We start from the raw sequence: 47,966 nt of genomic DNA on the forward strand, positions 1-47,966 counted from the left end.
CGTCCATGACTTCTTTAAATAGCTTGGCAAGCTTCGAAGCGTTGCCCGGCTTGCAAACAAATGTGTCTTGTACGATAATCATAATGTTAATGGGTTGTTTCTGATCACGAACCTACTAACATTATTGCCACCTGGAGTGGGGGGAATACGCCAATGTTCAGGGGGGATTGAGACAACGGCGTTTTGTACTTTTGAGCATAGAAATGTCGGATCACGATAATCCCATGAGAACAACACCCTTCGTTTTTTTACTTGCCATTGTATTGTCCTGTGATTCCTTGTCAAATGACTTTTTCGAAGTTTTATTGAATACGTATCAACCGGAACTGACCCGGGTATGCGCGCACAACCCGTCCATTTTTTCTAATGGAAGATTTATCGAACAATACGAAATGTCAGCAGGAACCGAGGCAAATTTCCTGGCCAGGTTTTCGGTAAGCCATGGCGATTCGCTTGACTTCCCCAGATCAGGAGCCCACTATTTTGAGAGGTATCGAGAAGACCTTACCTGGCGCAAAACCCCAGTAAAGAATGAAGACTCCATTGTCCTTCAAATAGCAAGTGACGTTGGCGACGAAGCGTTAGAATGCTATGATGTTGAAGACGTGATGCGATTGCTTAAAACAAAAGGAAACTATTACACATTCATTTATGAAACGTTCGGAACAGTACTGGGTGGGTATAAATTTTATCTCCTGGAACCGGCGTCTCACCGGCTTTATGTACTGACCTCTTTTCAGTAGGCGCGCGAAACTAGGTGCCAACCTTAACCTCCATTCCCGCTGCCCAAAACTCTATTGTTTGTCCTTCCAGGAAATCGACATAAAAGTATCCACGCCCATCCTCCGATAATTCAATCAACTTTCCATTCACTTCCACACGGCCGCGATAGAGCAGATCGAGTGTCCAGGTGAACTCGTCCATGATATTCATGAATGCAAAACGTGTCGGTGTTACCTGGTGAAAAATAAGAGAGACGATGTTGGTTGCCGAGTTGTCCTGAAACTTTAACGTCAGTGTATTGTTGTCGAGTGAAATACGCTCGAAGTGGAGCATGCCGTGCAGATCATATTGCTGCCCCTGATGTTCGGGGCGTGTCAGGTCGGCTAGTATTTCAATAGAGGGGGCGGGAATCATATAGTGTATTGGTTGTTGTCTGAGTTGTGTGCGTGCAGCGGGTATCACCGGAAGGGAAAGCCTATATTAACATAGCCTGAGATATGGTCAGCCTCCCCACTATACATAAACGTCATGCTGATCGGTCCGATACCGGAGTCGTACCCAAACGACAATCCGATACCCGAAAGACGCCTGGTAAAGTTAAGCTCTTTGTCGCGGTTCAAATAATCGTACACGGCGCCGTTAACGCGTAGCGTGGTGTATAATCTTCGTGTAAACTGGTATTGCAGTCCCAGCATCAATACGCTTACGCTGTTTGTATTGAGGGAGTATTCCTGTAGTCCCGTGAACGGCACCTGGTTTCGGACGAAGTCATTGATGCCGCCGACGTTAAAATAGTTCAAATACGGCGCTACTGTACTAAAGTTGATCGCTGTGTTAAACTGTGTCAGCAAGGTCAGCCGTGAAGAGAGGGGTGTAAAATTTTCAGCCTTTAGCATAAAGCGGTTATAGTGGCCCACTTCCGCGGTATCGCGTCGTACAGCCTGTCCGTTTGCGCGCAGGGTGACGGCCGAGGGGTTTTGAGCGTACACTATTCCCATGCGGGCGTCGATACGCCAGCCGCGGGTGGAGAAGCTGCGTTTGTTGAGGGTATTGTATTTATAGTATAGGTAAGTCTGGATAAAGGAGTTGCCGCCTTTGAACGATGTATCCGCGGCGATCTTGGGGCGCAGGCTAAAGCTTTCGAAGGTCGTGCCCAGGCCGATGGCCGAAGCGAAGCCGAATGTACGCTGGAAGCGAAAGTCCGTCTGGTAGGTCCGTCCCCGGTAGAGGTATACTTGCTCGAAGTTTTCGTAAAAGGGCAGCTGGAAGTTCTCGTAGTAGAAAGACAGGATGAGGTTGTTGTTGTCGGCGTTTGTGCCGAAGGCCTGGTTGTGCTCTGCCAGGAAACGGAAGTTTTCACTGACGTTCAACTTCACCATCGATTTGGACCTGTCGAAGAGCAGGTTGCGGCTCTCGGCGCCTAAGATCAGGGCAATGTTACTGAAGGTATGATAGTGCAGCCCGGCTTTGACATATGTGAGCGGGCTTTCCACTACGTTGAAGCGTAGGTTGGCATGGCCGCGCGCGCGTGCGGGCTGCCAGGTGTAGGCAATGCGGCTGTAGTTACGGGAGCCATACACGCGGCGGATGGCTTCCGCCACGTGTGTGCCGTCGTAGGTCTTGCTCAACGCCAGGTTAAGACGGTTGCGGAACGATGTGCGCGTGGTGTGATGCAGACCCTGGATATAAATGCTGTCGACCGTTACCGAGCGTGTCTGGGGCAGGCGATTCTGTATCGGAGCGTAGTTCGGATAGCGCTGCCGGAGTGAGTCCGCTAATTTTTTGAAGATCGGATAATATTCGTCGCCGGTGCGTTTGCCCACGGCGATGATACTGTCCACGCTGGTGAAGCTGGCGGCGGTGTACTTACGCACCGGTGGCTCGATCAGGACGTTGCAGAGCTTGCGCTCTGTCTCGAAGTCTTCGGCGTCTTTATAAAAGCCGATCTGGTAGAGGATATCGATCGGAGAGGTGAGCTCGCTGGCGGCCAGTAGCCCCTGCGAGAGGTTCACGCCAATGATATAATCGGCGCCCATGGCTTTTACATCGCTCACCGGAAAATTGCGTACGATGCCGCCATCGACCAGCTTAGTGTTTTCGTAGTCGATGGGGGTAAAGACCGAGGGAATGGCCATGCTGGCGCGAATGGCGGTAACGAGCTCGCCCTGGTCCAGCACGACAGCTTTGCCTGTGCTGACATCGGTGGCAATGCACTTGAACGGGATGCTGAACTTCGAGAAGTCTTTGATGTCGTAGATCGGTAAAAACAATTCCTGGAATTTGAGCCACAGCTCCTGGCCTTCGATAATGCCCGCGTTGATACGAAACTTCCCTTTTACAAAGGGTACCTCCAGCGCATAATTGTCAAATTCCGTCTTCTCGTCGATGTTCACGTTGCGCATGGAGGGCTTGCCCGAGAAGAGCACGTTCCAGTCGATGTCGCGCGCAATTTTTTCAATTTCCTTGCCGGAATAGCCTGCGGCATAGAGCGACCCGATGATGCTGCCCATGCTGGTGCCGGTAATGCAATCGACGCGCAGGCCGGCGCTGTCGATCGCCTCGAGAATGCCGATATGGGCCAACCCCTTGGCGCCGCCGCCACTCAGGGTCAGGCCGACCTTGGGCGGCTGGGCGGCCGTCGCAAAGGCCACGAGCAGCAGGGCAAACACATATAACACCTGAGATCTCATTCCGGCCTCAAAATACACAAAAACACTCGCTCGTCTTTGCCCCGTCGGAGCCTTCGCGAAAGGCGGGCGAAGCCCTGGAGCGGGCTGCGCCAAAAGTACAGAGGGCCCCATGTATGATCCCGCTAAAGATGTTGTCGTATTGTTAAGAAAAACGTTGTTAATTTGCGCGCTTGTTTAAGAGCCACACAGAAATAACAACGCTTGTATGATCAACGTCGGGAGCCGCAGATTGACCGTCACAGATTTTGAGAAAGTTCTCTACCACGGCGAGCCGGTAGGGTTGGAGGAGGGTGCGCAGCAGAACGTCAGCGCCAATTACACCTTCCTGCAGGCCTATGCGCAGCACAAGGTGATCTATGGCATCAACACCGGTCTGGGCCCGATGGCGCAGTATAAGATCAGCGAGGACGACCAACGCCAGCTGCAATATAATCTCATTCGCAGCCACAGCGCCGGGGCAGGACAACCGTTTGCCGAAGAGCTGGCGCGGGCCACGATGCTGGCACGCCTCAACAGCCTGATGCAGGCCACGTCGGGCATCCATCCGTCGGTGGTGGAGCTGCTGCGCGACGTGCTCAATTCAGGGGTAAGCCCCTACATTCCGGAGCGTGGGGGCGTGGGCGCCAGCGGCGACCTGGTGCAACTGGCGCACCTGGCGCTGAACCTCATCGGTGAGGGGGAAATGTATGCAGATCAGGCGTGGCGCCCGACCCGGGTGGTATTGGGCTCCCGCGGGATGACGCCGATTTCCGTCCACCTGCGCGAGGGGCTGGCACTCATGAATGGAACTTCGGCCATGACCGGCGTGGGGATGGTCAACCTGGTTCAGGCCCGGCAGGTGCTGAGCTTGTCCATCATTTTATCGGCCATGACCAACGAGCTGATGAAGTCTTTTGACGACCACTTCTCGCTCGAGCTGAACCACGTCAAACATCACCCCGGCCAGGCGCATATTGCCGAACGCATGCGACACGTATTAAGTGACAGCAAGCTGATCCGTAAGCGTCCCGAGCATTTGTATCATCGCAAGATTGAAGAGGCGGTGTTCACCGACAAGGTGCAGGAGTATTACTCGTTGCGCTGCGTGCCGCAGATCCTCGGACCGATATACGATACGTTCCTGGAAGTACAGCGCGTGCTGGAAGACGAAGTCAATTCCGCGAACGACAACCCGGTGGTGGACCATCACCGCGAGATGGTATACCACGGAGGCAATTTCCACGGCGACTATGTGTCGTTGGCGATGGACAAGCTCAAAATTGTTACGACCAAGCTGACGATGCTCGCCGAGCGGCAGCTGAACTATCTGCTGAACGACAAGCTCAACCAGAAGCTGCCGCCGTTTATCAACCTCGGCACGCTGGGCTTGAACTTTGGCTTGCAAGGCATGCAGTTTATGGCTACTTCGAGCACGGCCGAGAATCAGACGCTGTCGTTCCCGATGTATTTGCACAGCATCTCTAACAACAACGACAACCAGGACATTGTCAGCATGGGCTGTAATGCAGCGCTCATGACCCGGCGGGTGCTGGACAACAGCGCCGATGTGCTGGTGGTGCAAGCACTGGCGTTGACACAAGCAGTGGATTACCTGCAGTGCCAGCCGCGCATGTCGTCGTTTACCCTGAAACTATATACCGAGCTCCGGGCGCTGGTACCGGCGATCCTGGAAGATAAACCGCGCTATGAAGATATCCGCACGGTGCGTCGTTACCTGCTGGGACTCGGGGCTTCGTTTAACCTATAACTTCTCACAGTATGTCCACCACCCCCTCTACATCCAAGTATGCCATGGTGACAGGCGGCTCGCGCGGCATTGGCCGGGCGATCTGCGTACGACTCGCCGAGCAAGGGTATAATATCCTGATCAATTATAAAAGCAACGACGCGGAGGCCGAGAATACGCGCGCGCTGGTCGAAGCTAAAAATGTACGCGCCGAGCTCATGAAGTTCGACGTGTCCGATAAAGTTGCCGTCGAGCAGGTGTTTGGCGGCTGGGTGGAGAAGAACCCCGACAAGGCTATCGAGGTGCTGGTCAACAACGCCGGCATTCGTCAGGACGCCATGATGATCTGGATGACGCAGGAGCAGTGGGACGGGGTGCTGGGCTCAAGCCTGGGCGGCTTTTTTCAGGTGACACGCCAGGTGCTCACGAGTATGCTCGCCAAGCGATATGGACGGATTGTAAACGTTGTATCGCTGTCGGGCATCAAGGGTATGCCGGGGCAGACCAATTATTCGGCGGCCAAGGCCGGCGTAATCGGCGCGACCAAGGCGCTGGCGCAGGAAACAGCGCGGCGCAATGTTACCGTGAATGCGGTGGCGCCCGGTTTTATTAAAACTGACATGACGCAAGATTTACCGGAAGCCGAGCTGAAAAAGCTTATTCCCATGCAGCGGTTTGGCGAGCCGGAGGAAGTAGCCCACGCCGTGGCTTTTCTGGCGTCGCCGGGCGCTTCCTACATCACGGGCACGGTGCTGTCCATCAACGGCGGGCTGTATTCCTAACGACTGTATCCCAGCGAAAAAAAACTGTTCGTTTCGAAATCTTACGTGCCTGGGTTACAGGTCCGTGCTATTCAAGATTAAAACCTTACTTTTGCGGTTTGACTGGTACGCGGCGGTGACGAAAGGCGCTAAAACGCACGATTTTTAACATTACATGAGCAGAGTTGTTATAACTGGATTAGGTGTTTATTCCTGTATCGGCAAAAGCCTGGACGAAGTCCGGGATTCGCTGTTCCAGGGCAAATCGGGCATTGTGCTCGACCCCAAGCGCAAGGAGATGGGATACCGTTCGGGATTGACCGGGTTTGTAGAGCGTCCGGTGCTGAAGGGTGTGCTCGACCGACGCGCCCGCATTATGCTGCCCGAGCAGGGCGAATACGCCTACATGGCTACTGTAGAGGCGCTGCGGCACGCGGGCTTGACACAGGACTATATGGATCGGCACGAAGTGGGTGTGATCTATGGCAACGATAGCTCGGCGCAGGCGGTGGTGGAAGCGACCGACATTATCCGCGAGAAGAAAGACACCATGCTGGTAGGCTCGGGGTCGGTGTTCCAGTCGCTGAACTCGACGGTTAACATGAACCTGGCGACCATTTTTCGTCTGAAGGGCATCAACTTTACGGTGAGCGCGGCGTGCGCCAGTGGCTCGCATGCCATCGGGTTGGCGGCCATGTTTATTCGCAATGGTATGCAGGACTGCATTGTCTGCGGCGGTGCACAAGAGATGAATGTTTACTCCATGGGTAATTTTGATGCCCTGGGAGCCTTTTCGATACGCGAAGATAACCCCGCGACAGCATCACGGCCCTTTGATCGCAATCGCGACGGCCTTGTGCCGAGTGGTGGCGCGGCGACGGTGATACTCGAGAGCCTGGAGTCGGCGCAAAAGCGCGGCGCCAAGATCCTCGGCGAAGTTATCGGATATGGGTTCTCGTCCAACGGCGAGCACATTTCCAATCCTACGGTACAGGGTCCGGCGCGTTCGCTCACGATGGCCATGAAGAGCTCGGGGTTACGTGCTGCCGAGATCGACTATATCAATGCTCACGCTACGTCCACACCCGCAGGCGATGCCAGCGAGGCGAAGGCGATCTTCGATGTATTTGGCGCCGAGCACACGCCGGTGAGCTCCACCAAGTCGATGACCGGCCATGAGTGCTGGATGGCGGGCGCCAGCGAGATTGTGTACTGCATGCAGATGATGGAAAACTCCTTTATCGCACCCAATATCAACTTTGAAACGCCAGATGAAGATTCTGCGCGTCTGAATATTATCGCGAAGACCCTGGATAAAAATATTGACGTATTTTTGTCTAATTCTTTCGGCTTTGGAGGAACAAACTCGACTTTGATTGTTAAAAAGTGGAAGTAACCGCAATGAACACGGCAGCTATTATTGAGAAGATTAACGGTTTTCTGGTAGAGGAATTTGAGGTAGACCCTGGAAAGATCTCGCCGGAAGCAAACCTGCGCGAGACCCTGGAGCTGGACAGCCTTGACTACATCGACCTGGTGGTGGTGATAGAAAGTAACTTTGGTTTTAAAGTAAAGCCTGAAGACTTTGTATCGATCGTCACCTTCCAGAACTTTTACGACTACGTGACCAATCGCGTAGCGCAGAAGGTAACATCGTAATCTATGCCGCAATGGCAGGGTAAGTCCCGCGGCACCACGCTGGGGTACAGAATCTTCTTTTTTGTCTGCCGCCACCTGGGCATCTATCCTGCATATTTCATTCTGCGGTTTGTGGCCGGTTATTACTTCTTGTTTTCCTGGACCTCTTCGGGGCATATATACCGCTATTTCCGCCGCCTGGGAATCGGGCGCGTGTCAGCGTTTTTTCGCATTTATCGCAATTACTATGTGTTTGGTCAGACCTTGCTGGATAAGGTGATGGTGATGGCCGGTATAGACCGCGATACCTTTACGTACGATTTCGACGGCGAAGACAATCTACGGGCCATCGTGGCCCAGGGCAAGGGTGGGATCTTGCTGAGCGCCCATGTCGGCAACTGGGAAGCTGCCGGTCATTTGCTGCGGCGCCTGCAAACACGTGTCAACGTGGTGATGTACGACGGCGAGCACCAGCAGATCAAACAATATCTGGAGTCCGTTACGGGCGGGCACAATTTTCGCGTAATCGTTATTGGCGAAGACATGTCGCATGTGTACGCCATCGGTGAGGCCTTGCAAAAGAACGAGCTGGTGTGCCTGCATGCCGACCGTTTTCTGGAAGGGAATAAAACCCTGGGATTGCCTTTCCTGGGCGGCGAAGCTTTGTTTCCACAGGGCCCGTTCCAGCTGGCCGCGGGCTTTCGCGTGCCCGTGTCGCTCGTGTTTGCTTTTAAAGAAAGCGCGCGGCATTATCATTTCTTTGGCAGTCCGCTGTATCAACGCGGTGGGGAGCCGAAGGAAGAATTTACCGAGCGGCTCATGCGTGCTTTTGTCGGCGACGTGGAACAAAAGCTGAGGCAGTACCCCGAACAGTGGTTTAATTATTATAACTTTTGGTATAAATGACATGCTGGCCACCAAAGAAGACATAACCCGGTATATACCGCAGCGCGCGCCGATCGTGATGATCCACGACCTGGTGGAGGCCGATGCCGACCGGGTTGTAACACGCCTTCAGGTCGAGCCCGACAACATCTTTGTGTGGGGGGGACGGCTGGAGGCGCCGGGGCTGGTGGAGAATATTGCCCAAACGGCGGCTGCGCAAATCGGCTATTACTGCGCGCAAAACAACATTCCGGTGCCGGTGGGTTATATTGCAGCGGTCAAAGACCTGCAGATTGCCGCACTGCCGCTGCAAAACTCTCAGATCACTACATCCGTACGAATACTGCATAAAGTAATGGACTTTACCGTGGCCCGCGGCGAGATCACGCAAGGAGACCGGGTGTTATGCTCCTGCGAAATGAAAATACTGGCTAAACTGGAAACACGATCATGAAACAACGCAACCCCTTTTCATTCCTGTTTGTATTTCTGCTGGCAACGGGCACTCTGTGCGCCCAGGACCGCAGCGACGTTTTTCGTCCCGAGGTAAAGATTACCTGGCTGGGCTTTGATTTTTCACAAGCGAAATTTATCGGCGACCGCGAGAAGCTCGGGTCAGAGTCCGATATCCGCCATTTGCTGGAAGCCTGGAACGACCTGGTGCTGACAGAAAAAGATAAATATGATATACCCGGCATGATAGGCCGCGACGCAGTGGAGACGGCAACCGATGTCACAAAAGATCACAACCAGGAGCTGGATGTGCTGGCCTTGTACTCCAACGCCGAAAAAGATTATCTGCACCTCTCGCGTGAGCAGGTGGGCGGTATAGTCTCGAAGTACGACTATAAAAAGAATCCCGGTATCGGCCTGATGTTTAACATCGAAAGTTTCAGCAAGCTGAATGGTGAGGCGTCCATGTGGGTGACCTTTATTGACATGAAAAGCCGTCAGATCTTGTTTACCGAACGCATGACGGCCGCGCCGAAGGGCTTTGGTGTACGCAACTACTGGGCCGGCGCCCTTTACGCTGTGATGGAGAAAATCAAGAAGAAGGAATTCGAGATGTGGCGTAAAAAATATTTCCGCGCCTGATAGAAAATAATGACCCACGAAACCGAAGTCACCGTACGGTTTAACGAGGCCGACCCGCTGGGCATTGTCTGGCACGGCCACTACCTGCGCTATTTTGAAGATGGCCGCGAGGCCTTTGGTAAGAAGTATGGTATATCCTACCTCGACTTCTTCCATCAGGGCCTGGCTGTGCCGGTAGTGTCCGTACAGTGCGACTATAAAAAGCCGTTGCGCTATGGCAACACGGTGATCGTCGAGACTACCTATGAGCCGGTCGCTGCGGCCAAGCTACATTTCTCTTATAAAATGTTTGAGTCGATTAGCCGCGATGTGGTGGCGGTGGGATCGACGGTACAAGTATTTGTCGATGTAAAGACGTTCGGTCTGCAGTACGTCATGCCATCGTTCTTCGAGTCGTGGCGTAACCGCTGGATGAAACCAGAGTGAGTGTGAGTGCGGGAGCGAACGAAAAAATAGCGCTACGCGCAGTGTGGTCGATCGCCGATACCATTGTGTCTCCGCTTGGGTATACTACAGCGGAGAACTATACCCTGCTGCGGCAGGGAGTATCCGGCGTGAGCTTACAGGAGGCGGGTATGTGGTGGGACGAAGCGGTGTATGCCGCGGCTGTCAAATCGCTGCCGGCGGCCAACGGCCAGAGTCGCTTCGAGCGCATGAGCTTGCTGGCCTTGCGCCAGACGCTGGCGGACAAAGCACTGCCGTCCGAAAAAACAATATTTATACTCTCGACCACCAAAGGCAACATCGACCAGCTGGGGCAGGAGCTGCCGCGGCTGCCCTTGCATGAAACGGCCACGTACCTGGCGCACGCCGTTGGCCTGCAACATTCACTGGTTGTATCCAACGCGTGTATCTCGGGTGTACTGGCACTGATCGTCGCGAAGCGGTATTTGGAGACCGGCGCGTACGACCATGCCGTTGTTTTAGGCGCGGATGTACTGAGCCGTTTTGTGGTGTCGGGCTTTCGCAGTTTGCACGCCCTGAGCGCAGGCCCTTGCCGGCCGTTCGATGCGCACCGCACGGGCATCAACCTGGGCGAGGCTGCGGCGGTCATGGTATTGACAACAGACCCCCGCCTGGCGACAGGGGAGCGGGTTCGACTGCGGGGCGCCGGCGTGAGCAACGATGCCAACCACATTTCGGGACCGTCGCGTACAGGGCAGGAGTTGGCGCAGGCCATCGGACAGGCGCTGCAAGCGTCTACCCTGACACCCGGCGATATCGACGCCGTGTATGCGCATGGTACGGCGACCGTCTATAACGACGAAATGGAAGCGAAGGCCTTTGATCTGGCGGGCCTCGCGGCGATGCCGGTCAACAGTCTCAAAGGATATTACGGCCACACGCTCGGGGCGGCGGGCGTACTGGAAACAATCGTGGCGGCGCAAAGCCTGCATCACGGCGAGATGCTGCCAACCTTCGGCTTCGCGACGCTGGGTGTATCGCGACCTCTCCAAGTCAGCGCGACGCTAAAGCCCCTATCAGGCAAACGCATTCTCAAGACAGCTTCCGGCTTCGGCGGCTGCAATGCGGCCCTTGTACTAGAAAAAGAAACCAACCCATCATGAATTTTTTTGAGACCGACAAGCTCACGGCGTTGCAAGCCATCGAGAAGGCCCAGTGGATCGCTTTTGCGCCCGTTGTATTTCAGGCCACGCGCGTGCTGCGCGACAGCGGAATACTACAGGCCATTGAGGACAGTCCCGACGGCATGACCCAGGACGAGGTGGTGGCCCGCGTGCAACTGCCGGTATATGGCGTGCGCGTGCTGCTGGAAGCTGGCCTGGGCATTGGATTGGTAACGTTTCGCGACGACCGCTACCGCACGACCAAAACAACGTCGTTTATCCTGCACGATACGCTGACGCGCGTCAACATGGACTTCACACACGACGTGTGCTATAACGCCATGTTTTTTCTGGAAGAAAGCATCCGCGAGCAAAAGCCTGTCGGACTAAAAGTATTGGGTGAATGGTCAACGATCTACGAGGGCCTGTCCAAGCTGCCGGGGCAGGCGAAGAAAAGCTGGTTTGCCTTCGATCACTTTTACTCGGACTTTGCATTTCCCGAAGTACAGGCTACGGTATTCCAGCATCAGCCCAAAACGCTGCTCGACATCGGCGGTAATACGGGCAAGTGGGCCACGGCGTGTTTTGAATACGATCCCAACGTCACGGTCACGATCATGGACCTGCCCGGGCAGGTAGAGATGGCACGTGCAAACATCGCGGCCAAAGGCTTTGCCGATCGTGTGCGGTTTCAGGAGGCGAATATTCTCGATGAGCAACAGCAGATAGCAGGACAGTTCGATGTGATCTGGATGAGTCAGTTTCTCGACTGTTTTTCGGAAGACCAGATCCGGTCGATCCTGCGCCGCTGCAGACTGGCATTGTCGCCGACGGGCAAGGTATTTATTCTCGAGCCATTCTGGAACAACCAGCGCTTTCAGGCGTCGGCGTTCTCGCTGCAGCAAACGTCGCTTTATTTTACGGCCATTGCCAACGGCAACAGCCAGATGTATCACTCCGGTATATTTACCCGCTGTATAGAAGACGCCGGATTTCGTGTTACGACCCACGAGAACCTGATCGGTGTAAGCCATACGCTGCTTACCTGCGAGGCTGTATAAATAGTTTTTTTTGATCGTCATGAATACAGAGCAAATTGATGTATTAGTCATTGGCGCCGGCCCGGCGGGGAGTATCGCTGCGGCCATGGTGCAGAAGGCGGGCCTTTCGGTGCGCGTAGTGGAACGAGAGAAGTTTCCACGGTTTGTGATCGGCGAAAGCCTGCTGCCGCGCTGCATGGAAGTATTGGAAGATGCCGGACTGCTGGACGCCGTCAAGGCAAAGAACTTTCAACAGAAGTTTGGCGCCAAGTTTATGCGTGGCGAGGACATCTTCGACTTTAACTTTACCGAACAATTTACCCAGGGCTGGACCTGGACCTGGCAGGTACCGCGCGCAGACTTCGATCAGACGCTGATCGCAGAAGTGCAACGCCGCGGTGTCCCCGTATCGTTTGAGACTACCGTTACGGGCATTACCTTCCGCGACGACGAAAGCAGCGTGACGACGGTGACCCATGCCGACGGTTCCACCGAACAACTCTCCGCCCGCTTTGTGATTGACGCCAGCGGCTACGGCCGCGTCATTCCCCGGTTGTTTAACCTCGACAAACCGTCGTCCCTCGATCCACGCAAAGCGGTCTTCGCGCATGTACACGATATACACCGCCACGAGTTCGACGAGCCCAACCGCATCGTCGTGGTGATGTATGCACCGGGCGTATGGGTGTGGATCATACCCGTGTCGCCCACGGTTACGTCGATGGGCTTTGTCGGCAGCTTTGATTTCTTTCATTCCACTCCGGGTGATCTGGCTACCCAATATAAAACGTTGATCCAGGCACATCCCTATTTGCAGAAACGCTTTGGCGATGCTCCCTGGGTGTTTGAGCCGCGTAAGCTCGAGGCCTGGTCAGGCACGACCACGTCGTTCTTCGGCAAGGGGTATGTATTGACCGGCAATGTCACGGAGTTCCTCGACCCCATCTTTTCGTCGGGTGTGATGTTCGCAACGGTGTCCAGTCATCGCGCGGCGACACTCGCCGTTCGCAAGCTGAAAGGCGAAGCGGTAGACTGGGAGAAAGAGTACACGGGCGTGTTGCAGCAAGGCGTCGATACATTCCGTACGTATGTCATGGCGTGGTACGACGGCACGCTGGAGAAGATATTTTTCTCGAAGAATCCCGATCCGCGCATCAAAGCTCAGATCTGCTCCGTGCTGGCCGGATACGTGTGGGATGAGGAGAATCCCTTTGTACGCGATCACCGCGGTTCGCTGGAGCGGCTCGCGAAGCTGATCGATCTGCAACAAAGGCTTATGTCGCTTAACTAACGTATGGCTTTCATCACCGCCACGGCCAGCATACGGGCGCAGACCCTGACACGCAACGGCACTATACAGTACCAGGATGCGTCGCTGGCGTTGCCGGAGTTTTTACTCCAGGCCTATGCGGCCTTAAAAAGCGACTACCCGAAGTTTTACAAAATGGACCCGCTGTCAAAGCTTGGATTCCTGGCGGCAGAAGTGTTGCTGGCGGATAAGCCACTGGCAGCGTATCCCCCCGACGCTGTGTCGCTGGTGTTGTCCAACGCGCATGCGAGCCTCGCCACCGATGCCCAGTACCAGGCGGCCAGCCGTGCGGTGCCCAGTCCGGCGTTATTTGTATACACGCTGCCCAACATCGTGGCGGGCGAGCTGTGCATCCGGCATGGCCTGAAAGGCGAGAATGCGTTCTTTGTGACGCCGGCGTTTGACGCCGCGCAGGTGGCGGGTTATGTCGACCTGGTGCTGGCACAACCGGGCGCGCAGGCATGTGTGGCCGGTTGGGTAGAGGTCATGGGCGAGCACCACGATGTTTTCTTATATTTGGCGGAACATTCGCGCCGGGGCCTTGCCCGGGCGCATACAGCGGAGCAATTAAACACCCTTTATACAGGACTATGGAACAATTGATGGCCGATCTGAAGAGACAGATCATTGAAGCGTTGAACCTGAAGCATCTGACGCCGGCAGAGATTGGCGACGATCAGCCGCTGTTCGGCGAGGGCCTGGGGTTGGACTCTATTGACGCGCTCGAGCTGATCGTGTTGCTGCAGCAGCAATACAAAGTGAAGATTGACAATCCGCAGGACGGTCCCAAGATCTTTCGCTCGGTGCGTACCATCGCCGAATTTATTACGGCCAACAAACCGGCGTAGCCCATGGTACAGGGCCAGCAGGTGTACGTGGCGGGCGTAGGGGTGATCTCGGCAATCGGGCACACCACCGGCGAGACGCTGCGCGCACTGCAACAAGGCACTTCCGGCATCGGCCCCCTGACGTTATTCTCTTCCCTTTACCAGGACGTATTGCCCGTCGGCGAAGTGTCGCTTTCGAATGAAGCGCTCGCAGAGCGCCTCAATCTTCGCTCTCACGCTCACACTCACACTGTTTCCCCCCCGCGTACGGCCTTGTTGGGCATGGCTGCGGCACGGCAAGCGGTAGACCACGCGGGAATCGATCTGGCTGCCTGGCGGTGTGGATTGATCTCGGCCACGACCGTCGGCGGCATGGACCGCACGGAGCGCTTTTTTCCTGCCTTTTTAGAAAATGCCAACGCCGGTCATTTGCGCGACGTGGTGCACCACGCCTGTGGCGACATCACGGAGCTGATGGCGGAGGATCTGCAGATCGGCAACTTTATCTCCACCATCAATACCGCGTGCTCGTCCTCCGTCAACGCCATCATGTATGGCGCGCGGCTGCTGGCGCAGGGCATGCTGGATGTCGTGGTGGCCGGCGGCGCGGATGCGCTGACTAAATTTACCCTGAACGGTTTTAACAGTCTCAAGATCTTAGACACGGCACCCTGTCGCCCCTTCGATGCAAGTCGCAACGGTCTCAACCTGGGTGAGGGCGCGGGCTACGTCGTACTCGTCGGCGAGCGTGTACGCCGGCAGTTGCAGCGGCCCGTGCTGGCCACAGTGGCGGGCTTTGGCAACACCAACGATGCGTATCATCAAACTGCCTCTTCGCCCGAGGGACGCGGCTCGTATGCGGCCATGACCGAAGCCCTTACTATGGCCGGGCTGTCGGTGGAAGCGATTGACTATATCAACCTGCATGGTACCGGTACGGTCAACAACGATCTTTCGGAAAGTACCGCCATTCAGCGTTTATTCGGCGACCATGTGCCTGCCGTAAGCTCGACCAAGGCTTTTACCGGGCACACGTTGGGCGCGAGTGGCGGCATCGAAGCCGTGTTCTCGGTATTGGCGCTGACCGAACAATGTATATTTCCCAACCTGCGCTTTGAGCAGACCATGCCCGAAACGGGTATAACACCGCAGCGCACGTTTGCCCCTGCAGCGGTGCGTCACGTCATGAGCAACTCGTTTGGCTTTGGCGGCAACTGTTCTTCCATCATCTTTTCCACTTCACCCGACCGCGTATGACGACAACCGGAAACAACACCCCGCGCGTCTACATCCGCGGCATGGGCTCGATCGCTCCCTGGCGCTCCGCAGACGATCTGGCGACGGCACCGGCCGGCGCGCGTCTTGTTTGCCAGGAGCCAGTATACGAGGAGTGGATCGACCCGCGGCAGTTGCGCCGCATGAGCCGCATTATTCGTCTCGGCGTTACGGCGGGCATGATGGCCTTGCGCGAAGCGCAGGTGCCTATGCCGGGCGGTATTGTCATGGGTACCGGCTATGGCTGCATGGAAGATACCGGCAGCTTTATGACCAAGATGGTGACGCTTCGCGAAGAGGCGCTGAACCCCACGCCGTTCATTCAATCGACCCATAACACCATTGGCTCGCAGCTCGCCTTGTTGCTCGGCTGCCAGGCCTATAATCAAACCTTTACACAAGGTGCATTCTCGTTCGAGCATGCGCTGCTCGATGCGGTGCTGCACGTAAAGGAAGACCCTTCCCGCACGCTGCTGGCCGGTGGCGTCGATGAGGTCACCGACGTCAGTCACGCTCTTTGGAAACGTTTTGGCGTATTCCGTGAAGACGGCGTGCGCAGCCTGAGGATGTTCAAAGAAGGAGGTGGTGTGCTGCACGGCGAAGGAGCTGCGTGTTTTCTGTTGGCCGGCGTACCGTCGGCAACGGACGTGGCCACTGTAGAGGGTATAGAAACATTCTATAAACCGTCGCAGGTGGTATTGCAGCGTCGCGTAGAACAATTTCTCGCGTCTGCCGGTATCACGGCGACGGATGTAGATGTCGTGCTGGCCGGTGCCGGTGGCGCGTCGCAAGATGATGCTTTGCTGGCAGAGCTTTGCCGTACATCGTTTGGCGGCAGCTCGCGCGGTTTTTATAAACACCTGTGTGGTGAGTACCCGGTAGCCACAGCGTTCGCGTGTTGGCTGGGAGCCGACATACTTCGCGCAGGCCGTGTGCCGGAAGGTGTGTTACAGGTAGATGCCGGGCGCACCCCGCGGTACGTGCTGGTGTTTAACCAGTATTTTGGTACGCATTATAGCCTTGTATTACTCCGGTCATGCCGCGCTACCGCATAGTTGATCTGCTCGCTGTTTTGATCCTGCTGGGGCTGGCGCTGTTGGCTATACAACAGCCGGTATCGATTTGGTGGTATGTGTTGGTCGTGGTGGTATATTTATCGGTCAGCTCCCTGGGCGCCACGGTGCTGTCGCTGCAATACTTTGTGCCGGTTCGTTCGCGCGGTGTCCGCACCGATGCTATTGCGCTGACGTTTGACGATGGCCCCATTCCGGATAAGACTGAGAAGATCCTGGCGTTGTTAGCAGCGCGAGGCATACCCGCTGCGTTCTTTTGCATTGGCCACCGCGCGGCGGCTAGCCCCCAGTTGGTGAATGCTATCCACGCCGGCGGGCATTTGCTGGGCAATCACAGTTACTGGCATAGCAAGACCTTTGACCTACAAACTGCAGGTGCCGTCGCTACCGAGCTGCAGCAGACAGACGCAGCCCTGGCGACCATTCTCGGGCGCAAACCCCGGTTCTTCCGGCCGCCGTACGGTGTAACGAACCCGATGGTGGCCCGGGCCGTGCGGCGCGGCAACTATACTGTGATAGGATGGAGCGTGCGGTCGTTTGATACGGTTATAAAGGACCGCGACAAGTTGTTCCAGCGCATCACGCGCTCGTTGAAAGGCGGCGACATTGTGTTGTTTCATGATTACAGCGACAGCATGCTGGACGTGCTGCCGGCGTTCCTGGACCACGTGGCCAAACTTGGTTTGAAAGTTGTACGGGTAGATGAATTACTGCAAGAAAAAGCCTATGAATAACAATCGAAAGTTTGGCGTACTGGTCTGGATATGTTTTGTCCTGATCGCCGGTACTGCGCAAGCGCAACAATATGCCGGTTATAAGCCCGTGACAGACCTGCCCGCGTTTAAGCAGCGGTTTGCTACTGAGTCGCAGAAGGTGCAGACTATTACGGCCGACTTCACGCAGGAAAAAGTTCTGACCGCACTGACGGAGAAGATCACCTCGTATGGCAAGTTCTGGTTTAAACGCAGCAACCGCGTGCGCATCGACTATACCAAGCCGTTTACGTACCGCATGGTGATGAACGGCGACAAGATGCTGGTACGCGACGAGCAAAAGGAGAACCGCATCAACGTGCGCTCCAATAAGCTCTTCCAGCAAGTGAACCGCATTATGATCGACTGTGTGCAGGGTACCATCCTTGATAGCAAAGATTTTACCTCGCGTGTTTTTGAGAGCGACAAACAATACCTGCTGGAAATGACGCCGGCCGGCAAGTCACTCAAAGAGTTTTTTAAGACCATTGTGCTGGTGGTAGACAAGAAGGACTATTCGGTCAGGTCCATTGAAATGAACGAGCCTGCGGGTGATGTGACCACGATTACGTTCACCAACAAAATGCTTAACGCTGCTGTGGCCGATGAGGTATTTGCGTTATAGTCTGCTGCTGTTACTGGGGGGCTGTGCCTCGGCCTACGAGGGACTGACGTCCGTCACCGTCGATCCGGCATGCGCGACGCGCCTGGCACCGCAGGGGTTGGGTACTGCATGGTATACTACGGCGGTGGATGTTTATGGCAAACACATCAGCGGGCTGCTCCTGGTCAAGCAAATGTCCGACTCTTCTACACGTATTGTTTTTACCAACGAAGCCGGTGTTACCTTCTTCGACTTTTCCTTTGCCGCCGACGGTAGTTTCACCGCCCGGCAGGTGATCCAGAAGCTTAACAAAAAGCCCGTGATCGAAACACTGCGCAAAGACTTTGCGCTAGTGCTGGGACTGCCGTTCCGGAACGGGGCGTGGCAAGCCTGGAAGGAGGGAGACGCGGTTTATTATGGCGTAGCCCAAAAAAAGGAAACCGCGTATTTTATAACCGCGCCGGATTGTGCTTCTTTGCGGAGGCTGGAAATCGGCTCGCGGCGTAAACGCAAGGTGACGATTGAACGGATAGGTAACAATGCCATGCTGCCTGATTCCATCCTCGTTCATCACCACACGTTTCCCATGACGATCGGCCTCCGGAAACTAGAACGCCCCTGAATGCTGCAGCATAATTTTTACCGCATTGTAACAAAGGACCTGACGCCGACTTCGGCGCGCGCGGTGATTACGCTCGACGCGAGCCACCGTATTTTTGACGGGCACTTTCCGGGGCAGCCTGTCGTGCCGGGTGTATGCATGATGCAGATCGTGCGCGAGTTTGTGGAGCAAGGCGTCGGCGCGCCGCTGCAGATCACGACGGCCGATAACATGAAATTTCTCTCGATCCTGAATCCCACCGAGCATGGTGAAGTGGTGGTGACGGTATCCTATACCCTGACCGACGGTCTTTATATTGTTGACGGTAGCTTGTCGGCGGGCGCAGTCATCTTCTTTAAATTCAAAGGCACTTTATCCCCGGCCGCATGACGATGGACGCCGCATTCGAGCAGCACAACGTATGCGTGCTGATTCCCACCTATAACAACGCCATACCGCTGGCGCGCGTGTTGCACGACGTACTGCAGTATACGCGGCATGTGGTGGTGGTGAATGACGGCGCCACGGACGGCACGCGCGAGATGCTGGCCGAACGGTACCCACAGATAGCCCTGGTGGATTATGTACAGAACCGCGGCAAGGGTTATGCGCTACGCCAGGGCTTTGCGAAGGCCGTGGCACTGGGGTATGACTATGCCATTACCATCGACTCCGACGGGCAGCACTATGCCGACGACCTGCCGGTATTTCTGGAAAAACTGAAGACGTCGCCCAATGCCATTATCATCGGCGCGCGCAACATGGATCAGGCCAGCGTGCCGGGCAAAAGCAGCTTTGGCAACAAGTTCTCCAACTTCTGGTATAAGTTTGAAACGGGCCTGACGATGCGTGATACGCAAAGCGGATACCGGCTATACCCCGTAAAGGCGTTGCGTGACTTTACCTTCTTTACCCGTAAATACGAGTTCGAGATTGAAGTATTGGTACGGGCCGCCTGGGCGGGATTGGAAGTGACGGAGGTACCGGTAAAAGTGTTCTACCCGGAGAAGGAAAAACGGATCACGCATTTTCGACCCTTCCGCGATTTCTCGCGCATCAGTGTGCTCAATACGGTGCTGGTCACCATCACCCTGCTGTATATCAAACCCCGCGACCTCTTCCGGGGACTTAAAAAAAAAACTTCAGGCAAGTCCTCCGGGAAGTCCACACCCAGCTCTTTGACCCCCGGGAATCGGCCGGCGTAAAAGCCGCGTCGGTGGCAGTGGGGATTTTTATGGGCATTGTGCCGCTATGGGGCTTTCAGCTGATCCTGGCCATCGCGTTGGCGTTTGCCTTGCGGCTGAATAAAGCACTGGTGATCCTGACGGCCAACATCAGCATACCGCCCATGATCCCGCTGATCCTGTTTCTCAGTCACCTTACGGGGCGCATCTGGATGGGCGACCGCGCGCAGTACATTCGCTTTAGCCGCGACATCGATTTCGCGCAACTGCACAATAGCTTCCTGCAATATGTGTTGGGTGCGACCACGCTCGCCGTCGCGGCAGCCCTTGTTTCGGGATTATTAACGTTTGTACTGGTTAAGGTACTTCGCATGCGACGGTCTGAGAAATAGGGTATATTTGCGGGTTCAGATGGAGCAGCTTTTCTTATCGCTTTACCGGTTTTTCAAACTTCGCCGTACCGCGTTCTGGTTGGTCTTCGCAGGCACCATTGCCCTGCTCGGTGCAGGCGCCCTGCGCCTGGAGCTGGAGGAGGACATCACGCAGTTCCTGCCCAATGACCCACGCGTGGAAAAGATAAACTACATCTTCCAACATTCGAAATTCGTCGAACGCATCGTGGTGATGGTCTCGGTGCGCGACAGTGCCACCCAGGCCCAGCCCGACAGCCTCGTGGTCTTTGCCGACACGCTGGCCGGCCGCATTGAAACGAAGCTCACCCCGTTTGTAAAACACGTGTCAGCACGCGTAGACGACAGCCGCATCCTGGACCTGTTTCATGCCATACCCCAGGGGTTGCCCGTCTTCCTGGAAGAGGCCGACTACCGCCACCTCGACTCGATCTCGCAACCTGACGTCGCGCGCCGGGTGTTACAAAATAACTACCGCCAGCTGATCTCGCCGTCGGGTATCGTGACGAAGCAAGTCATTCAGCAGGACCCGCTGGGTTTTTCATTCCTGGTGCTGAAGAAATTGCAGCGGCTGCAGTACGACGAGAACTACGAGCTGTACGATAACTTTATCATGACGCGCGACCACCGGCACATCCTGTTCTTTCTACAGCCGGTATACCCGCCGTCGGAGACCCGGCACAATGCCGAGTTCCTGGCACAATTGCAAGAAATGATGGACGAGACCGCGCAGGAGCATCCGGGTCTGATGGCATCGTGCTTTGGCGCCCCCGTGGTGGCTGTCGGCAATGCACGACAGCTGCGGGCCGACACCATGCTCACGGTGGGACTGATGCTGGGGCTGCTCATCATTGTCCTCCTGGGTTTCTTTCGCAAGAAGCGCGTGCCGTTCCTGATGATGATACCGGTCGCCTTTGGCGCGCTCTTTTCACTTTCCTGTATTGCGTTACTACACGGCACGCTGTCGGTATTGGCGTTGGCCGTGGGCGCCGTCATTCTGGGTATTGCCGTAAACTATTCGCTGCACTACATGGTCGCGCTCAAGCATACGCATAATGCCGAGGAAGTAATTCGCGAGCTCGCCCATCCGCTCACGATCGGCAGTACCACCACGGTGCTGGCGTTCTTCTGCTTGCAGTTCACCAACGCCGTCGTACTGCGCGACGTTGGCTTGTTTGCAGGCTTTAGCCTGATCGGCGCTGCGTTGTGCTCCCTGATTTTCCTGCCACACCTGCTGCGCGAAGATGTGCTGGCATCGTCGCGGCCGAATGCCGTGCAGCGGATCGTCGCCTTTGACTTTGAGTCCAACCGCTATGTCGTCTACGCCATCCTGCTGCTCACGCCGGTGTTCTTTTACTTTGCGGGTCAGGTAAAGTTCAACAGTGACATGAGCGGGCTGAACTTTATGCGCCCCGAAACACGGGAGGCGCAGCAGCGGCTGGAGTCGTTGAACAAGGCATCCCTCAGCTCGCTCTATGTCGTGGCCGAGGGCGACAATCTCGAAGCCGCCCTGCGACGTAACGAACAAGCGCTGCCGCCGCTGGAAGCCTTGCGGCGTACGGGCCAGGTTGGCAAGGTCGCGTCGGTATCGTTGCTGATGGTGTCCGACTCGTTGCAGCGTATCCGGATCCAGCGCTGGCATTCATTCTGGAATGCCGGGCGCATCGCAAGGGTACAAGAGGCGGTACATGCCGAGGCGGCGGCGCTGCGATTCTCGCCCGTGGTGGTGCAACGGTTTGACTCGCTGCTGACACGCGCGTATACACCGCTCACAGCCGAAGCCTGGCAGCCATTCCGTGCCGCGTTCTTCGACGACTACATCATTGAAAAAGACGGTAAAGCCACCATCATCACGCTGGCGCAGGTGGCGCCTGAGAAGAAACCTGAAGTATACCAGGCACTGGCCGGCACACCAGCGCATGCCGTGGATCGCCAGATGTTGACGAACCTGTTTGTAGAGTATATACATGCCGACTTTAATTTTATCATCACGTTTACGTCGGTGCTGGTGTTTGTAACACTGCTGATCCTGTATGGCCGCATCGAGCTTACGCTGATCACCTTTGTGCCGATGCTCGTTACCTGGATCTGGATCCTGGGCATCATGGCCCTGGCAGGCATCGAGTTTAACATCATCAACGTGATGGTGTCGACTTTCATCTTCGGGCTGGGCGACGACTATAGTATCTTTATCATGGACGGCTTGCAACAGGAGTATCGCACGGGGCGCAAGCTGATGCCCGTCGTGCGCACGTCTATTTTCCTGTCGGCCGTGACGACTATCTGCGGCCTGGGTGTATTGATTTTTGCCAAACACCCTGCTTTGCGTTCCATCGCGGCGATCTCCATCATCGGCATTGTTTGTGTGTTTGTCATGGCGCAGACGCTGGAGCCTTTCCTTTTCCGTACATTGATTACCCGGCGCACGCAGCGCGGGCGTACGCCGATGACCTTCCTGGGCATGGCCAAGACGCTCTTTACCTATGGCTTCTTTGTCTTTGGCGCAGTGTTCCTGACGGTGACGGGGGGATTGCTCAAGCTGGTGCCTTTCGGGCGTAAACAGATTCGTGTGCTGTACCATGCCATGCTGGGGTTCTTTACCGGCTCGCTGGTATACCTGGCGCCGCGCTTCCACCGCAAGGTGATTGGCCGTACGCCGGCTACATTCTCGCGCGCGAGCATGATCGTTTGCAATCACAGCTCGATCCTCGATATACTCCTGACGACCATGCTGCACCCCAAGCTGGTGCTGCTGACCAACAAGTGGGTGTGGAACTCGCCTGTCTTTGGTGCGGTGGTACGCCTGGCAGATTATTACCCCGTCATGGACGGCGCGGGCGATAGCGTGGCGCGTTTACAGGATCGCATTAGCGAAGGATATTCGGTCGTGGTGTTTCCCGAGGGTACACGCTCGGCAGACGGTACTCTCGGTCGTTTTCACAAGGGTGCGTTTTACATGGCCGAGGCGTTGCGTCTGCCGGTACAGCCCTTGCTGATGCACGGCGTGGGCGTGGCCATTCCCAAGGGCGAGCATTATCTCAACGACTGCCATGTGGCATTGGAATTCCTGCCACCGATCGAAATTGACGACCCGCGCTTCGGCACGGGATATGCCGAGCGGACCAAGAAGATCAGCCGCTATTTCAAGGAAGAATATAAACGCCTTGCAGCGGCGGAAGAGACACCCGACTATTACCGCTACAAGCTCATTCTGAACTACCTGTACAAAGGGCCGGTGCTGGAATGGTATATGCGCATTAAGCTGCGCCTGGAAAAGAACTACGCGCCCTTTGAAGCGCTGGTGCCGCGCCAGGCTACGGTGCTGGACCTGGGCTGTGGTTATGGATTTTTGTGTTACATGTTGCAGTTCATGTCGCCCGGGCGAACGATTACCGGTGTGGACTACGACGAGGAGAAGATCGCGGTGGCCCAGCATGGATTCCTGCGCACGGACCGGCTGCAGTTTTACCGCGCCGATGTGACGCAATACGATCTGGCGACCTACGATGTCATTATCATCAGCGACGTGTTGCACTACCTGAGCGCCGAAGCGCAGGAGATCTTACTGGTGCGGTGTTTTGCGGCGTTACAGCCCGGCGGAAGGTTGATCGTGCGCGACGGCAACGCCGACCTGGCCGAGCGCCATCGCGGCACCAGGCTCACGGAGTTCTTTTCCGTGCGGTTGCTGAAATTCAACAAAGCCGAGCAAGCGCTTAACTTTGTATCCGGCAAGGCGCTGACGGCCCTCGCCGAACGGTACGGACTGCGCGTGGTGGTACAGGACGAGACGCGGTTTACCTCGAATGTTATTTTTGTTTTCGAAAAGCCCGGCGTGGTCGTGGCAACAGTATAGAGCAACTTTTGACCCTCAAAGATAGATGTACGACGTAGTGATCATCGGAAGCGGACTGGGCGGACTTGCCTGTGGCGCCATCCTGGCCAAGGAAGGCTACAAGGTGTGTATCCTCGAAAAGAACAAACAGATCGGCGGCACGCTCCAGACCTTTGTGCGCGAGCGGGTGATCTTCGATTCGGGCGTGCATTACGTCGGTGGCCTCGACAAGGGCCAGAACCTATACCAGCTTTTTCAATACCTGGGCATTCTTGACAAGCTCAAGATGCGAAAGATGGACACGGAATTCGACAATGTGGTGTTTGGCGACGACCCCAAGGTATATAAATACGCGCAAGGGTATGAGAACTTTATCCAGACGCTGGCAAAAGACTTTCCCGAAGAAGAGGAGGCGCTGCGGAAATACTGTGATGCCATTAAGGACATTTGCAGCAAGTTTCCGATGTATAACCTGCGCAACGGCGATTATTTCGAGAAGGTAAGCGTGCTGGAAATTGATACGCAGACCTTTTTACAGAGTATCACAAAAAACATACGGTTGCAAAACGTGCTGGCGGGTACCAGTCTGCTCTATGCCGGCGAGCCCGATAAAACGCCGCTGTATGTGCACGCGCTTGTGTTGAATAGCTACATCGAAAGCTCCTGGCGGTTTGTAGACGGTGGCTCGCAAATCGGCAAACACCTGGCGCACGAGATCATTTCCCGTGGTGGCGTGATTAAAAAACGTCAACAGGTGATCAGGCTAAAAGAGGAAGGAGGAAGCTTGCGGTATGCCGAAACCAGCGAGGGTGAGAAGTATTACGGCAATCTGTTCATCTCCAACGTGCACCCGGTCAAAACCATCGAGATGACCGAAAGCGATATGATCAAGAAGGCGTATAAGACGCGTCTCAAAGGCCTGGAGAACTCCATTTCGGTATTTTATTTGAACGTGGTGCTCAAGAAAAATACGTTTCCGTACATGAACCACAACTACTATTACTTCCATGAGAAGGACACGTGGGCGGTACAGGATTACAATGAAGACAACTGGCCGCGCGGCTATGCCATGTTCGTGGCCGCCTCTTCCAGAAGCGAAGAGTGGGCCGAGGGTCTGAGCCTGATGACCTATATGCGCTTTGACGAAGTAAAGCAGTGGGAGCATACCTTCAACACGGTTGCAAACGAAGTAAGCCGGGGCGAAGACTACGAAGCCTTTAAGCGTGAGAAAGCCGAGAAGCTGTTTGAATGCGTCGAGCGCAAATTCCCAGGCTTCCGCGACTGCGTGCAGTCCTACTACGTCGCCACGCCGTTGTCGGTGCGCGACTACATCGGCACGGACGATGGTTCGCTGTACGGCATTGTAAAGGATTACCGTGAGCCGATGCGTACCTTCATCTCGCCGCGAACGAAAATTCCCAACCTGCTGTTGACGGGCCAGAACCTGAACCTGCACGGCGTGCTGGGCGTAACGGTGAGCGCGGTGGTGACTTGCGCCGAGGTGCTCGGAATGGATTACATGATAGAAAAGATCAAACATGCTTAAACGCATCCTCAAGTTTCTGGCGTGGACGTTTGGCATCCTGCTGCTGTTGCTGGCCGGATTGCTGCTATATGTACGGCAGGTGGCGCGTACAGAGCCACCGGTAGTCGTGCCCACACCGCTCGCCACAGCCCCCATCCAGCAACCCGACCCGGGGTTGTATACCCTGGGCAAGAACTGGTTCCGCCGAAGCGAGAGTGGACTATACGAGCTCTATGTAGAAGGAACGCCGTATGAGCGTGGCGTTGCCAACGGCCGGCTCACACAAGCCCTGGTGCAATACCAGGAGGACGTCTTTACCGGGCAGATCAACAAGTTTGTGCCCAACGGTTTTTACCTCGGTATGTTAAAATACATGGTGGGCTGGTTTAACCGCGACCTCGAGCGCTTTGTGCCCGAAGAATATCAACAAGAGATCTATGGTGTATCGCAGGCAGCGTCTTCCGCGCACGACACTATAGCGCCGGCGTACCAACGTATTCTGAACTACCACGGTGCCCACGACATCGGCCACGCGTTGCAGAATATGTCGCTGGTAGGATGTACGGCGTTTGCCACCTGGGGGCGCCAGTCGGCCGATAGTACGTTGATCGTCGGCCGCAACTTTGACTTTTATGTAGGCGATGAATTTGCCCGCGACAAGATCGTGGCGTTCTATGCCCCCGAGAAAGGGCATAAGTTTATGATGCTGACCTTTGGTGGTATGACGGGCGTTGTATCGGGCATGAACGATGCCGGCCTGACGGTAACGATCAACGCGGCAAAGTCCGACGTACCCGGCGGCGCCGCCACACCGGTATCACTGGTGGCGCGCGAGATCTTGCAGTATGCGTCTACGATAGCCGAGGCGTATTCGCTGGCGGCGCGCCGCAAGATGTTCGTGTCAGAGTCGTTCCTGATCGGTTCGGCACAAGACAATCGTGCGGCACTTATTGAAAAGACGCCCGATGCCATGGACCTGTACGAGCCCGACCGCGAGTATATCATCAGCACCAACCATTTTCTCGGCGAGAAGCTCGGCCGTACCGAGCTGAATGAAGAACACATGCGCACCAGCGCGTCGCCCTACCGCTTCGCGCGTGTAGAGGAGCTGTTAGTACAAAAGGCGTCCGGGCCGAATACGGTACAACGTACCGCGGACATTCTGCGGGACCAACGTGGACTGGATAATAAATCCATTGGAATGGGCAATGAAAAACTTGTCAACCAGCTGGTGGCGCACCACGCCGTCATCTTCGAACCCGCGCAGCAGCGTGTGTGGATTTCCACGGCGCCGTGGCAGCTTGGCAAGTTTGTGTGCTATGATCTGAAGAAGGTCTTTGCACAGCACCCCACGCGCAACGAAGAGCTTTACGAGGAAGCCCTGACAATACCCGCAGATTCCTTTCTGCTGACGCAGGACTACCGCGACTATGTCAAGTTTCATCGCTATCGCTTTCCTTTTGCGCCCCGCACGGACTTAGATCCGGACAGCGTGGTGCGCTGGAATCCACTATCGTATCATGCCTACATGCTGGCCGGCGATCAATGTCTCGAGCGTGAGCAATACGAGCAGGCGGCGCACTTTTATGAAAAGGGGCTAACACTGGAAACTGCTACAGTACAGGAGCGCGAGCACATGGAAAAGAACCTGCAACGGTGTAAAGAAAAGATGCTATGATCCTCGGCACCGGCATAGACATCATTGAAGTAGCGCGGGTAGAAGAGAAGGTCGCGCGTAATAACGGCTTTACCGAAAAGGTGTTCTCGCCGGCCGAGCGTGCCTTCTGCGAAGCGCAACATCACAAATACCAGCACTATGCTGCGCGCTTTGCGGCCAAGGAGGCATTCCTGAAAGCCACCGGTCGCGGACTGCAGGCAGGGTTGGATTTGTGCGACATCGAGATTGTACAAGAGCCGTCGGGCAAGCCCGTCGTACAGCTGCAGGGGGACTTCCGGCGGCAGGCGGCGGAGCACGGCTGGAATAAGATACATGTATCCCTTTCGCACGTCGGGGCAATGGCGTGTGCCATGGTTATACTCGAACAATGAGCCAGATCCCTGAAATCGAATTTCGTTCCGCGCAGGAAATTCGCGCTGTACAAGAAACGCGGCTGCAACAGCTGATGGTCTACGTAGCGCAGCATTCGCCGTTCTACCAGCGGCTGTTCGCCACGCACGGTATAGATGCGGGCGGCATCCGGCATTTGGAAGATCTGGCACAGCTGCCGCGCACGTCGAAAGACGACCTGCAACATTACAATTGGGATTTTCTCTGCGTGCCTCGCAGTGCCATTGCAGAATATACCAGCACCTCCGGCACCCTGGGCAAGCCCGTTACGCTGGCACTGACGGCGGCGGACCGCACACGCCTGGCCTACAACGAGTATATATCGTTTTGCTGTGCCGACGGCACGCCCGCGGATACCTATCAACTGATGCTGACACTCGACCGCCAGTTCATGGCGGGCATAGCCTACTACGAAGGCATTCGCCAGCTTGGCGCCGCCGTCGTACGCGTGGGCCCGGGACTGCCCGCCATGCAATGGGAAACGATCGAGCGTATACGCCCCACGGTATTAGTAGGCGTGCCATCGTTCGTGGTCAAGCTACTGGAATATGCACAAGCTCACGGCATCGACCCGGCGAAAACATCTGTCAGAAAGGTCATCTGCATCGGCGAAAGCCTGCGTACGGCCTCTTTCGCGCTGGGTGTAATCGGACAAAAGATTCGGGACGTATGGGATGTGGCGCTATACAGCACCTATGCGTCGACGGAAATGCAAACGGCCTTTACCGAGTGCCGTGCCGGGCAAGGCGGGCACCATCATCCGGAATTGCTCCTGGTTGAAATTCTCGACGACGCCGGGCAACCTGTGCCCGAAGGCATCCCGGGAGAAGTAACGATCACCACGCTGGGCGTGGAAGGAATGCCGCTGGTACGTTATCGCACGGGCGATCTGGCAGCAGCCCATACAGCGCCTTGTTCGTGTGGACGTACAACGTTGCGCCTGGGACCGATTGTAGGCCGCAGACAACAAATGATTAAACTGAAGGGAACGACGATCTATCCCCCGGGGATCTTTGAACTACTGAATCAGGTTCCGGCGGTACAAGACTACGTGGTGGAAGTTGTAACGGGTGCGCTTGGCACCGATGAGCTGCGGCTGCATGTGCTGGTGAAAGAGGCGCAGCAGGAGGAGACGAGGCAACGACTGCCGGCGATGTTCCAGGCAACGTTACGGGTAGTGCCCGAGATCAGGTTTGTGAGCGCGGTGGAATTGGAACAACTGCAGTTTGGTAAACTGGATCGTAAAGTGCGCCGCTTCCTGGATCACCGAAACGGATCGGACTAAAAAAGGAAAAGGTGACACCCCGTCCGGGCATCACCTTAACTCTATCTAACCTACCTGAGTTGGTACTTTATTAACTGACGGCTTTTTCTAACTCGTCAATTTTATTTTGTGCTTCTGTTTTGCCAAGTGACAAGGAGAGTTTGTACAACTCCAGTGCTTCACGCTGAGTTTCTTTTTTCTTGCGAGGAGCGAACTTGGTACGTTGTGCTGCAGTCTCAAGCGCAGTAGCTTGTGCGTAGTACATGTCGGCCTGAGTCTTGTTCGCCTGGGTGTTGATCTCTACGACCTTCGTTTCGAGGTTCGTAACATCTTGCTCACGCATTTTGATGGTTTCATCACGCGTTGCCAGGGTCGAGTCACGTCTGCTGACGGTCATCGCCAGGTCTTGGTTTTCACCACGCATTCTTTCTACCTCTTGCTCAAGAGCAGCAATTTGTTGTGTGCTCTTTTCCAGATCGACTCTCAGACGCTTGATGGTCGCAGAGGATGCTTTGTTGGTCTTTACAGATTTTTCCAACTCGGCAATCTTGTTTTGTGTCTCCTGAATGTGTTGATTGATGCTTTGAAGGCGACCTTTATAGTCTTTGTACGATGTGCCTTCAATTACATCCGTACGGAGCAACTGCCGATTGGCATCGATGGAGTCAATCAATACACCCACTTCTTCCAGTGTTTGAGCGGTTTGCTGGCTCATTTGAAGCTCAGTACGGAGTGAATCTACTTCTGAGCGTAAAGCCTGCTTCTCTTTTGTATCACAGCTCCACAGCATGCCGATGATGGGCAGCGCGAAAATTAATCTTTTGATCATAGCCATAATTGTTTAAGTTCTGACCGGGTATATACAAACTCGTGCTGACCTTTGGCGGGGAAGCAGCAAAGTGCGGTTTAGGCGCTAAAATGGGCGTTATAATGATGCTAATAGCTGTAAACGGTTGGAAGTGTTAATTGCCAACTTTCTGATTCTTGGGGAAAAACTCCTCACGTTGGGGTAGGATGTGAAAAAAGAAGGTCAGGCTAATGGCCTGACCTTGTGTGTTGTTATCGAAGAATTGCGGGTTACAACATGTATGTGGCTACCTGGTCTCCTTTGCGATTAGCTCGCCTAACTCTTTGCCGCTTTTCGCATAAGCTTCCTGCAACCTTGCGCCGGGATCAAAGTCTGCTCCCCAGACATCCCGGCCAGGGGCTTTCAGCGCCGAGATACGGGCAATCACCTTATCCTTATGGGCTGTTTCCACAATTGTAACTTCTCCGTCAATAAAAGCAGGCACACGCATTACGCCGACATTCCATCCAGGTTCGGTGCGTGTGGTGTGGAAGATTAAGGTATACGCTGCTTTCTCATCAACGCTGGAGGTGAGCTTCGCATGTTCGGTAAACAGCTCGCGGAACTTTGGCGCATAACGCTCCGAGCGGTTATCCACCCATTTCTGCGTAAAGGTGTCGCCACGGCCGGCTTCTTTCTCATTCAGCTCGCCTTTGCGTTTGGTGAGATACTCCTGCTCGGGCAACCCATCTTTGCCGATAGTCATGTTGTCATAGGTAAATTCGGTCATGATGGATTTTTGACCTTTCAGGGGCGCCAGGCTTCCTTCCAGCACTTTGATTTTCTGGGCATAGCCGGTTACCGACACAGCCAATAGCACGGCAGTGAATGTTTTTTTAATCATGGTCTTTTGATGAATTAAGGGTTCGAGTGAAAAAAACGAGGGAAGGGGATATCTAGTTACCACATGTTTGTGTGTGTTTTGCGCGAGTGTCGTATTTTTAACGCGCATCGCGTAACCGACCTGATAGACTTATGCACACCCATTTCCTCGGTTTACTGCTGCTGGCCAGCATAAGCCTTCCTGCTGCCGGTCAGCAAAAGCCTACCGCCCTTCCGCTCACGACCGCACCGGCCGCGTCGTGGCAAGCGTCGGTGGCCATTCACCCAAAGAACCCACAGAATATCGTCGTGGCGACCTCGCCAGGCTCTGTCTATTATACTATGGACGGTGGGAACAGCTGGAAACAAACCGGCAATGTACCGGCGGTGGGTGAGCAAGGCGACACGCAGTTGCTATCCGACGGTCATGGCACCTTTTATTACTTTCAAACCAACGGCCCCGGTATTACCAGCTGCTTCACGTCCCGCGATGGTCAGATTTGGGAGCCGGCTACATCTGTACCCATGGGTGCAAACAAACGAAATGAGCGGGTAGGTGTAACAGCAGATGCTAAAGGGTCACTATACCTGACGTATACACAATTTGATGCGTACCCCAGCGAAGATGACGCTTGTCGCTCCAGTATCTGGATGACGAAATCTTCCAACGGAAAAAAATGGAGTACGCCAAAGGAGATATCACAGACTCCGGGCCGATGCAACGACGTGCGACGTGCCGCGAGCGGCTCGTTGGCAGCCATCGCAGCCGACGGCAAGTCCTATGTGGCGTGGCTTACCGGGCAAACCATTTTTATGGACCGCTCTTTTGATGGGTCGATGTGGCTCTCCAATGATATTACGATCACCCGCCTGAAAGCCGAGCCGTTCTATAGCGAGCCAACGCTGCTAGTAGACCGCGCCAAAGGCCCTCGCATGGGCAGTCTATACATGTCATGGGCAGACACGCGCAGCGGCAAGGACGATGCGGACATATGGTTTATACGTTCCACCAACTATGGTGACAACTGGACCTCGCCGCAGCGCATCAACGATGACGCTGCCGGCCAGCAATACCAACCCGCCATGGCGGTAGATCCCACGACAGGTGTCATCTATGTGCTTTATTTTGATCGGCGTGAATCGGAAGGAGAGGGGCTTGCGACAGCGGTATACCTGGCCTGGTCGGACGACGGGGGCAATAACTTCCATAATAAGAAGATCAGTACGGAATCCTTTCTGGGAGAGACCGCCTTGCCGGAACGTGGTTACACCGGCCTGGCTGTACAAAAAGGCATTATTGCCGCCGTATGGGTACAAGACCTGGACGGCAAGCCGGCGGTGTTCACGGCCACCACTACCCAGGATGCCCTGGGCGTTAAGCAAATCGCAACGAAATAATTAACAGTTCCCGCCGTCGACGTCGCAGGCTTCGCCGCCACTGGTGACGTCGGCCGCGTGTGACTGGACAACCTCGCGGAAGGCTTCGACGAAGGTGTCAGCGGCCTGGGCGCCAGACACGCCGTAGCGGTTATTGATAATATAGAAGGGTACGCCCGTAATGCCCAGCTTATACATTTCCTGTTCGGCCAGCGACACCTGCAGCGGCGCGCTTTCATCGGCCAGTGCCTCTTCTGCCAGGGCCTTCGGCAGGCCGGCCTGCACGGCTACGGAAACCAGGTTCTCGTCCTTGGACAGGTCTATACCCTCGACAAAATAGGCTTTAAAAAAGCCTTCGGTCACTTCCAGTTGCTTGCCGGCGGTTCTGGCCTGCTGGATGAGAACATGCGCCTTGCGTGTATTGGGCGAAACCTGTTGTTTATCAAAAGCGAAGGCCAGGCCTTCCGTGGCCGCCGTTTGGGTGGTCTGGCCGGTAATCTGCTCGTAGCGTTCGTCACTGCCAAACTTGGCGGCGAGGTAGGCTCGCTGGTTGGCACCGGTTTCGGGCATCTGCGGATTGAGCTCAAACGGATGATACTCGAGCTCGAAATCGTATTCGGAGGCAAGCTTGCCAATGGCTTTTTCTAATCTGCGTTTGCCGATGTAACACCAGGGACATACCACATCCGACACGATATCAACTTTTATTTTTGGCTTATTCATCGTTTTCTCCGTTTTGCTTGGTTAACAGCCAGGTATGCAGAATGGTTCAGGGCATAAGTTCTGATCGCTAATGCCTTTATGCACAATGACTTTTCAAACCTTTATATTACTTTTGTGTTTCCCAGTTAAGAAAATCATCATAAAAATGACCGTAGACGAAAAACTCAAATTTAAGGTTAAAGACCTTTCCCTGGCAGCGTGGGGACGTAAAGAAATTAAGTTGGCGGAAGCCGAAATGCCCGGCTTGATGGCCATCCGCGAGGAGTTCGGCAAGCAGAAGCCCCTGAGCGGCGCCCGCATAGCAGGTTGCCTTCACATGACAATTCAGACGGCCGTGCTCATCGAAACACTGATCGAGCTTGGCGCTGAGGTTTCATGGTCATCTTGTAATATTTTTTCGACGCAAGACCATGCTGCATCGGCCATTGCTGCGGCGGGTATTCCTGTATATGCCTGGAAAGGCATGAACGAGCAGGAATTCGACTGGTGTATCGAGCAAACGCTCTACGCCTTCAAAGATGGTAAACCCCTGAACATGATCCTGGACGACGGCGGTGACCTGACCAACATGGTGCTGGACCGTTTCCCGGAACTGGTAGCTGGTATCAGAGGTATTTCCGAAGAGACTACTACCGGTGTACACCGCCTCATCGAGCGTATGCACAACGGCAAACTGCCGCTGCCGGCAATCAACATCAACGACTCGGTAACGAAGTCGAAGTTTGACAACAAATACGGCTGTAAAGAATCGTTGGTAGACGCTATCCGCCGTGCGACAGACGTGATGATGGCTGGTAAGGTAGCCGTTGTAGCGGGCTACGGCGATGTAGGAAAAGGCTCTGCTGCCTCCCTGCGCGGTGCCGGTGCACGCGTGATTGTAACCGAAATCGACCCTATCTGCGCACTGCAAGCCGCTATGGACGGTTATGCCGTGAAAAGAATGGACGACGCCGTAAAAGAAGCCGACATCATCGTCACCGCTACCGGTAACTTCGGTATCGTGCTGGGCCGTCACTTCGAGTCGATGAAAGACAAGGCGATCGTCTGTAACATCGGTCACTTCGACAACGAGATCGACGTAGCCTGGTTGAACAAGAACGCGTCGAAAGACGAAGTGAAGCCGCAAGTAGACCTGTACACGTTGAAGAACGGCCGTCAGGTAATCTTGTTAGCCGAAGGCCGCCTGGTAAACCTGGGTTGTGCGACCGGTCACCCTTCGTTCGTAATGTCGAACTCGTTCACGAACCAAACGCTGGCCCAGCTCGAGCTGTGGACCAACACGAAGAACTACGAGAACAAAGTATACATGCTGCCGAAGCACCTGGATGAGAAAGTAGCCAACCTGCACTTGAAGAAGATCGGTGTAGAGCTGGAGACGCTTTCTGCCGACCAGGCCAAGTATATCGGTGTAGAAGTAAAAGGTCCGTTCAAGCCCGATTACTACCGCTATTAATCTGGCGGAACACGTGGCCTGACGGCCGCCGGCTCACCTTCAAAGCGCCTTCCTGCCTCGTTGGGAAGGCGCTTTCTTTTCCGGCGATCGTATTTGTATCTTTAACGGATATGAAATGGATTGTTTACACCCTTCTCTTTGTTTGCATTCTGCAGACAGGCTTTACATCACGCCACCAGGAAAACGTCGAGTTTGTTTGCATGAAAACACACAAGGCGTCAAACACCTGCCACTTTAATTTTAAAATAGACGGCGCCAGGTTCCGCTACGTAGACATTGGCTGCAAGTACAGCAAGAAGACAGAGGAGATCATTGAAAAAGCAAAGGCCGGTACGATCGCGCTTTCCAAAGACTGGAAGATTGAGTGTCCTGAGCCGAAGCCCGAGACCGGCAATTAATCACACCCATCGCTATCCCTGGTGCAGACGCCGGTGCTGAAAGAGGGGCTTGAGAATAGCCCGATCTAACAGGATCCAGCCCAGCACCATGTTGATGGCAATGATCGGATACAACAACCATTTTTCTTTCACGGCAAACGACCAGTGTGGCAGGTTCCATTGATCGGCATAGGGCACACCCACCTGTTGCACCGTCACGCCGGCAAACATGTCTGACGACAGCCATGTAATTATAATACCTGTAACGGCCAGCACACCTGTTAGCAATGCGGCACTTCGCCACACACGGCGCACCGGCAGGAGCGAAGCCTGAGGCATCGGTTCCAGCGCTGCCATAACGCGTTGGGTGAATGGCGGCAAGGGGCGCATAACACCTTCTGCCAGCAACACCTGGTGTATGGTATCAAGATCTTCCACGCGCTGCTTCACGCCGGCATCCTGCGCTTGCAGGTCTTCCAGCCAGGCTTTTTCAGCCTCGTCCAGCGTTCCGTCGAGGTAGCGGCTCAGGGCGTCATTCAGGGCAGATGTGTCTTTCTTTTTCATGGTCTAAAGCGTTAACGCTTCCTGTTGTAAGAGAGTTCTGAGCTCTTCCGCCAGGCGGAGCCTGGCCCGGTGTATCCGCACCTTTAGGGTGTTGGCGGGAAGATCGGTAATCGCCGCGATTTCTTCCAGCGAAAACTCCTGCAGATAAAATAATGTCAGTGCGGTGCGGTCGGCTTCGTTGAGCCGCTCCATGGCCAGCGTGACGTATTTGTGTTTGTCCATCTTTTCCAACGTGCCCTCTGCCGCCGCGGGCACGGCAGGATGACCGTTCATGGTATAATACGTGGGCCGGTTCTTGCGCCGGTATCCCAGGGCGGTATTAAACACGATGCGATACAACCACGTCGAAAACTTCGACTGCCGGTTAAACGAAGCCAGGTGCCGATACGCCTTCACAAACGAATCCTGCGCCGCCTCTTCCGCCTCCGCCGAGCTCTGCAGCACCTTCCAGGCAATGGTATAGGCATACGCCTGATACTTGTCCACGAGCACAGCATACACCTGCTGGTCGCCCGCCAGGATACGGTCAAGCAAAACGTGGTCCGGATCAGTGATCATATTTGGCGTCTTGGACGCGGTGTTTGCAACAGAGGTTACAGGCAAAAGGAAGTTACGACAAAAATAAACGACGCACCTGGCGGGTCGAGATAACGACTGGCGGGCAACGTTGTTATTTCAAAAAAATAACATATTCCAGTAACCTGCATCAACACGCCGGTGTCATAGGGCCAAACTTAAAAAGACAAAAGATATGGTAGAAGGCATTCTGGCACTTTCGATGGTGATTATCGCCGTCATTGGCGGCATCATCATCGTTCTATACCTCCGAAAGAACCTCAACATCGAGCGCATGGCGCTTATTGAGCGGGGCAAAGACTTGAAGGAATTGTGGGCCCCTGACCGTGCATCTTCCACGGCGCTCCATATTGCCCTGGTCATGATCGGTGGTGGCATCGGACTACTCGTGGGTGATTTTTTAGATCACGTAGCCAACATGGAAGAAGTCGGCTACTTCGCGGCACTCTTTATCTTTGGTGGCATTGGATTAGTAGTGGCCTATGTGATCGACGAGAAAAAGCGGGAGCGAAGAGAAGCTAAGAAGCGTAGCGAGCTGTGAGAAGTGTAGGAGAGTGGGCTGTTAACTCCCACACTGTAGACTTATTCAACAGAAAATCGTTTGCAGAATCTTCCTGGCTTTGATGTAAGATTTTGATAATCAGATTTTTGGGGAAACTTTGATCGTCGTGGCACAACATTGTATATAGTGTAAACAGAATCGAAATTATTGTTTCACTAATAAACTTAAGGTCATGAAAAAAGTAATGTTCGCCCTCGGCGGTTTAGTATTTAGTGTAGTAGCAGCCAACGCTCAAGCAGCACAACCTAGCAATGCTGCAGTATCAACACCAACAGAACAAACTGCGCCGCAAGACGATAAAGTAAAGATCAAGGCTGAAGAGCTTCCCCAGACAGTGAAGACTGCCCTGGAAGGTGAAGAATACCGCGGCTGGCTGATCAACTCTGCATACCATCACAAAACAGCTGATACTTTTGAAGTAGAGCTGAAAAATGGTGCCGAAACCAAGACGATTAAATTCGACAAAGAAGGCAAGAAAATAAGCTAATTATCAACAAGCCAACAACCATCATTTAATTAGCAGAGAAAGCTGGAAGATATTCCGGCTTTCTTTTTTATTTTCGGCACGTATGGCGGCAATATTAGTGATTGAAGATGATCTGACCTTTTCACGGATCCTGGAGGGCTTTCTGGCGAAGCATGGCTATTCGGTAGAGACCAGTCATCGTGGCAAAGACGGCTTAAAGGCGTTTGCAGCACGCACGTTTGATATGGTGTTACTCGACTACCGCCTGCCCGACAGCAATGGCCTGGACATTCTGTATGAGATAAAAAAGGCATCACAACATACACCGGTCGTGATCATGACCGGCTTTTCAGACATTCGCACAGCGGTAAAAGCCATTAAAGACGGTGCGCACGAATACATCACCAAACCGGTTAACCCCGAGGAGCTGTTGATGATCGTCAAGCAGGCGCTCAAGAAGGAGAAGAAGCTCGCTGTTGCCAGCACGGGCAGCGTAGCCACCGACACGAATGATTTTGTCGAAGGCAAGAGCCAGGCTTCGCGCCAGCTGCACGAATATATTCGCCTGGTGGCCCCGACCGACATGTCTGTCATCATCGAAGGCGAGAGCGGCACCGGCAAAGAAAACGTAGCCCGTACCATCCACCGTAAGAGCCAGCGTGCGAAGCAACCCTTCGTAGCGGTCGACTGCGGCGCCCTCTCGAAGGAGCTGGCAGCGAGTGAGCTGTTCGGCCACGTAAAGGGTGCATTTACGAGCGCCGTCATGGACAAGACCGGACAATTTGAAGCCGCCCACGGCGGCACCCTGTTCCTCGATGAAGTGGGCAACCTCTCGTACGAAGTACAGGTAAAATTGCTGCGCGCCATCCAGGAACGTATCGTTACGCCCGTCGGTAGTAATCGTGAGATCAGAGTGGATGTACGCATCATCACCGCGACCAACGATGACCTGACCGAGAGCGTACGCAACAGTCACTTCCGCGAAGACCTATATCATCGTCTCAACGAATTTAAGATGAAGGTACCGGCCCTGCGCGAGCGCAACGCCGACCTCGACGAATTCCTCGACTTTTTCCGTGGCGCGGCCAACCAGGAGTTAGGCCGCAACGTCACCGGCTTTGACGATGAAGTCCTTCGCATCTTTCACCTTTACGACTGGCCCGGCAACCTCCGCGAGCTGAAAAACGTGGTAAAGCGCGCAGTCTTACTAACAACCGGAAACATTGTCGATGTTGCTGCATTGCCGGTAGAAATGATGTCGGCGATTAAGAATCCGTCCACCAGTCCCGGTGCACAGGCAGCGCCTGTCTATGATCTCAAGGTATTGCAAGAAGTGCAGGAGCGCGAGATGATTGTGAAGACTTTGCAAGAAGCGCGCTATAATAAATCGAAGGCGGCAAGGATTTTGAATATCGATCGCAAGACGCTCTATCTGAAGATGGAGAAGTATGGGATTGAGTAGCGGCTATAGATCACTCAACACCCGCACACTCTTCATCATCTCTTCGACTTCGCCCTGCAACAACATCGCCTCGTCTTTCAGCACGGGCAGGGTCCCACCATCATGTATTCGCTTTTCCAACGTTCTTAGTCGCACGCTCAGGGGCGTAGCTCCCATCTGTCCCGTGCGGCCCGCGAGTTTGTGTATGATCTCCCGTAACAGCGCCGTATCACCGTTGCGCAGACTTGCTTCCAGTCGCTGCAGATCATCCTCGGTCTCTTCCACAAACTGAGTCAACACAGACTGCAACAACGACTCATCCCCAAACGTCATCTGCTTTAACACGGACAAGTCAAGCGCTGTCGGGGGCATAGCCGATGCGCTCGCCGCTTCCGACACGGCCTGGGGCGCGACGGAGAGCCCGAGTGTTTCCAGCAGCTCGTGTTCGTGAAACGGTTTAGAGAGGACGACATCGAAGCCACCATCCAACAGCTTTTGGCGGTCTTGTGCAAAGACATGGGCCGTCAGGGCAATGAACCGCGTGCTGCGCGGATACTTCTTGCGCAGCGCGGCACAGAGCTCGATGCCGTTGATGCGCGGCATGCGGATGTCCATCAGGATGTGTGTGACGGTAGGGTCGGGGGTATGGTCCAGCAATTTTTCGGCTTCCTCGAAAAGCTGGTGTGGAATATTGTTGTTGGTGAAAATCAGGCCGCACAGCCGCACGATCATCGGGTCGTCGTCGACAAGCAATACCTTGCCGTGGAAAATACTGAGTTGTCCTGGTGCGGGCGTATGGGCGGCAGGTTGTGCAGCTTGCGTTGTACGCGCAAAGGCCAGCTGTACGAGGAAAGTCGAGCCGATGCCCGGTTCGCTGGTTACTTCCACCGTACCGCGCTGGGCTTCCACCAGCGACTTTACGATGGTCAATCCCAACCCGGAGCCGCCACCGTATTGTTCGGCGACCAACGAGCTGGCCTGCTCGAATTGATTAAAGATGGTCTTCAGGTCTTCCGGTCGAATGCCAATGCCTGTATCGGTGATTTCAAACGTACAGGCTATTGTGTCGCCGGGTTGTTCAACCGTCCGGACCGTGAGGCGTACGAAGCCTTTATTGGTGAACTTAATGGCATTGCCCAGCAAGTTGTATAGTATCTGCCGCAGGCGGAACGGATCGCCGAGGAGGCGGTAGTCGAGCGCTTGCTCATAGTCGAGCAAGAAGGTGAGACCTTTTTTCTCGGACTGCACACGCATCGCCTCTTCTACCTCGTTTACCAGCGTGCGTAGCGTAAACGGCTCTTCTGCCAGCGAGAAGTTACCGGAGGAAATGCGGCTATAGTCCAGCACTTCGTTGACGATGTGCAGCAGGTGCTCGGAGGAGCTGTGAATGGCGGCGGCCGCTTCGGGGCTGCCGGGGCGTTGGCGTAGTTGCTCGGCAAAACCGATAATAGACTGCAGGGGCGTGCGAATCTCGTGGCTCATGTTGGCCAGGAAGCGTTGCTTGATCTGGCCCAGCTCTTCGGCTTCGTCGCGCGAGCGCTCCAGCTGCTCTTTGTAATAATTGCTTTTGCTGATGTCGATCCAAATGAGGTATACGAGCAGTGCGGCCACCAGGAAGAATACCACCAGCAACCCGCTGATGCGCGATATACTTTGGTTGAAGAGAGTGCCGGCCTGTTGGTTGGTTTTGCGCATTTGCTGCAGCTCTTCGTTCTCTACCTCGTGCAGGATGCCCAGCAGCTGGTTGATGAAAAGACTGTTGGCGTGGATCAGCTCCAGCTCGCGGCGTTGCAATCGCCTGTTTTGACTGACGCGGTTGTCGTCCAGCTCCCGCATGATCTTTTCCACTTCCTCCAGCGCGTTGCTCTGACGTGCCACGGCCAGCGTGTCCACTTGCACGCTCAGCTCTTCTTCCACCTTCATATGCTGGGTCGCAGGTGTTGCATCGTTGTTTTTCTTTTTACCAAAGAGCCGGAAACGAGCGGGTTTTTTGTCTTTCTCCGATGCAATGGTAGAATCCTTCCAATACGTCGTCGTGGTTTTCTTTTGCGTGGTCACCACGCTGGTATCGCCACCCTGATCGAGGATTACGGCAAGCGTGTCGAGGCGCTCGGTATACTGGCGGTTGGCCGCCAGCCTTAATTTCAGACGCAAATAAGAGAAGAACAGCTTGTCGCGTTGTTTGAGCACCTGCTTCATTTCGCTGATGCGACCGTGCTGGGCGGTGTCCCACGGCATGGCCAGAATGGTGTCGATCTTGGTCGCAACGTTTTTGGACTGTGAAAGGAATGCACGATAAGGCTTATACGGATTGCGGATGGCCTCGGCCCGCTGTAATTGGTCCAGTGTCGTGATTTCCTGAAACACCGCATGGAGGGCAGTAAGCTTTTCGTTGGGCTCAGACAGCTCGTCGACGGTGCTCAGCATGGTGCGAAATGCGAAATGCGTAATGCCCAGGGCCAGCATAATGGCAATCAGGGCAAAGAAGAAGCCTGCCAGGACCTTTCCTTTTACGGAGACGGGATTCGATTTGTCGCGCGAGTTGACCATGCTGCAGACTGGGGGAGTTCCAATTATTGTTTGAACCAGATAATATGCCAAAAAAAGTCATAAAATAAAAAAGTCCAGCAGCATCAATGCCGTGGACTTTCCCGCCAGAGGCGTATAGGTTAATCGAAATTAATACGGTGCAGCTTCGGCCGTCTTCGGGTTGGCCGGTTTCACGACGATCTCCCGCCCGTCGAGCTCCTTTTCATTTAGAGAAGCAATGGCCTGCAGGGCCTCATTGTCGTCCGGCATTTCAACAAAACCATAGCCTTTGGAGCGGCCGGTTTCCTTGTCGCGTACGATCTTCGCCGAGCTTACCGCGCCATAGGAGGAAAAGGCGGCTTCGAGCTCTTCTTTGCGCGTCTTGAAATTAAGCTTTGCAACAAAAATGTTCATGATACAGGTGTTATGTAAAACAAAGGGTCTTTGCACAGCGTGCTTTATGGGTCATAGCGGTTAGCAAAATCCATGCGCGCGTCGCCGCTGCATGTTATCTGTTACTGAGAAAAGAAAAAATGGCCCCACAAAAGTAATGTGGGGCCTGCCCAATAAAAGATATTTATAATAACCGCTAAACGCTTCGTCCTCTGATAAGCCGTAATAAAACGGCAATGATAGCGACTACCAACAGCAGGTGTATAATACTGCCCACACTGAAAACAAATGCCCCTAAGAGCCATCCGATAATCAGGATAACCGCTACTACATATAACAAGTCGTTCATAGTCGTAAGTATTAGAGATGGAACTTTGGTATGGCTCTGAAAAATCAAGTGCCAGCACTGGCGGGCGTAAAATCTCCGGGGTGGTGAGAAGCATTTTCCAGCCATTGGGGAGGAGAAGTGTTAAGTGGGGAGTAACGTGCACAAAAGTGTGGATTTTTGCTACACATTGTCCGCTACAGCCTGGAACTACAGGCGTTGCGAACAATGGCATTAAATTTTCCAGTCTTGACACGTATTAACTGTCTAATGGCTTATGGACGCATTTACTATTGTATTGATCTTTTTTGGCACGTATGGCACCTTTATGACGGCGGCCTACTTTCTTGCCAAAGTATTCTTCCCGCTAGAGGATGAAACGGCTACCGCCAAGGCTTCCTTGCGCGAGCGTCGTCAATTCGTACCCCGCAGAAGACTGTCTACCAAAGAGCTTCAAACATTGCGCGGTACCCTTCGCTACGCCAAGTAAGAACTGATAGGAAAGTATATACGTTACCCACGTATATACTTTTTTTATGCGCGTGTGCGCGTATACAGACTAGCGAACGCCCTTCACCCGGAAGGTATTGCGCTGCATGGGTTCGGCAGTGTAAGTCGTTTTAGCTTGCAACAATTGAGGCTCCACGCTAACGGTTTTTTTTGGCTCATCCTCCGCCGTAATGTTCAGCGCGATGACAATCACACCCAGGCAAGTTCCGACTAACAAGCACCGTTTCCTGAATTGTTTTTTGATATTCATAACCTCTCCTTTCAGATGATTCCCTCCGTAAACGCAGAAAAGTTTGTGCCATTGTGTGTGTTTCCCAAGAATTATAAAGCACTCGGTGAATGACCTATATCTGTGGAAATTAGCGGTCATAACTCATTGATAAATGGGGAGATAGCCGTTCGTCAAACAAATGTGCTCTTTGGCATTATTATTTCTTTATACGTTGACACAAATGCCGGTATAGGATTAGGCGTGGTTGGAAAAATAATCCGGTAAGCAGCAGCGTTATGTCAATGACAGGCGCTCTGGAATAAAGGAAGAACCAAAGAATAACGGTTATATTTTATGAAAACTTTATTGCGCATTGCTACAACCATTATGCTGACGTACGCGTTACTTAGCTTAACTTCCTGGTAAGCGGTTTGCCTTACTAATGGAGAATTTGAATAGTACCCGGTTGGCCGATGGATCTTCACACGATCCGGAGGCAAAGAAAATATTTGGAGTGACGTGTGGAAAGGTGCACGGATCATCTTTCGTGAATTGTGAAGAAGAAGTATGCTTTTGTTTCATGACCCGTTCCTGGTCGCAGAACACCCAAAAAGCAGAACAACCCAGCACTCCTTACCAGGAGCCGTCATTTTTAGCTTTATGACGGCTCCTTTTTTTATGCCCTTCCCGAATACCCCATCATCGATATCACGCATTTTTTCTTGACAATGCGTTTGTTCACGTCGGTATAGTGCACGTTCACGTGCATGTCAAAACTGATACAGGTTCTGAAGCAAGCCCCATCAAAAGTGATACAGGTGGGTGGTCAAGCGCTGGGACACTTCCAGTGTACTTCGAGTGATCCACATAGATGTCCTATACATGTCCCACGGATGACCTACGGATGTCCTTACCCTTTAAAGGGGTGGAACATCTATGGGAGATTCGTAGATACCGATAGGGGAGTGGATAAATCAGACTGGCAGCATACACGCACCGTGCTGCCACTGCCGGGGACTTTGAAAGGAATAAGAACTGAAAAGAAAATTATATGCAAATCGATGTCTACCGATAAACGTGGCAGAGGTCGGTAGAAAGATTGATGGCTGTACCACCTTTTAATGCAAAACATCTTTCTGTATCGATCAGCGGCAATACGCGGACAAGCAGCTGTACTTGTTGAGCAAATCCTCGTATCTCCAAAGCGGTAAGCCCACCGACTACGGGTTTTTCATCCATGATTGCCTGCAAGGAATAGACTATAGCGTGCCAATGGGGCAGAAACTGACCGCGGACATAGACGCCATGACGCAAGGATGTAAGTACACCACTTTTAACCAGGTTGTCGATGTCAACCCGGTTAAAGCCTTGCTCCATTAGCCAGGAAGGGATCGTTATCACTCCTTCAGGCAGTAATTCGGCTAATTTCCGTCTTCGTCTCCATTAAGGATTATCTGACTTTTTACTTACAATCTGTCTTCGCTGCAGCTTCGGTAAACTTTGCTGCGCGCTTGTCTTTGAGCACCCAGGTGCCGTTTTGATCGACAAGCTCGCCGTGCTGAATGAACAGCGAGTCGGGGGTGAGGCGGAGGATCTTTTCTTCGCGGGCGTTGGTGCCTTCGGCCTGGTAGCTGTAGACGGCCGTGATGGTGTCGTTTTGCAGGGTGCCGTCCAACGTGCCGGTCATTTTGTCTTTTTCGGCGGGCAGCCAGCGCAGGGTGCCGGTAACGTCGTTGCCGACGATTGCCAGCGTCACGAGCAGGGAGTCGTTGCCGGTGATGTTTTGGAAGCAAAGCTCTTGTGCGGTGGAGGCTTCTATGGCATCGGATACGGCGCTACGCTTTTCAGACGGGCCGCATGCCGCGAGCAGCAACAGGCTGCCGCAAAAGTATACGAATTTTATCATGGACAATTTGTAGACTTACTCTTCGGAGGTCTGTACGGTCTCGGCCGTGTTGCGCGAGTTGAGTGTTGTGGCTGGATCCTGCCAGTGAAGTTTATACACGTCGGTGGTCTGGTTGGCGTACATACGCACAATGATCACTTCGTCGCCGATCATTTTGAATTTGTATTTGCCGTTGAGCACGTACGTCCAGTCGAACTCGTCCGTCCACACACGTTGGTCGGTAAATTCGATCTCCGCGCCCGTCAGCTTGTACACGCCGGCGCCAATGGCTGGGGAATTGGTAAGATCGCTGAAGCCGTTAAAGCTATTGTTTTGGATCACAAGGGTGACGGGCGTGGGCGTGCAGCGGCCGTCGGGATTGAAGCGGCTAAACTCGCCGGTATAGGTTCCGCTCTTCAGCGCGACCTGCGTATTCCCCTCATTCTTATCGCACGATACCAATCCTACACAAAGCAGCACGAGCAGCAGAATTCCATTTTTCATCGTCAGTCGTTGTTACAAATGTTTAGACCCTTCCAGAACTTCATTCGTTGGAATACTTAAAAATACACGATCTCTTCCGACTTGCCAAGGGTTCGAAACAGACGTTCGCCAAATCACCCGGCAAACGCGGCTATTGGCAGAGAATTAACAAGAATTTCATGTAAGGCTCCAAAGCATTCCCCATAAAGGGCGTCGCACGCTTCGTCCCGCTGAAGGTGGGACAGCACTCTGCCTGCCTTAGAAATCAGGGACGTACGGGCACCCGCCAGACTGCACAAATGCCGCTTGACCTCGATCTGCACTTGCGGGTGACCGCTACCGATGCTAACGGCGCACAAGCTGTGGGAGGGAAGACGACCATCAATACGGGTGACACTACGCATCCCTAAGAGCAAATAAAAAAGGTTCACGGTATATGCCGTGAACCTTTTCTTATACTCGTTGTATGATCTTAGTCCAGTGCTTTTACGCCTGGCAGTACTTTACCTTCAAAGTACTCCAGCAGCGCGCCGCCACCGGTCGATACATAGCTTACGTCATCATTGAAACCGAATTGGTTAACAGCAGCAGCCGAGTCGCCACCACCGATCAGCGAGAAGGCGCCTTTCTTGGTTGCGCTTACGACAGCTTCGGCAACAGTCCTGGTACCAGCCGCAAATTTTTCCATTTCGAATACACCCATTGGACCGTTCCACAGGATGGTCTTCGAATCTTCTATGGCTTTCGCAAATACTTGCGTTGCCTGGGGACCGATGTCGAGGCCCATCCAGCCGTCTTTAATGTTATTGTTGTTGGCCACGTCGGTGTTAGCGTCGGCAGCAAATTTATCGGCAATGATCGAGTCGAGGGGAAGGAGCAGGTCTACACCTTTTGCCTTGGCTTTCTGGATCAGCTCTTTTGCCAGGTCCAGCTTGTCGGCTTCTACCAGCGAGTTGCCGATGTTACCGCCCAGCGCTTTGAAGAAGGTATAAGCCATGCCGCCACCAATGATGAGGTTGTCTACCTTGTCGAGCAGGTTTTCGATGATGAGGATCTTGTCGGAGATCTTCGCGCCGCCCATGATTGCTGTAAATGGCTTCGCTGATTTCTCCATTACTTTCTTGGCGTTGTCCAGCTCAGCCGCCATGACAAGGCCCGCACATTTTTCTTTAAAGAATTGTGCTACGATGGTCGTGGAGGCGTGCGCGCGGTGCGCAGTGCCGAAGGCATCGTTCACATAGATATCGCCGTGTTTGGAGAGTTTTTCGGCAAATGCAGTATCGCCTTTTTCTTCTTCTTTGTAGAAGCGCAGGTTTTCGAGGAGCAGCACTTCACCGGGCTTCAGGGCCGCAGACAGTTTATAGGCTTCGTCACCGATGCAGTCGCTTGCAAATTTTACGGGGCGACCCAGCAGCTCTTCTGTTTTCTTGATGGCATGCTTCAGTGAATATTTCTCTTCCGGACCTTCTTTCGGGCGGCCCAGGTGCGACATCAGGATAACGCTCCCGCCGTCCTTCAGGATCTTGTTCAGCGTCGGGATCGTAGCGCGGATGCGGTTGTCGTCCGTAACGTTAAAGCTCTTGTCCAGGGGTACGTTGAAGTCAACGCGAATGAGGGCGCGTTTGCCGTTAAAGTTGATGTCGTTGATCGTTTTCATGAGGCGGTATCTGTTGTTTAATGAAAATTTACGGACAGCAAAGCTAAGATTTTTGCGTTTTGAGGGGCTATGTGCGGGAATTAAAAATGGATGGGCTGGGTAAAACAATCGATTGCTTTTTTTCGGATGAAGCAATTTTTATTCTCTGCTCAAGTGTAAAAAGCCCACGATGCTGCCTCGTCGCCAGTCTGAAGACTGGCAACAGGGTAGGCACAAGTCGCCCTCCCTTCGGTCGGAAGACTGCGCCAGATGGCGTTACATTACGGGCAGTGGCCTACAGATTGTCCCAAACCTGGTTGGCTTCTGTTAGAATGATGGGGGCTCCATCGGTAATAACAATGGTATGTTCATGCTGTGCTACAAAGCTCTTGTCGCGCGTCGTAAGGGTCCACCCATCGTTGTTTTTCTGGTATGCCATCGTAGCGCGAGTAGAGATGAAGGTCTCGACGGCTACGACGGAGTTCTTGCGAAAGCGTTCGTGGTTGTGGCGGTCGTAGTAGCAGGGAATCTCGTGGGGTGCTTCGTGCAGGGCGCGGCCGATGCCGTGGCCTACCAGGTTGCGCAGCACGGTATAGCCCGCTTTGCGGGCTTCGGTTTCAATCAGGCGGCCAATGTCGGCAATGCGCACGCCGCCGCGGATGTTGTGGATGGCTTTGTGCAGTATCTTTTTGGAGGCGTCTACCAATGCGCTGCGTTGGTGCAGATCGCGGCCTAACACAAACGAGCCGCCGTTGTCGGCCCAATATCCGTTGAGCTCCGCGGAGACATCGATGTTTACCAGGTCGCCTTCGGCAAGTACGACCTTGTTCGAAGGTATACCGTGGGCTACGTCGTGGTTTACGCTGATGCAGGTATGTCCGGGAAATCCATACGTCAGGTACGGCGCGGATCGTGCACCGTAGGATTGTAAGCGCGCAGCGCCGTAGTCGTCGAGCTCCTTGGTGGTCATGCCGGGGCGGGCGTAGTCGCGCATCTGGCGCAGCGTGAGGGCCACCGCTTCGCTGGCTTTGCGGATGTTGACGAGGTCTGTTTGTGAGGTAATGGACATAGAGGTATACCGGTTGTCTAATCGCCAAAGCTAATGTTGAGGCCTTTGGCCGCCTGCACCAGGTACGAGTCTTTTTCGACTACGTGGTGGCTACTCGTGGCTTCTTCCAGCGTTACGGCCGTGATGGTGTTGTTGCGGAAGGACACCATTTTGCCGAAGTCGTTCGCGAGCACTAATTCAAACGCTTTGACGCCAAATAAAGTTGCCAGCACACGGTCAAAGGCTACCGGCGTGCCGCCGCGTTGCACGTGGCCCAGTACGGTTTCGCGAATCTCCGCTTTGCAGCCTGCATCTTTCAATTGCTGTGAAAGCTGGTAGGCTACGCCGCCGAGGCGTACGTGCTCGGAGCCTTTGTCGCCGGTGCGCGAGGTGATGGTCCCTTCTTTGGGTTTGGCGCCTTCAGCAACGACGATGTTGGCAAAGCCCCTGCCTTTTTTATAGCGCAGGTTGAGGCGACGCACCAGCTTGTGTATGTCGTACGGTATTTCCGGAATGAGACAGATTTCAGCACCGCCGGCGATGGCGGTGTGCAGTGCGATCCAGCCGGCGTCGCGGCCCATCACTTCCATGATCATGACGCGGTGGTGGCTTTCAGCGGTCGTTACCAGCTTATCAAAGCTGTCGGTGGCAATCTGCACGGCCGTTTGGAAACCAAATGTGACGTCGGTTGCGGCGAGGTCGTTGTCGATGGTCTTGGGTACGCCAATGATGGGCAGCCCCTTGTCGTATAGGGCCTTCGATATTTTTTGCGAACCGTCACCGCCGATGTTGACGATGGCGTCGAACTTTAGTTCCTTGAGGCGCTTCACCAGGTCGTCCGAGCGGTCGGCCATCTGCACGGAGCCATCGGGTTGTACCACGGGGAAG

The 47,966-nt window shown here is 54.2% G+C and carries 52 protein-coding genes (1 of these 52 only partly in view); 34 read left to right on the plus strand and 18 right to left on the minus strand.

The annotated features are described in order from the left end of the window. Positions 1–82, minus strand: the start of a protein-coding gene (locus KK062_RS22805; RefSeq protein WP_254086673.1) for a hypothetical protein. Its footprint begins 206 nt before the window's first position; the window shows 82 of its 288 coding nt (coding positions 1–82); it begins with the start codon at positions 80–82; its stop codon lies off the left edge, out of view. Between the two features lie 142 nt (positions 83–224). Between KK062_RS22805 and KK062_RS22810 the strand changes: the two genes are divergently transcribed. Next, positions 225–743 carry a hypothetical protein gene (locus KK062_RS22810; protein ID WP_254086674.1) on the plus strand — a complete coding sequence of 173 codons (519 nt, stop codon included), beginning with the start codon at positions 225–227 and terminating at the stop codon, positions 741–743. A gap of 10 nt (positions 744–753) precedes the next feature. Here KK062_RS22810 and KK062_RS22815 read toward each other — a convergent pair whose 3' ends face one another. Next, a complete protein-coding gene (locus tag KK062_RS22815) occupies positions 754–1,137 on the minus strand; it encodes a hypothetical protein (protein WP_254086675.1) in 384 nt (127 codons plus the stop codon). 44 nt (positions 1,138–1,181) lie between these two features. Then, entirely contained in the window at positions 1,182–3,413 is a 2,232-nt protein-coding gene (locus KK062_RS22820; RefSeq protein ID WP_254086676.1) for a patatin-like phospholipase family protein, read from the minus strand. A gap of 205 nt (positions 3,414–3,618) precedes the next feature. Here KK062_RS22820 and flxA point away from each other — a divergent pair, with 205 nt between their 5' ends. The 26 genes from flxA to flxY all read left to right on the plus strand — a co-directional run bounded on the left by flxA (position 3,619) and on the right by flxY (position 28,871). Then, the gene (flxA, locus tag KK062_RS22825) at positions 3,619–5,160 is read left to right on the plus strand and encodes a flexirubin biosynthesis tyrosine ammonia-lyase FlxA (RefSeq protein WP_254086677.1); all 1,542 of its coding nucleotides are present in this window, start codon (positions 3,619–3,621) and stop codon (positions 5,158–5,160) included. Positions 5,161–5,171: 11 nt separating this feature from the next. Then, positions 5,172–5,921, plus strand: a complete 750-nt coding sequence (gene flxB, locus KK062_RS22830) for a flexirubin biosynthesis SDR family reductase FlxB (protein ID WP_254086678.1) — start codon at positions 5,172–5,174, stop codon at positions 5,919–5,921. Between the two features lie 154 nt (positions 5,922–6,075). After that, the gene (locus tag KK062_RS22835; RefSeq protein ID WP_254086679.1) at positions 6,076–7,296 is read left to right on the plus strand and encodes a beta-ketoacyl-[acyl-carrier-protein] synthase family protein; all 1,221 of its coding nucleotides are present in this window, start codon (positions 6,076–6,078) and stop codon (positions 7,294–7,296) included. A gap of 5 nt (positions 7,297–7,301) precedes the next feature. Then, entirely contained in the window at positions 7,302–7,559 is a 258-nt protein-coding gene (locus tag KK062_RS22840; RefSeq protein WP_254086680.1) for an acyl carrier protein, read from the plus strand. Between the two features lie 3 nt (positions 7,560–7,562). After that, positions 7,563–8,444, plus strand: a complete 882-nt coding sequence (locus KK062_RS22845; protein WP_254086681.1) for a lysophospholipid acyltransferase family protein — start codon at positions 7,563–7,565, stop codon at positions 8,442–8,444. 1 nt (position 8,445) lies between these two features. After that, entirely contained in the window at positions 8,446–8,877 is a 432-nt protein-coding gene (locus tag KK062_RS22850; RefSeq protein WP_254086682.1) for a hotdog family protein, read from the plus strand. Then, positions 8,874–9,518, plus strand: a complete 645-nt coding sequence (locus KK062_RS22855) for a hypothetical protein (RefSeq protein WP_254086683.1) — start codon at positions 8,874–8,876, stop codon at positions 9,516–9,518. The genes KK062_RS22850 and KK062_RS22855 overlap by 4 nt, the downstream gene beginning before the upstream one ends. Before the next feature lie 9 nt (positions 9,519–9,527). Beyond that, positions 9,528–9,944: an acyl-CoA thioesterase gene (locus KK062_RS22860; RefSeq protein WP_254086684.1), complete on the plus strand. Its 417-nt coding sequence runs from the start codon at positions 9,528–9,530 to the stop codon at positions 9,942–9,944. A gap of 2 nt (positions 9,945–9,946) precedes the next feature. Further along, positions 9,947–11,086, plus strand: a complete 1,140-nt coding sequence (locus KK062_RS22865) for a beta-ketoacyl-[acyl-carrier-protein] synthase family protein (RefSeq protein ID WP_254086685.1) — start codon at positions 9,947–9,949, stop codon at positions 11,084–11,086. Beyond that, positions 11,083–12,147: a class I SAM-dependent methyltransferase gene (locus tag KK062_RS22870; RefSeq protein WP_254086686.1), complete on the plus strand. Its 1,065-nt coding sequence runs from the start codon at positions 11,083–11,085 to the stop codon at positions 12,145–12,147. The genes KK062_RS22865 and KK062_RS22870 overlap by 4 nt, the downstream gene beginning before the upstream one ends. Positions 12,148–12,166: 19 nt before the next feature. After that, positions 12,167–13,417, plus strand: coding sequence for an NAD(P)/FAD-dependent oxidoreductase (locus KK062_RS22875; RefSeq protein WP_254086687.1), 1,251 nt, complete (start codon positions 12,167–12,169; stop codon positions 13,415–13,417). A gap of 3 nt (positions 13,418–13,420) precedes the next feature. Beyond that, positions 13,421–14,038, plus strand: a complete 618-nt coding sequence (locus KK062_RS22880; protein WP_254086688.1) for a beta-ketoacyl-[acyl-carrier-protein] synthase family protein — start codon at positions 13,421–13,423, stop codon at positions 14,036–14,038. Beyond that, complete coding sequence (locus tag KK062_RS22885; protein ID WP_254086689.1) at positions 14,026–14,283, plus strand: phosphopantetheine-binding protein; 258 nt, start codon at positions 14,026–14,028, stop codon at positions 14,281–14,283. The genes KK062_RS22880 and KK062_RS22885 overlap by 13 nt, the downstream gene beginning before the upstream one ends. Before the next feature lie 3 nt (positions 14,284–14,286). After that, complete coding sequence (locus tag KK062_RS22890; RefSeq protein WP_254086690.1) at positions 14,287–15,519, plus strand: beta-ketoacyl-[acyl-carrier-protein] synthase family protein; 1,233 nt, start codon at positions 14,287–14,289, stop codon at positions 15,517–15,519. Then, positions 15,516–16,592 (plus strand): beta-ketoacyl synthase N-terminal-like domain-containing protein, encoded by a 1,077-nt coding sequence (locus KK062_RS22895; protein WP_254086691.1) that lies wholly within the window; start codon positions 15,516–15,518, stop codon positions 16,590–16,592. Before KK062_RS22890 ends, KK062_RS22895 begins: the two co-directional genes overlap by 4 nt. Next, positions 16,574–17,344: a polysaccharide deacetylase family protein gene (locus KK062_RS22900; protein ID WP_254086692.1), complete on the plus strand. Its 771-nt coding sequence runs from the start codon at positions 16,574–16,576 to the stop codon at positions 17,342–17,344. The genes KK062_RS22895 and KK062_RS22900 overlap by 19 nt, the downstream gene beginning before the upstream one ends. Beyond that, complete coding sequence (gene lolA2, locus KK062_RS22905; protein WP_254086693.1) at positions 17,337–17,987, plus strand: flexirubin biosynthesis/transport protein LolA2; 651 nt, start codon at positions 17,337–17,339, stop codon at positions 17,985–17,987. Before KK062_RS22900 ends, lolA2 begins: the two co-directional genes overlap by 8 nt. Next, a complete protein-coding gene (lolB2, locus tag KK062_RS22910) occupies positions 17,968–18,588 on the plus strand; it encodes a flexirubin biosynthesis protein LolB2 (protein ID WP_254086694.1) in 621 nt (206 codons plus the stop codon). Before lolA2 ends, lolB2 begins: the two co-directional genes overlap by 20 nt. Next, complete coding sequence (locus KK062_RS22915; protein WP_254086695.1) at positions 18,589–18,957, plus strand: ApeI family dehydratase; 369 nt, start codon at positions 18,589–18,591, stop codon at positions 18,955–18,957. Continuing rightward, positions 18,954–19,772, plus strand: coding sequence for a glycosyltransferase family 2 protein (locus KK062_RS22920; protein WP_254086696.1), 819 nt, complete (start codon positions 18,954–18,956; stop codon positions 19,770–19,772). Before KK062_RS22915 ends, KK062_RS22920 begins: the two co-directional genes overlap by 4 nt. An 11-nt stretch (positions 19,773–19,783) precedes the next feature. Next, positions 19,784–20,143 carry a DUF2062 domain-containing protein gene (locus tag KK062_RS22925; RefSeq protein WP_254086697.1) on the plus strand — a complete coding sequence of 120 codons (360 nt, stop codon included), beginning with the start codon at positions 19,784–19,786 and terminating at the stop codon, positions 20,141–20,143. A gap of 19 nt (positions 20,144–20,162) precedes the next feature. Beyond that, on the plus strand, positions 20,163–24,014 hold the full coding sequence (locus KK062_RS22930; RefSeq protein WP_254086698.1) for a trifunctional MMPL family transporter/lysophospholipid acyltransferase/class I SAM-dependent methyltransferase: 3,852 nt from the start codon (positions 20,163–20,165) through the stop codon (positions 24,012–24,014). 25 nt (positions 24,015–24,039) lie between these two features. Beyond that, complete coding sequence (locus KK062_RS22935; protein WP_254086699.1) at positions 24,040–25,539, plus strand: phytoene desaturase family protein; 1,500 nt, start codon at positions 24,040–24,042, stop codon at positions 25,537–25,539. Then, positions 25,532–27,196 (plus strand): C45 family autoproteolytic acyltransferase/hydrolase, encoded by a 1,665-nt coding sequence (locus tag KK062_RS22940; protein WP_254086700.1) that lies wholly within the window; start codon positions 25,532–25,534, stop codon positions 27,194–27,196. The genes KK062_RS22935 and KK062_RS22940 overlap by 8 nt, the downstream gene beginning before the upstream one ends. Further along, a complete protein-coding gene (locus KK062_RS22945) occupies positions 27,193–27,567 on the plus strand; it encodes a holo-ACP synthase (protein ID WP_254086701.1) in 375 nt (124 codons plus the stop codon). Before KK062_RS22940 ends, KK062_RS22945 begins: the two co-directional genes overlap by 4 nt. Then, a complete protein-coding gene (gene flxY / locus KK062_RS22950; protein ID WP_254086702.1) occupies positions 27,564–28,871 on the plus strand; it encodes a flexirubin biosynthesis putative acyl-CoA ligase FlxY in 1,308 nt (435 codons plus the stop codon). Before KK062_RS22945 ends, flxY begins: the two co-directional genes overlap by 4 nt. A gap of 70 nt (positions 28,872–28,941) precedes the next feature. Here flxY and KK062_RS22955 read toward each other — a convergent pair whose 3' ends face one another. Together KK062_RS22955 and KK062_RS22960 are read right to left on the minus strand one after the other, a co-directional pair. Further along, positions 28,942–29,679, minus strand: a complete 738-nt coding sequence (locus tag KK062_RS22955; protein WP_254086703.1) for a coiled-coil domain-containing protein — start codon at positions 29,677–29,679, stop codon at positions 28,942–28,944. 265 nt (positions 29,680–29,944) lie between these two features. After that, positions 29,945–30,541: a hypothetical protein gene (locus KK062_RS22960; protein WP_254086704.1), complete on the minus strand. Its 597-nt coding sequence runs from the start codon at positions 30,539–30,541 to the stop codon at positions 29,945–29,947. Positions 30,542–30,672: 131 nt separating this feature from the next. On the opposite strand from KK062_RS22960, the gene KK062_RS22965 reads away from it, so the two are divergent. Next, positions 30,673–31,917: a sialidase family protein gene (locus KK062_RS22965; protein WP_254086705.1), complete on the plus strand. Its 1,245-nt coding sequence runs from the start codon at positions 30,673–30,675 to the stop codon at positions 31,915–31,917. On the opposite strand, the gene KK062_RS22970 is transcribed toward KK062_RS22965, so the two are convergent. After that, entirely contained in the window at positions 31,918–32,619 is a 702-nt protein-coding gene (locus tag KK062_RS22970; RefSeq protein WP_254086706.1) for a DsbA family oxidoreductase, read from the minus strand. 145 nt (positions 32,620–32,764) lie between these two features. On the opposite strand from KK062_RS22970, the gene ahcY reads away from it, so the two are divergent. Together ahcY and KK062_RS22980 are read left to right on the plus strand one after the other, a co-directional pair. Next, complete coding sequence (ahcY, locus tag KK062_RS22975; RefSeq protein ID WP_262899299.1) at positions 32,765–34,072, plus strand: adenosylhomocysteinase; 1,308 nt, start codon at positions 32,765–32,767, stop codon at positions 34,070–34,072. A gap of 110 nt (positions 34,073–34,182) precedes the next feature. Next, on the plus strand, positions 34,183–34,470 hold the full coding sequence (locus KK062_RS22980) for a hypothetical protein (protein WP_254086707.1): 288 nt from the start codon (positions 34,183–34,185) through the stop codon (positions 34,468–34,470). Positions 34,471–34,482: 12 nt separating this feature from the next. Here KK062_RS22980 and KK062_RS22985 read toward each other — a convergent pair whose 3' ends face one another. Both KK062_RS22985 and KK062_RS22990 read right to left on the minus strand, forming a co-directional pair. Next, positions 34,483–35,013 carry an anti-sigma factor family protein gene (locus KK062_RS22985; RefSeq protein WP_254086708.1) on the minus strand — a complete coding sequence of 177 codons (531 nt, stop codon included), beginning with the start codon at positions 35,011–35,013 and terminating at the stop codon, positions 34,483–34,485. 3 nt (positions 35,014–35,016) lie between these two features. Then, complete coding sequence (locus tag KK062_RS22990; protein WP_254086709.1) at positions 35,017–35,571, minus strand: sigma-70 family RNA polymerase sigma factor; 555 nt, start codon at positions 35,569–35,571, stop codon at positions 35,017–35,019. A 193-nt stretch (positions 35,572–35,764) separates the two neighbouring features. Here KK062_RS22990 and KK062_RS22995 point away from each other — a divergent pair, with 193 nt between their 5' ends. The 3 genes from KK062_RS22995 (at position 35,765) to KK062_RS23005 (ending at position 38,079) form a co-directional block, all read left to right on the plus strand. After that, positions 35,765–36,130, plus strand: coding sequence for a DUF6249 domain-containing protein (locus KK062_RS22995; protein WP_254086710.1), 366 nt, complete (start codon positions 35,765–35,767; stop codon positions 36,128–36,130). Between the two features lie 193 nt (positions 36,131–36,323). Beyond that, positions 36,324–36,638, plus strand: a complete 315-nt coding sequence (locus tag KK062_RS23000; protein ID WP_254086711.1) for a hypothetical protein — start codon at positions 36,324–36,326, stop codon at positions 36,636–36,638. An 82-nt stretch (positions 36,639–36,720) separates the two neighbouring features. Then, on the plus strand, positions 36,721–38,079 hold the full coding sequence (locus KK062_RS23005) for a sigma-54-dependent transcriptional regulator (protein ID WP_254086712.1): 1,359 nt from the start codon (positions 36,721–36,723) through the stop codon (positions 38,077–38,079). A 3-nt stretch (positions 38,080–38,082) separates the two neighbouring features. Here the strand turns inward: KK062_RS23005 and KK062_RS23010 are convergent, their stop codons facing one another. The 3 genes from KK062_RS23010 to KK062_RS23020 form a co-directional block, all read right to left on the minus strand. Beyond that, entirely contained in the window at positions 38,083–40,608 is a 2,526-nt protein-coding gene (locus tag KK062_RS23010) for an ATP-binding protein (protein ID WP_254086713.1), read from the minus strand. A 129-nt stretch (positions 40,609–40,737) separates the two neighbouring features. Then, positions 40,738–41,001 (minus strand): RNA-binding regulator, encoded by a 264-nt coding sequence (gene rbp, locus KK062_RS23015; RefSeq protein ID WP_254086714.1) that lies wholly within the window; start codon positions 40,999–41,001, stop codon positions 40,738–40,740. A gap of 175 nt (positions 41,002–41,176) precedes the next feature. Beyond that, positions 41,177–41,329: a lmo0937 family membrane protein gene (locus tag KK062_RS23020; RefSeq protein WP_254086715.1), complete on the minus strand. Its 153-nt coding sequence runs from the start codon at positions 41,327–41,329 to the stop codon at positions 41,177–41,179. A gap of 253 nt (positions 41,330–41,582) precedes the next feature. Between KK062_RS23020 and KK062_RS23025 the strand changes: the two genes are divergently transcribed. After that, positions 41,583–41,795: a hypothetical protein gene (locus KK062_RS23025; RefSeq protein ID WP_254086716.1), complete on the plus strand. Its 213-nt coding sequence runs from the start codon at positions 41,583–41,585 to the stop codon at positions 41,793–41,795. A gap of 69 nt (positions 41,796–41,864) precedes the next feature. Here KK062_RS23025 and KK062_RS23030 read toward each other — a convergent pair whose 3' ends face one another. From KK062_RS23030 to KK062_RS23060, 7 genes are all read right to left on the minus strand, one after another. After that, positions 41,865–42,065 carry a hypothetical protein gene (locus tag KK062_RS23030; protein WP_254086717.1) on the minus strand — a complete coding sequence of 67 codons (201 nt, stop codon included), beginning with the start codon at positions 42,063–42,065 and terminating at the stop codon, positions 41,865–41,867. Positions 42,066–43,091: 1,026 nt separating this feature from the next. Then, on the minus strand, positions 43,092–43,403 hold the full coding sequence (locus KK062_RS31250; protein ID WP_254086718.1) for an AbiEi antitoxin N-terminal domain-containing protein: 312 nt from the start codon (positions 43,401–43,403) through the stop codon (positions 43,092–43,094). A gap of 85 nt (positions 43,404–43,488) precedes the next feature. Further along, positions 43,489–43,932: a hypothetical protein gene (locus KK062_RS23040; protein WP_254086719.1), complete on the minus strand. Its 444-nt coding sequence runs from the start codon at positions 43,930–43,932 to the stop codon at positions 43,489–43,491. 15 nt (positions 43,933–43,947) lie between these two features. Further along, a complete protein-coding gene (locus KK062_RS23045; RefSeq protein ID WP_254086720.1) occupies positions 43,948–44,415 on the minus strand; it encodes a hypothetical protein in 468 nt (155 codons plus the stop codon). A gap of 451 nt (positions 44,416–44,866) precedes the next feature. Continuing rightward, the gene (locus KK062_RS23050) at positions 44,867–46,051 is read right to left on the minus strand and encodes a phosphoglycerate kinase (protein WP_254086721.1); all 1,185 of its coding nucleotides are present in this window, start codon (positions 46,049–46,051) and stop codon (positions 44,867–44,869) included. Between the two features lie 274 nt (positions 46,052–46,325). Next, positions 46,326–47,099 carry a type I methionyl aminopeptidase gene (gene map, locus KK062_RS23055; protein WP_254086722.1) on the minus strand — a complete coding sequence of 258 codons (774 nt, stop codon included), beginning with the start codon at positions 47,097–47,099 and terminating at the stop codon, positions 46,326–46,328. A gap of 17 nt (positions 47,100–47,116) precedes the next feature. After that, the coding region (locus KK062_RS23060; protein ID WP_254086723.1) for a 6-phosphofructokinase at positions 47,117–47,966 on the minus strand (850 nt) is incomplete at its 5' end.

The organism is Dawidia cretensis (assembly GCF_018598175.1).
In the GTDB taxonomy this organism is placed as follows: domain Bacteria; phylum Bacteroidota; class Bacteroidia; order Cytophagales; family Cyclobacteriaceae; genus Ohtaekwangia; species Ohtaekwangia cretensis.

Excerpts from the sequence above, each read along its gene's own strand:
- flxY (WP_254086702.1), top strand. The coding sequence starts at position 27,564 with ATGAGCCAGATCCCTGAAATCGAATTTCGTTCCGCGCAGGAAATTCGC.
- KK062_RS22985 (WP_254086708.1), bottom strand. The coding sequence starts at position 35,013 with ATGAAAAAGAAAGACACATCTGCCCTGAATGACGCCCTGAGCCGCTAC.
- KK062_RS22810 (WP_254086674.1), top strand. The coding sequence starts at position 225 with ATGAGAACAACACCCTTCGTTTTTTTACTTGCCATTGTATTGTCCTGT.
- flxB (WP_254086678.1), top strand. The coding sequence starts at position 5,172 with ATGTCCACCACCCCCTCTACATCCAAGTATGCCATGGTGACAGGCGGC.
- lolB2 (WP_254086694.1), top strand. The coding sequence starts at position 17,968 with ATGAGGTATTTGCGTTATAGTCTGCTGCTGTTACTGGGGGGCTGTGCC.
- KK062_RS22870 (WP_254086686.1), top strand. The coding sequence starts at position 11,083 with ATGAATTTTTTTGAGACCGACAAGCTCACGGCGTTGCAAGCCATCGAG.
- ahcY (WP_262899299.1), top strand. The coding sequence starts at position 32,765 with ATGACCGTAGACGAAAAACTCAAATTTAAGGTTAAAGACCTTTCCCTG.
- KK062_RS22945 (WP_254086701.1), top strand. The coding sequence starts at position 27,193 with ATGATCCTCGGCACCGGCATAGACATCATTGAAGTAGCGCGGGTAGAA.
- map (WP_254086722.1), bottom strand. The coding sequence starts at position 47,099 with ATGTCCATTACCTCACAAACAGACCTCGTCAACATCCGCAAAGCCAGC.
- KK062_RS22900 (WP_254086692.1), top strand. The coding sequence starts at position 16,574 with ATGCCGCGCTACCGCATAGTTGATCTGCTCGCTGTTTTGATCCTGCTG.
- KK062_RS22855 (WP_254086683.1), top strand. The coding sequence starts at position 8,874 with ATGAAACAACGCAACCCCTTTTCATTCCTGTTTGTATTTCTGCTGGCA.
- KK062_RS23010 (WP_254086713.1), bottom strand. The coding sequence starts at position 40,608 with ATGGTCAACTCGCGCGACAAATCGAATCCCGTCTCCGTAAAAGGAAAG.
- KK062_RS22935 (WP_254086699.1), top strand. The coding sequence starts at position 24,040 with ATGTACGACGTAGTGATCATCGGAAGCGGACTGGGCGGACTTGCCTGT.
- lolA2 (WP_254086693.1), top strand. The coding sequence starts at position 17,337 with ATGAATAACAATCGAAAGTTTGGCGTACTGGTCTGGATATGTTTTGTC.
- KK062_RS22965 (WP_254086705.1), top strand. The coding sequence starts at position 30,673 with ATGCACACCCATTTCCTCGGTTTACTGCTGCTGGCCAGCATAAGCCTT.
- KK062_RS22880 (WP_254086688.1), top strand. The coding sequence starts at position 13,421 with ATGGCTTTCATCACCGCCACGGCCAGCATACGGGCGCAGACCCTGACA.
- KK062_RS22835 (WP_254086679.1), top strand. The coding sequence starts at position 6,076 with ATGAGCAGAGTTGTTATAACTGGATTAGGTGTTTATTCCTGTATCGGC.
- KK062_RS23000 (WP_254086711.1), top strand. The coding sequence starts at position 36,324 with ATGAAAAAAGTAATGTTCGCCCTCGGCGGTTTAGTATTTAGTGTAGTA.
- KK062_RS22895 (WP_254086691.1), top strand. The coding sequence starts at position 15,516 with ATGACGACAACCGGAAACAACACCCCGCGCGTCTACATCCGCGGCATG.
- KK062_RS22850 (WP_254086682.1), top strand. The coding sequence starts at position 8,446 with ATGCTGGCCACCAAAGAAGACATAACCCGGTATATACCGCAGCGCGCG.
- KK062_RS22920 (WP_254086696.1), top strand. The coding sequence starts at position 18,954 with ATGACGATGGACGCCGCATTCGAGCAGCACAACGTATGCGTGCTGATT.
- KK062_RS22885 (WP_254086689.1), top strand. The coding sequence starts at position 14,026 with ATGGAACAATTGATGGCCGATCTGAAGAGACAGATCATTGAAGCGTTG.
- KK062_RS22875 (WP_254086687.1), top strand. The coding sequence starts at position 12,167 with ATGAATACAGAGCAAATTGATGTATTAGTCATTGGCGCCGGCCCGGCG.
- KK062_RS23005 (WP_254086712.1), top strand. The coding sequence starts at position 36,721 with ATGGCGGCAATATTAGTGATTGAAGATGATCTGACCTTTTCACGGATC.
- KK062_RS22970 (WP_254086706.1), bottom strand. The coding sequence starts at position 32,619 with ATGAATAAGCCAAAAATAAAAGTTGATATCGTGTCGGATGTGGTATGT.
- KK062_RS22995 (WP_254086710.1), top strand. The coding sequence starts at position 35,765 with ATGGTAGAAGGCATTCTGGCACTTTCGATGGTGATTATCGCCGTCATT.
- KK062_RS22915 (WP_254086695.1), top strand. The coding sequence starts at position 18,589 with ATGCTGCAGCATAATTTTTACCGCATTGTAACAAAGGACCTGACGCCG.
- KK062_RS22990 (WP_254086709.1), bottom strand. The coding sequence starts at position 35,571 with ATGATCACTGATCCGGACCACGTTTTGCTTGACCGTATCCTGGCGGGC.
- KK062_RS23025 (WP_254086716.1), top strand. The coding sequence starts at position 41,583 with ATGGACGCATTTACTATTGTATTGATCTTTTTTGGCACGTATGGCACC.
- KK062_RS22820 (WP_254086676.1), bottom strand. The coding sequence starts at position 3,413 with ATGAGATCTCAGGTGTTATATGTGTTTGCCCTGCTGCTCGTGGCCTTT.
- KK062_RS22960 (WP_254086704.1), bottom strand. The coding sequence starts at position 30,541 with ATGATTAAAAAAACATTCACTGCCGTGCTATTGGCTGTGTCGGTAACC.
- flxA (WP_254086677.1), top strand. The coding sequence starts at position 3,619 with ATGATCAACGTCGGGAGCCGCAGATTGACCGTCACAGATTTTGAGAAA.
- KK062_RS23020 (WP_254086715.1), bottom strand. The coding sequence starts at position 41,329 with ATGAACGACTTGTTATATGTAGTAGCGGTTATCCTGATTATCGGATGG.
- KK062_RS23040 (WP_254086719.1), bottom strand. The coding sequence starts at position 43,932 with ATGATAAAATTCGTATACTTTTGCGGCAGCCTGTTGCTGCTCGCGGCA.
- KK062_RS22815 (WP_254086675.1), bottom strand. The coding sequence starts at position 1,137 with ATGATTCCCGCCCCCTCTATTGAAATACTAGCCGACCTGACACGCCCC.
- rbp (WP_254086714.1), bottom strand. The coding sequence starts at position 41,001 with ATGAACATTTTTGTTGCAAAGCTTAATTTCAAGACGCGCAAAGAAGAG.
- KK062_RS23030 (WP_254086717.1), bottom strand. The coding sequence starts at position 42,065 with ATGAATATCAAAAAACAATTCAGGAAACGGTGCTTGTTAGTCGGAACT.
- KK062_RS22940 (WP_254086700.1), top strand. The coding sequence starts at position 25,532 with ATGCTTAAACGCATCCTCAAGTTTCTGGCGTGGACGTTTGGCATCCTG.
- KK062_RS22845 (WP_254086681.1), top strand. The coding sequence starts at position 7,563 with ATGCCGCAATGGCAGGGTAAGTCCCGCGGCACCACGCTGGGGTACAGA.
- KK062_RS22930 (WP_254086698.1), top strand. The coding sequence starts at position 20,163 with ATGGAGCAGCTTTTCTTATCGCTTTACCGGTTTTTCAAACTTCGCCGT.
- KK062_RS22840 (WP_254086680.1), top strand. The coding sequence starts at position 7,302 with ATGAACACGGCAGCTATTATTGAGAAGATTAACGGTTTTCTGGTAGAG.
- KK062_RS22860 (WP_254086684.1), top strand. The coding sequence starts at position 9,528 with ATGACCCACGAAACCGAAGTCACCGTACGGTTTAACGAGGCCGACCCG.
- KK062_RS31250 (WP_254086718.1), bottom strand. The coding sequence starts at position 43,403 with ATGGAGCAAGGCTTTAACCGGGTTGACATCGACAACCTGGTTAAAAGT.
- KK062_RS22955 (WP_254086703.1), bottom strand. The coding sequence starts at position 29,679 with ATGATCAAAAGATTAATTTTCGCGCTGCCCATCATCGGCATGCTGTGG.
- KK062_RS22980 (WP_254086707.1), top strand. The coding sequence starts at position 34,183 with ATGAAATGGATTGTTTACACCCTTCTCTTTGTTTGCATTCTGCAGACA.
- KK062_RS23045 (WP_254086720.1), bottom strand. The coding sequence starts at position 44,415 with ATGAAAAATGGAATTCTGCTGCTCGTGCTGCTTTGTGTAGGATTGGTA.
- KK062_RS23050 (WP_254086721.1), bottom strand. The coding sequence starts at position 46,051 with ATGAAAACGATCAACGACATCAACTTTAACGGCAAACGCGCCCTCATT.
- KK062_RS22890 (WP_254086690.1), top strand. The coding sequence starts at position 14,287 with ATGGTACAGGGCCAGCAGGTGTACGTGGCGGGCGTAGGGGTGATCTCG.